General features: G+C 72.0%; 54 protein-coding genes (2 of these 54 cut by a window edge). 31 read left to right on the forward strand and 23 right to left on the reverse strand.

Annotation, left to right across the window (positions count from 1 at the left end; genetic code table 11):
* On the forward strand, positions 1–306 hold the 3' portion of the coding sequence (locus ACFVHK_RS14760) for a TetR/AcrR family transcriptional regulator (protein WP_376929472.1). 321 nt of this gene lie to the left of the window's left edge; the window shows 306 of its 627 coding nt (coding positions 322–627); its start codon lies beyond the left edge, outside the window; it ends in the stop codon at positions 304–306.
* A gap of 59 nt (positions 307–365) precedes the next feature.
* On the opposite strand, the gene ACFVHK_RS14765 is transcribed toward ACFVHK_RS14760, so the two are convergent.
* From ACFVHK_RS14765 to ACFVHK_RS14780, 4 genes are all read right to left on the reverse strand, one after another.
* Entirely contained in the window at positions 366–1,631 is a 1,266-nt protein-coding gene (locus ACFVHK_RS14765; RefSeq protein WP_376929473.1) for an endonuclease/exonuclease/phosphatase family protein, read from the reverse strand.
* A gap of 216 nt (positions 1,632–1,847) precedes the next feature.
* A complete protein-coding gene (locus ACFVHK_RS14770; RefSeq protein ID WP_376929474.1) occupies positions 1,848–1,988 on the reverse strand; it encodes a hypothetical protein in 141 nt (46 codons plus the stop codon).
* A gap of 90 nt (positions 1,989–2,078) precedes the next feature.
* Positions 2,079–2,828 carry a maleylpyruvate isomerase N-terminal domain-containing protein gene (locus ACFVHK_RS14775; protein WP_376929475.1) on the reverse strand — a complete coding sequence of 250 codons (750 nt, stop codon included), beginning with the start codon at positions 2,826–2,828 and terminating at the stop codon, positions 2,079–2,081.
* Positions 2,829–2,868: 40 nt separating this feature from the next.
* The gene (locus ACFVHK_RS14780; protein WP_376929476.1) at positions 2,869–4,143 is read right to left on the reverse strand and encodes an ROK family protein; all 1,275 of its coding nucleotides are present in this window, start codon (positions 4,141–4,143) and stop codon (positions 2,869–2,871) included.
* Between the two features lie 155 nt (positions 4,144–4,298).
* Between ACFVHK_RS14780 and ACFVHK_RS14785 the strand changes: the two genes are divergently transcribed.
* From ACFVHK_RS14785 to ACFVHK_RS14810, 6 genes are all read left to right on the forward strand, one after another.
* Complete coding sequence (locus tag ACFVHK_RS14785; protein WP_376929526.1) at positions 4,299–5,546, forward strand: ABC transporter substrate-binding protein; 1,248 nt, start codon at positions 4,299–4,301, stop codon at positions 5,544–5,546.
* A gap of 25 nt (positions 5,547–5,571) precedes the next feature.
* A complete protein-coding gene (locus ACFVHK_RS14790; RefSeq protein WP_376929477.1) occupies positions 5,572–6,537 on the forward strand; it encodes a carbohydrate ABC transporter permease in 966 nt (321 codons plus the stop codon).
* Complete coding sequence (locus ACFVHK_RS14795; RefSeq protein WP_376929478.1) at positions 6,537–7,457, forward strand: carbohydrate ABC transporter permease; 921 nt, start codon at positions 6,537–6,539, stop codon at positions 7,455–7,457. The genes ACFVHK_RS14790 and ACFVHK_RS14795 overlap by 1 nt, the downstream gene beginning before the upstream one ends.
* 68 nt (positions 7,458–7,525) lie before the next feature.
* On the forward strand, positions 7,526–9,193 hold the full coding sequence (locus tag ACFVHK_RS14800; RefSeq protein WP_376929479.1) for a glycoside hydrolase family 13 protein: 1,668 nt from the start codon (positions 7,526–7,528) through the stop codon (positions 9,191–9,193).
* A gap of 53 nt (positions 9,194–9,246) precedes the next feature.
* Complete coding sequence (locus tag ACFVHK_RS14805) at positions 9,247–9,849, forward strand: class I SAM-dependent methyltransferase (protein WP_376929480.1); 603 nt, start codon at positions 9,247–9,249, stop codon at positions 9,847–9,849.
* A complete protein-coding gene (locus ACFVHK_RS14810; RefSeq protein WP_376929481.1) occupies positions 9,846–10,565 on the forward strand; it encodes an NAD-dependent deacylase in 720 nt (239 codons plus the stop codon). Before ACFVHK_RS14805 ends, ACFVHK_RS14810 begins: the two co-directional genes overlap by 4 nt.
* 227 nt (positions 10,566–10,792) lie before the next feature.
* On the opposite strand, the gene ACFVHK_RS14815 is transcribed toward ACFVHK_RS14810, so the two are convergent.
* The gene (locus ACFVHK_RS14815; protein ID WP_376929482.1) at positions 10,793–11,530 is read right to left on the reverse strand and encodes an EI24 domain-containing protein; all 738 of its coding nucleotides are present in this window, start codon (positions 11,528–11,530) and stop codon (positions 10,793–10,795) included.
* A gap of 169 nt (positions 11,531–11,699) precedes the next feature.
* Between ACFVHK_RS14815 and ACFVHK_RS14820 the strand changes: the two genes are divergently transcribed.
* From ACFVHK_RS14820 to ACFVHK_RS14835, 4 genes are read left to right on the forward strand one after another with little or no spacing between them, the layout of a single operon-like run.
* On the forward strand, positions 11,700–12,641 hold the full coding sequence (locus ACFVHK_RS14820; protein WP_376929483.1) for a cytochrome b/b6 domain-containing protein: 942 nt from the start codon (positions 11,700–11,702) through the stop codon (positions 12,639–12,641).
* A gap of 31 nt (positions 12,642–12,672) precedes the next feature.
* Positions 12,673–13,098, forward strand: coding sequence for a DoxX family protein (locus ACFVHK_RS14825; RefSeq protein ID WP_376929484.1), 426 nt, complete (start codon positions 12,673–12,675; stop codon positions 13,096–13,098).
* Between the two features lie 25 nt (positions 13,099–13,123).
* Positions 13,124–13,318 (forward strand): hypothetical protein, encoded by a 195-nt coding sequence (locus ACFVHK_RS14830; RefSeq protein WP_129234113.1) that lies wholly within the window; start codon positions 13,124–13,126, stop codon positions 13,316–13,318.
* A gap of 35 nt (positions 13,319–13,353) precedes the next feature.
* Positions 13,354–14,238: an alpha/beta fold hydrolase gene (locus ACFVHK_RS14835; protein WP_376929485.1), complete on the forward strand. Its 885-nt coding sequence runs from the start codon at positions 13,354–13,356 to the stop codon at positions 14,236–14,238.
* Here the strand turns inward: ACFVHK_RS14835 and ACFVHK_RS14840 are convergent.
* The 6 genes from ACFVHK_RS14840 to speB all read right to left on the reverse strand — a co-directional run bounded on the left by ACFVHK_RS14840 (position 14,235) and on the right by speB (position 19,436).
* Complete coding sequence (locus ACFVHK_RS14840; protein WP_376929486.1) at positions 14,235–15,305, reverse strand: PHP domain-containing protein; 1,071 nt, start codon at positions 15,303–15,305, stop codon at positions 14,235–14,237. The genes ACFVHK_RS14835 and ACFVHK_RS14840 overlap by 4 nt on opposite strands.
* A 214-nt stretch (positions 15,306–15,519) precedes the next feature.
* On the reverse strand, positions 15,520–15,891 hold the full coding sequence (locus ACFVHK_RS14845) for a VOC family protein (protein WP_376929487.1): 372 nt from the start codon (positions 15,889–15,891) through the stop codon (positions 15,520–15,522).
* Positions 15,892–15,932: 41 nt separating this feature from the next.
* Positions 15,933–16,580: a cyclase family protein gene (locus ACFVHK_RS14850; RefSeq protein WP_376929488.1), complete on the reverse strand. Its 648-nt coding sequence runs from the start codon at positions 16,578–16,580 to the stop codon at positions 15,933–15,935.
* A 5-nt stretch (positions 16,581–16,585) separates the two neighbouring features.
* Positions 16,586–17,968: a purine-cytosine permease family protein gene (locus tag ACFVHK_RS14855; RefSeq protein WP_376929489.1), complete on the reverse strand. Its 1,383-nt coding sequence runs from the start codon at positions 17,966–17,968 to the stop codon at positions 16,586–16,588.
* A 26-nt stretch (positions 17,969–17,994) separates the two neighbouring features.
* On the reverse strand, positions 17,995–18,414 hold the full coding sequence (locus ACFVHK_RS14860; protein ID WP_129234767.1) for a YybH family protein: 420 nt from the start codon (positions 18,412–18,414) through the stop codon (positions 17,995–17,997).
* A 65-nt stretch (positions 18,415–18,479) separates the two neighbouring features.
* The gene (speB, locus tag ACFVHK_RS14865; protein ID WP_376929490.1) at positions 18,480–19,436 is read right to left on the reverse strand and encodes an agmatinase; all 957 of its coding nucleotides are present in this window, start codon (positions 19,434–19,436) and stop codon (positions 18,480–18,482) included.
* Positions 19,437–19,551: 115 nt separating this feature from the next.
* Between speB and ACFVHK_RS14870 the strand changes: the two genes are divergently transcribed.
* Entirely contained in the window at positions 19,552–20,136 is a 585-nt protein-coding gene (locus ACFVHK_RS14870; RefSeq protein WP_376929491.1) for a helix-turn-helix domain-containing protein, read from the forward strand.
* Between the two features lie 89 nt (positions 20,137–20,225).
* Positions 20,226–21,416, forward strand: coding sequence for an AI-2E family transporter (locus ACFVHK_RS14875; RefSeq protein ID WP_376929492.1), 1,191 nt, complete (start codon positions 20,226–20,228; stop codon positions 21,414–21,416).
* Positions 21,417–21,455: 39 nt separating this feature from the next.
* Here ACFVHK_RS14875 and ACFVHK_RS14880 read toward each other — a convergent pair whose 3' ends face one another.
* The gene (locus ACFVHK_RS14880) at positions 21,456–21,917 is read right to left on the reverse strand and encodes an NUDIX domain-containing protein (protein WP_242492446.1); all 462 of its coding nucleotides are present in this window, start codon (positions 21,915–21,917) and stop codon (positions 21,456–21,458) included.
* Between the two features lie 283 nt (positions 21,918–22,200).
* Between ACFVHK_RS14880 and ACFVHK_RS14885 the strand changes: the two genes are divergently transcribed.
* Positions 22,201–22,842 (forward strand): SDR family oxidoreductase, encoded by a 642-nt coding sequence (locus ACFVHK_RS14885; RefSeq protein ID WP_376929493.1) that lies wholly within the window; start codon positions 22,201–22,203, stop codon positions 22,840–22,842.
* A 43-nt stretch (positions 22,843–22,885) separates the two neighbouring features.
* On the opposite strand, the gene ACFVHK_RS14890 is transcribed toward ACFVHK_RS14885, so the two are convergent.
* Entirely contained in the window at positions 22,886–23,908 is a 1,023-nt protein-coding gene (locus ACFVHK_RS14890; protein WP_376929494.1) for a LacI family DNA-binding transcriptional regulator, read from the reverse strand.
* Between the two features lie 180 nt (positions 23,909–24,088).
* On the opposite strand from ACFVHK_RS14890, the gene ACFVHK_RS14895 reads away from it, so the two are divergent.
* The 7 genes from ACFVHK_RS14895 (at position 24,089) to ACFVHK_RS14925 (ending at position 32,983) form a co-directional block, all read left to right on the forward strand.
* Positions 24,089–26,119, forward strand: a complete 2,031-nt coding sequence (locus tag ACFVHK_RS14895) for a beta-galactosidase (protein ID WP_376929527.1) — start codon at positions 24,089–24,091, stop codon at positions 26,117–26,119.
* The gene (locus tag ACFVHK_RS14900) at positions 26,116–27,066 is read left to right on the forward strand and encodes a carbohydrate ABC transporter permease (RefSeq protein WP_376929495.1); all 951 of its coding nucleotides are present in this window, start codon (positions 26,116–26,118) and stop codon (positions 27,064–27,066) included. Before ACFVHK_RS14895 ends, ACFVHK_RS14900 begins: the two co-directional genes overlap by 4 nt.
* The gene (locus tag ACFVHK_RS14905) at positions 27,063–28,010 is read left to right on the forward strand and encodes a carbohydrate ABC transporter permease (RefSeq protein ID WP_207207131.1); all 948 of its coding nucleotides are present in this window, start codon (positions 27,063–27,065) and stop codon (positions 28,008–28,010) included. The genes ACFVHK_RS14900 and ACFVHK_RS14905 overlap by 4 nt, the downstream gene beginning before the upstream one ends.
* Positions 28,011–28,063: 53 nt before the next feature.
* A complete protein-coding gene (locus tag ACFVHK_RS14910) occupies positions 28,064–29,392 on the forward strand; it encodes an ABC transporter substrate-binding protein (protein WP_129235431.1) in 1,329 nt (442 codons plus the stop codon).
* 9 nt (positions 29,393–29,401) lie between these two features.
* Complete coding sequence (locus ACFVHK_RS14915) at positions 29,402–31,609, forward strand: alpha-galactosidase (protein ID WP_376929496.1); 2,208 nt, start codon at positions 29,402–29,404, stop codon at positions 31,607–31,609.
* A gap of 7 nt (positions 31,610–31,616) precedes the next feature.
* Positions 31,617–32,378 (forward strand): hypothetical protein, encoded by a 762-nt coding sequence (locus tag ACFVHK_RS14920; RefSeq protein WP_376929497.1) that lies wholly within the window; start codon positions 31,617–31,619, stop codon positions 32,376–32,378.
* A 122-nt stretch (positions 32,379–32,500) separates the two neighbouring features.
* Positions 32,501–32,983 carry a helix-turn-helix domain-containing protein gene (locus ACFVHK_RS14925; RefSeq protein WP_376929498.1) on the forward strand — a complete coding sequence of 161 codons (483 nt, stop codon included), beginning with the start codon at positions 32,501–32,503 and terminating at the stop codon, positions 32,981–32,983.
* 113 nt (positions 32,984–33,096) lie between these two features.
* On the opposite strand, the gene ACFVHK_RS14930 is transcribed toward ACFVHK_RS14925, so the two are convergent.
* Positions 33,097–33,705 (reverse strand): ClpP family protease, encoded by a 609-nt coding sequence (locus tag ACFVHK_RS14930; protein ID WP_376929499.1) that lies wholly within the window; start codon positions 33,703–33,705, stop codon positions 33,097–33,099.
* The gene (locus ACFVHK_RS14935; protein WP_376929500.1) at positions 33,702–34,325 is read right to left on the reverse strand and encodes a ClpP family protease; all 624 of its coding nucleotides are present in this window, start codon (positions 34,323–34,325) and stop codon (positions 33,702–33,704) included. The genes ACFVHK_RS14930 and ACFVHK_RS14935 overlap by 4 nt, the downstream gene beginning before the upstream one ends.
* Before the next feature lie 211 nt (positions 34,326–34,536).
* Between ACFVHK_RS14935 and ACFVHK_RS14940 the strand changes: the two genes are divergently transcribed.
* A complete protein-coding gene (locus ACFVHK_RS14940; RefSeq protein WP_376929501.1) occupies positions 34,537–38,361 on the forward strand; it encodes an adenylate/guanylate cyclase domain-containing protein in 3,825 nt (1,274 codons plus the stop codon).
* Positions 38,362–38,364: 3 nt separating this feature from the next.
* Here ACFVHK_RS14940 and ACFVHK_RS14945 read toward each other — a convergent pair whose 3' ends face one another.
* Positions 38,365–39,531: a hypothetical protein gene (locus ACFVHK_RS14945; protein WP_376929502.1), complete on the reverse strand. Its 1,167-nt coding sequence runs from the start codon at positions 39,529–39,531 to the stop codon at positions 38,365–38,367.
* A gap of 186 nt (positions 39,532–39,717) precedes the next feature.
* A complete protein-coding gene (locus ACFVHK_RS14950; protein ID WP_129233459.1) occupies positions 39,718–40,239 on the reverse strand; it encodes a MarR family winged helix-turn-helix transcriptional regulator in 522 nt (173 codons plus the stop codon).
* A gap of 101 nt (positions 40,240–40,340) precedes the next feature.
* On the opposite strand from ACFVHK_RS14950, the gene ACFVHK_RS14955 reads away from it, so the two are divergent.
* The 4 genes from ACFVHK_RS14955 (at position 40,341) to ACFVHK_RS14970 (ending at position 43,845) form a co-directional block, all read left to right on the forward strand.
* A complete protein-coding gene (locus tag ACFVHK_RS14955) occupies positions 40,341–40,916 on the forward strand; it encodes an NADPH-dependent F420 reductase (RefSeq protein ID WP_376929503.1) in 576 nt (191 codons plus the stop codon).
* 169 nt (positions 40,917–41,085) lie between these two features.
* Positions 41,086–41,379 (forward strand): hypothetical protein, encoded by a 294-nt coding sequence (locus ACFVHK_RS14960; RefSeq protein ID WP_376929504.1) that lies wholly within the window; start codon positions 41,086–41,088, stop codon positions 41,377–41,379.
* Between the two features lie 49 nt (positions 41,380–41,428).
* The gene (locus ACFVHK_RS14965) at positions 41,429–42,985 is read left to right on the forward strand and encodes a lipase maturation factor family protein (RefSeq protein WP_376929505.1); all 1,557 of its coding nucleotides are present in this window, start codon (positions 41,429–41,431) and stop codon (positions 42,983–42,985) included.
* A gap of 53 nt (positions 42,986–43,038) precedes the next feature.
* Positions 43,039–43,845: a TerC family protein gene (locus ACFVHK_RS14970; protein WP_376929506.1), complete on the forward strand. Its 807-nt coding sequence runs from the start codon at positions 43,039–43,041 to the stop codon at positions 43,843–43,845.
* A gap of 10 nt (positions 43,846–43,855) precedes the next feature.
* On the opposite strand, the gene ACFVHK_RS14975 is transcribed toward ACFVHK_RS14970, so the two are convergent.
* The gene (locus ACFVHK_RS14975; protein WP_376929507.1) at positions 43,856–44,647 is read right to left on the reverse strand and encodes an MBL fold metallo-hydrolase; all 792 of its coding nucleotides are present in this window, start codon (positions 44,645–44,647) and stop codon (positions 43,856–43,858) included.
* Between the two features lie 44 nt (positions 44,648–44,691).
* Between ACFVHK_RS14975 and ACFVHK_RS14980 the strand changes: the two genes are divergently transcribed.
* The 4 genes from ACFVHK_RS14980 to ACFVHK_RS14995 all read left to right on the forward strand — a co-directional run bounded on the left by ACFVHK_RS14980 (position 44,692) and on the right by ACFVHK_RS14995 (position 48,720).
* On the forward strand, positions 44,692–45,411 hold the full coding sequence (locus ACFVHK_RS14980; protein ID WP_376929508.1) for an NUDIX hydrolase: 720 nt from the start codon (positions 44,692–44,694) through the stop codon (positions 45,409–45,411).
* A gap of 81 nt (positions 45,412–45,492) precedes the next feature.
* Positions 45,493–46,050: a MarR family winged helix-turn-helix transcriptional regulator gene (locus tag ACFVHK_RS14985; protein WP_376929509.1), complete on the forward strand. Its 558-nt coding sequence runs from the start codon at positions 45,493–45,495 to the stop codon at positions 46,048–46,050.
* A 238-nt stretch (positions 46,051–46,288) separates the two neighbouring features.
* The gene (locus tag ACFVHK_RS14990; protein ID WP_376929510.1) at positions 46,289–47,479 is read left to right on the forward strand and encodes a serine/threonine-protein kinase; all 1,191 of its coding nucleotides are present in this window, start codon (positions 46,289–46,291) and stop codon (positions 47,477–47,479) included.
* Between the two features lie 107 nt (positions 47,480–47,586).
* Positions 47,587–48,720 carry an AI-2E family transporter gene (locus ACFVHK_RS14995; protein ID WP_376929511.1) on the forward strand — a complete coding sequence of 378 codons (1,134 nt, stop codon included), beginning with the start codon at positions 47,587–47,589 and terminating at the stop codon, positions 48,718–48,720.
* Positions 48,721–48,723: 3 nt separating this feature from the next.
* Here ACFVHK_RS14995 and ACFVHK_RS15000 read toward each other — a convergent pair whose 3' ends face one another.
* From ACFVHK_RS15000 to ACFVHK_RS15020, 5 genes are all read right to left on the reverse strand, one after another.
* Positions 48,724–50,151, reverse strand: coding sequence for a GNAT family N-acetyltransferase (locus ACFVHK_RS15000; protein ID WP_376929512.1), 1,428 nt, complete (start codon positions 50,149–50,151; stop codon positions 48,724–48,726).
* 63 nt (positions 50,152–50,214) lie between these two features.
* Positions 50,215–51,504 (reverse strand): sugar ABC transporter permease, encoded by a 1,290-nt coding sequence (locus ACFVHK_RS15005; RefSeq protein WP_376929513.1) that lies wholly within the window; start codon positions 51,502–51,504, stop codon positions 50,215–50,217.
* Positions 51,501–52,253, reverse strand: a complete 753-nt coding sequence (locus tag ACFVHK_RS15010; protein ID WP_376929514.1) for an ATP-binding cassette domain-containing protein — start codon at positions 52,251–52,253, stop codon at positions 51,501–51,503. Before ACFVHK_RS15010 ends, ACFVHK_RS15005 begins: the two co-directional genes overlap by 4 nt.
* A gap of 148 nt (positions 52,254–52,401) precedes the next feature.
* Positions 52,402–53,472: a sugar ABC transporter substrate-binding protein gene (locus ACFVHK_RS15015; RefSeq protein ID WP_376929515.1), complete on the reverse strand. Its 1,071-nt coding sequence runs from the start codon at positions 53,470–53,472 to the stop codon at positions 52,402–52,404.
* A gap of 528 nt (positions 53,473–54,000) precedes the next feature.
* Entirely contained in the window at positions 54,001–55,044 is a 1,044-nt protein-coding gene (locus ACFVHK_RS15020; RefSeq protein WP_376929516.1) for a LacI family DNA-binding transcriptional regulator, read from the reverse strand.
* 335 nt (positions 55,045–55,379) lie between these two features.
* Here ACFVHK_RS15020 and ACFVHK_RS15025 point away from each other — a divergent pair, with 335 nt between their 5' ends.
* Positions 55,380–55,427, forward strand: the start of a protein-coding gene (locus ACFVHK_RS15025; RefSeq protein WP_376929517.1) for a DUF2510 domain-containing protein. Its footprint extends 1,014 nt past the window's final position; only the first 48 of its 1,062 coding nucleotides appear in the window; its start codon is at positions 55,380–55,382; its stop codon lies off the right edge, out of view.

Below are 55,427 nucleotides of genomic sequence, written 5' to 3' on the forward strand. Positions count from 1 at the left end.
TGCCCGTTCATCAACGCCGCCGCCGAGTATCCCGACGCCGACAGCGGCGTCCGCCGCGCCGTCGCGGCCCACCGCGAATGGTTCCGGTCCGAGCTCGAGCAGGTCCTCGACGCAGCGGACGCGCCCGACCCGCGCCTCGGCGCCGCGGAGCTCGTGCTCGTCCGCGACGCCGCGATGGTCGGCGGGTACCTCGACGGGTGGGAGCGCGTGCGGCCGGCGTTCCTCGCATCCGCTCGCCGCGCGACCGGGCTGCCGCTGTCGCGGGTGCCGACGGCCGAGGACGGGGCGTCGAACGAGGAGGGCTGAGGCGCCGAGCACGGCGAACGGCCCGCCTCACGGGGAGGCGGGCCGCTCGCGACTCGAGATCAGCCGCGCACGTGCACGTCGACCCACACGAGTCGGTGGTCGCTCGACGGGAACGGGAAGGTGCCGGTGAGCGCCGACAGCGGGTCGGACGAGACCGGCCAGAACACGCCCGCGTCGGCGACGCGGAGGTCCTTCGACGGCAGCACGTAGTCGGCGCGCAGGTTGCCCGGCGCCGGGTTGTCGTTGAAGTCGGCCGTGTCGAGCGCCGGGTCGCCCTCGTGGGCCAGGTTCGCGCCGGCCTGCAGCTCGGACGCCTCGACCGCGCCGGCCGACGTCGGCATCGGGTCGGTGATGCGCGGGTGGCCGAGGAGCTGGTGGATCGCGTCGTCCGTCGAGTCGCCGTCGACCGGGTCGGCGTTCTGGTCGCCGAGGATGACGAAGGACGAGCCGGGCTTCAGTCCGCCGAACACCCCGTGGTCGTCGTAGATGTACGACGACGCGGCACCCGGGTGCACGTAGTCGGCCCAGAAGCGGATCTCGTCGTGGTTGCGCGTGCCGTTGCGGTCCTCTGCGCCGTCGAAGGTCGGCGGCGTCGGGTGCGACGCCAGCACGTGCACCGTGCGTCCGCCGATCTCGACCGGGACGTCCCAGTGCGACTTGCTCGAGAGGCGGAAGACGTCGAGCTCCTCGGGCGAGTACCAGTCCGCCGGGGTTGCGGTCTCCGGGTCATCGGGCAGCAGTGCGCCCGGCATGTCCTTCCAGAGGAAGTGCTGGAACGTGCGCACCGCCTCGTCGTCGATCGGGAACTTCGAGAGGAGGGCCATGCCGAACTGGCCGGGGAAGAAGCCGAAGCCGAACGCGTCGTCGCCGCCCCCGACGACGCCGTTGTTGTTGAGGTCGAATCCGCTCGGCACGCCCGTGTTCGACGGTGCGACGAAGGCGTACGGGTACTCGACCGGGTCGGCGCCGCCCTGCGAGACCTCGAGGTAGTTGTCGCGGAACAGGTCGACGGCGACACCCCCGGGCACGTAGTCGAACTCGTTCAGCAGCACGATGTCGGGGTTCGCGCGCTGGATGATCTCGGCGACGGTCTTCGCCTGCGCGTTCGTGCCCGTCGAGAGGTCGGCGACGAGCTGCCCCTCGAAGTTCCGGTTGAGCGAGAGGTTGTAGGTGGCGACGCGGACGGTGTCGGCGCGTCCCGGCGTTCCGCCGGGCGCGGCCTGGGCCGGTGCGGCCGCCGCTCCGACGCCGAGCGCGAGCACCGCCGCGGAGGCGGCGACGAGTGGGGCGCGGAGTGCGGTGCGGTCGGATCGTCTCGTGGACATGCGAGCTCCTCTGCTGGCGGTTCCGGTTGCCGCCCACGGTAGGCGCTTCGAGTGACGGCCGGAAGAACCGTGCGCGAACGAGCGGGGCGGGCCCGCTCCTGCTCAGAGGTGCACGGGCCCCGTCGCCTCGTCGCCGCGGGGCCCGACCGGCCCGCCGACGGAAACGCGGCGGGCCCCCGCTCCGGGAGACCCGCCGCGCAGCTCGTCGTCGGAACGCTACTTGCGGTGCGTGACGTCGCTGACGTCGTTGCCCGCGCGGCCGGCGACCTTCGCCTTCTTGTCGGCCCGCTTCTCCTTGAGCGTCCTCGAGGCTGCGGTCTTGTTGTTGGACGACTTCTTCGTTGACTTCTCTGACACGGTGACGCCCTCTGCTCGGGAGCCCGGACGGGCCCCGTGGTGGCCACCCTAGCCGCGGTGGCTGTGCGCGCGCCGATCTCCCGGGACCGCTCAGAGGTGCACGGGCGTCGCCGCGAAGGCCGCCGCGAGGGCGTCGTCGCCCTGCACCCGGAACCGGCCGTCCGGCGCCGCGAGGTCGGCGCGCTCCCAGAGCAGGAGCACGAGGTCGCCCACGTCCGCGGTGATCGTCACGTGCGCGTCCTCGTCCGATGCCGCACCGGGCGGGACGCGCTCGAGGACCCAGCCCGGGGTCACGCGCCAGGCGTCCTCGGTGTCGGCCGCGACGAGCGCGACCGTGCCGGCCAGCGACGCGATGCCCCGACGGCGCGCCTCCGTCATGAAGACCTCGCCGAACTCGTCCACCGCGTCCGCCGCGCCGGCGCGGCCCGCCTCGCGAGGCAGCCGCGGATCGGACTCGGACGCGGTGCGCAGGTCCCAGAGGTGCTTCGTCGCCTCGTGCGCCATCCGTCGATGCCAGAAGCGCGTCGGTCCGGTCGCGCCGTAGAGGATCGGCACGATGCGCTCGGGGTCCGCGCCCTCGAGCACCGACACGAGCGAGTCGCTCCCCTCGCGGAACCAGGGCGCGCGATCGGCGTCGGCCGGCCGGCGGAACTCGCGACGGTCGGCGGGTGCGCCCGTGCGCACGACCTCGGTCGCCCAGCGCTGGATGTTCCCGAGGTGGTCGACGATCCGACCCGCGGTGGGCCAGATCGCCGATCGCACGGGCGCCTCGGGGTCGGTCAGCGCGGCGGTCGCGGCGAACGCCGACGTGACGGCTCGGAGGGCGCTGAGGGACGACATGCCTCCATCCTCCCGCGTGCCGGGGTTCGTGCGCGGGCGATCACGCCGCGGGACGTGCCGACGGGGTGAGGTCGAGCGCGCGGCTCCGGACCTCGGCGAGCGCGTGCTCGATCGCCCCGATGGTCACGCTGTCCTCCCCGAGCGCGGAGCGACGCAGCTCCGGCGCGGTGGGGTCGTCGCTGTCGTCGAGGATCCGTCCCGCGCGGTCGATGACGTCGGGCAGCGTGTCGGCGACGGTGCCGCCGACCACGACCCGGTCGACGTCGAGGAGGTCGCCCAGGACCAGGCAGATGCGTGCGAGTCGTTCGGCCAGCCGGTCGGTGATCGCCACTGCGGCGGGGTCGCCGGATGCCGCGGCGAGACCGACCTCGGCCTCGTCGAGCGTCGCCGGGTCGAGGTGCGCGAGCGCGCCCTCACCGACCTCGGAGGCCGTGATGGCCTCGACGGCCCAGCGGCGCGCGAGCAGTGCGAGGCCGTCGGACGAGCCGACTCCGTCGACGTGGTCGAGGAAGCGCAGCTCTCCGGCCGCGCCGCGTCGGCCGCGGATCAGCCGGCCGTCGATCATGAGGCCCGCGCCCATGCCCTCGCCGGTCATCAGGGCGATGAACGAGTCGGCGTCGCGCCCCCCGCCGTCCGGCGCGGAGCGTTCGGCGATCGCCGCGAGGTTGGCGTCGTTCTCGACCGTCACGACGGCCGCGTCTGCGCCGAGGAACTCCGAGTAGCCAGGGTTGGCGACTCGCCAGAACGGGTTCTCGACGGGCGAGGCGCCGTCGCGATCGACGGGAGCGGGCACGGCCACCGTGATCGCCAGCACCGACGAGGCGTCGACGCCGGCGTCGGCCAGGGCGCCGTCGATCGCGGTGCGGACGAGCGCGCGTCGCCGGCCGGCGTCGGCCAGTCGTTCCGGCCGGTCGGGTCGCACGGCGGCGATCTCGGCGCCGTGCCGCCCGATCGGCGTGCCGCGCAGGTCGGCGACGGTCGCCGAGATGTGGTCGTGGCCGGCGTCGACGCCGATCACGACCGCGGCACGGTCGCGGAGCGCGTAGCGACGGGCGGGGCGGCCCTTGGTGTAGGCGCCGACGGCGCGCGCGTCGCGGAGCTCGTCGAGCCAGCCCTGCCGGAGCAGTTCGTCGCAGACCCCGATGACCGTCGAGCGGGTGAGCCCTGTCGCCGCCATCGCATCGCTCGCCGTGAAGGCGCCGGCGCGCCACGCGTACTCGAGCACCCGTCGAGCGTTCACCCGTCGCAGCACCTGCGGCGACGTCGCCGCACCGTTCTCGTCCACGCACTTGACCTTTCCGTCGTCCTCGGCCATTATTTACGACACAGAGTAAATCTACACTCCAAATCATATACATGGCGTCGTCGCCACGGCACCGACGCCCACGACTTCCCGGAGGAGACGACGACGTGCCTCACCCACCGATCAGCCCCAGCCGTCACCCGAACCCGGCCGCCGGCGACCACCGGATGCGCGGCCGGCTCGGCATCGCCGGCGCCGTGGTCCTCGCCTCGGGCCTGGCCCTCAGCGGCTGCTCCAGCGCGGGCAGCGGCACGGAGGACATCACCTTCCTACTCAGCAAGCCCGAAGCGGTCCCGTACTTCCAGGACCTCGTCGCGGAGTTCAACGGCTCGCAGTCCGAGGTGCGCGTCACGCTCGACTCGGCATCGAACCTCTCGGCCGGCTTCCTCCGTGGCAACCCGCCCGACGTCGGGCTGCTCAACTACAACTACGAGATGGCGCGCTTCATGGAGCGCGGCGCCCTCTCCGACCTCTCCGACATGCCCGAGGCGGACCGCATCCGCCCCGACGTGCAGGAACTCGTGGACCAGTACGCGACCTACCCGGGGCGCACGAGCGTGCTGCCCTACTCGGTCGCCGCGGCATCCGTCATCTACAACGTGCAGATGTTCGAGGAGAACGGCATCGAGGTGCCGACCACCTGGGACGAGCTGATCGCCGCGTGCGACACGCTCGAAGCGGCCGGGATCACTCCGATCTACGGCACGTACAAGGACGCGTGGACGGTGGCGCAGGGCCTCTTCGACTACAGCGTGGGCGGCACGACCGACGTGCCCGAGTTCCTCGCCGCGCTCGAGGAGGAGGGCACGGACGTCGGTCCCGACTCGCCCGTGTCGTTCCAGAAGACGATCCTCGACCCGGTCCTCCAGATGGAGGAGCTCGCGGCCTACTCCAACGCCGACGCCGCGAGCCGCGGCTACGGCGACGGGAACGTGGCCTTCGCCGACGGCGAGGCCGCGATGTACCTGCAGGGACCCTGGGCGCTCGGCGAGATCGCCAAGACCAGCCCCGACCTCGAACTCGGGACCTTCCCGCTCCCGATGACGAACGATCCCGACGACCTGAAGGTCCGCGTGAACCTCGACCTGGCGCTGTGGGTGCCGGAGGCGAGCAACAGCAAGGAGGCGGCGCGCACGTTCGTGTCGTACCTGATGCAGCAGGACGTGATGGACGCCTACAACGCCGCGTTCCTGGGCTTCGGTACGACGACGGATGCCGCGCCCGTGACCGACGAGCGGATCCTCGGGATGCAGGAGTACTACGACGCCGGCGAGTTCTACCAGGGACTCTCGCGGTCGATCCCGCTCACCATCCCGATCGACAACTACATCCAGGCGATGGTGACCGGCGCGGACATCCCGGCGACCCTCGCGACCATCGACGCGGACTGGGCGCGACTCGCGCTGCGCGGCTGACGGCGATTCGAAAGGACACCCCGACATGAGCACACCGGTCACCACCGCCGCGGCCTCCGCCGGCTCCCTCGTCGACGAGGCCGAGCACGGCCGGACCGACCACCTCGCCGGCGCCCGCCACGATCGACGCGGCCGGGTCCGCGTCGATCCGATCTACTACTGGTTCCTCGTCCCGACGCTCGTGCTGTTCACGCTCGCGATCACGGTCCCCGCGGTGCTCGGCATCTTCTACTCGTTCACGAACTTCATCGGGTTCGGCGACTGGGAGTTCGTGGGGCTCACCAACTACGTGGCCGCCTTCTCCGACCCGGCGATCCTCGCGAGCTACGGCTTCACGTTCGGCTTCGCCATCGTGACGGTCCTGCTGGTGAACGTCATCGCGTTCCTGCTCGCCGTCGGCCTGACCGCGAAGATCAAGCTCAAGGCCGGGCTGCGGGCCGTGTTCGTGATCCCCATGGTCATCTCGGGCATCGTCATCGCCTACGTGTTCAACTTCCTCTTCTCCAACTCGGTGCCCGCGCTCGGCTCGGGACTCGGCATCCCGTGGCTCTCGGAGTCGATCCTCGCCAACCCCGACCTCGCCTGGCTCTCCATCGTGATCGTCACCGCCTGGCAGTCGATCCCGGCGACCCTGCTCATCTACATCGCAGGGCTCCTCTCGATCCCCGGCGAGGTGTACGAGGCCGCGGACATCGACGGGGCGGGCGCGGTGCGACGGCTGTGGTCGGTCACCCTCCCGCTCGTCTCCGGGTACGTCGTGATCAACATGATCCTGGGGTTCAAGAACTACCTCAACGTGTACGACGTCATCGTCGGCCTGACCAACGGCGGTCCGGGAACCTCCACCCGCAGCATCGCGATGACGATCTTCACCGGCTTCACGGGCGGCGACTACGCCTACCAGATGGCGAACGCGACGATCTTCTTCATCATCGCCGTCGCGATCTCGGTGCTCCAACTCCGAATCACCCGCGGAAAGGCGGCGATCTGATGACCCAGACAGCAGCGAAGCGGACCGCCGCTCCCGTCCTCCCGGCCACCGCCCGCAACGGCGCGCCCACCCCCGCGCGCCGGCGCGGGAAGGTCGGCCAGGAGAAGACGAGCTGGACGACCATGGTCATCCTGTTCCTCTGCGCCATCACGGTGCTCCTGCCGCTCTACGTGACGATCTCGATGTCGCTGAAGTCGACCTCGCAGGCCGTCGACGGCAACGCGTTCTCGCTTCCGGCGCCGATCGACTTCTCCGGGTTCGTCCAGGCCTGGGAGCTGACGAACTTCCCGGTCGCCTTCACGATCTCCCTGCTGGTGACGGCGGGCACGGTGGTGGGCACCGTCCTGCTCGCGTCGCTCGCGTCCTACGCGATCGTGCGCAACTGGGAGCACCGCTTCTTCCGCTGGTCGTTCTTCTACCTGCTGGCGGCGATGTTCCTGCCGTTCCCGGTCGTCGCACTCCCGCAGATCCAGCTCACGGGCCTCACGGGTCTCGCGAACCCGGCCGGCGTCACGATCCTCCACATCATGTTCCAGCTCTCCTTCAGCATCCTGCTGTTCACGGCGTTCCTGCGCTCGATCCCGCTCGAACTCGAGGAGAGCGCCCGCATCGACGGGGCGACCACCTGGCAGACCTTCCGGCAGCTGATCTTCCCGCTGCTCGCGCCGATGAGCGCCACCGTCGCGATCTTCGCCTTCCTGGCGTCGTGGAACGACTTCATGATGCCGTCGCTGATCATCGCCGACTCCGCGCAGCAGACGCTGCCGGTCGTGCAGTCGATCTTCCAGACGCAGTTCAGCAACAACTACAACGTGTCGTTCGCGTCGTACCTCATGGCCATGGCGCCCGCCATCGTCGTGTACCTGTTCACGCAGCGATGGGTCATGGAAGGCGTGACCCAGGGCGCCGTGAAGGGCTGACCCCGCCCGGCGCACCCCGCCTCCGACCACCTCATCACCACCTCACTCCCGAAAGGACCTCCGCACCCATGAGCGACGTGCTCGCACGCCCCGACCTCGCCCGACTCCACGACGACGCCGACTGGTGGCGCCAGGCCGCGGTCTACCAGATCTACCCCCGCAGCTTCGCCGACGCGGACGGCGACGGGATCGGCGACCTGCGCGGCATCCGTGCCCGCGTGCCGTACCTGCAGGACCTCGGCATCGACGCCGTCTGGATGAGCCCGTTCTACCCGTCGGCACTCGCCGACGGCGGGTACGACGTCGACGACTACCGCGACATCGACCCCAGGCTCGGCACGCTCGCCGACTTCGACGACCTCGTCGCGGCGCTCCACGAGGCCGGCATCCGCGTGATCATCGACATCGTGCCGAACCACACGTCGGACCGCCACGAGTGGTTCCGGGAGGCGCTCGCCTCGCCGCGCGGCTCGGCCGCCCGCGCCCGCTACGTGTTCCGCGACGGGCTGGGGCCCGACGGATCGCTGCCGCCGGCCGACTGGACGAGCGCGTTCGGCGGGCCCGCGTGGGAGCCCGTCGGCGACGGGCAGTGGTACCTGCACTACTTCGCGACCGAGCAGCCCGACCTCAACTGGGACAACCGCGAGGTGCGCGACGACTTCCTCCGCACGCTGCGGTTCTGGTCGGACCGCGGCGTCGACGGGTTCCGCATCGACGTCGCGCACGGCCTCACGAAGCGCCTCGACGACGAGCTGCCCGACCAGGCCACGCTCGACGCGCTGCCGCGCGACGGAGCCCACCCGCTGTGGGACCGCGACGAGGTGCACGAGATCTACGCCGAGTGGCGTGGCGTGTTCGACGAGTACACGCCGCCGCGCACCGCGGTCGCGGAGGCATGGGTCGAATCGCACCGGCGGCCGCGGTACGCGAGCGTCGAGGGGCTCGGGCAGGCCTTCAACTTCGACCTGCTCGAGGCGCCGTTCGACGCGGCCGAGTTCCGCCGCATCGTCGACGCCAACCTCGCGCTCGCCGCGGCATCGGGGTCGTCGACCACGTGGGTGCTCTCCAACCACGACGTCGTCCGGCACGCGACGCGATACGGGCTCCCCGAGCCTTCGGTGCCCGGCGAGAAGCACGGCGGGGCGTGGCTGCTCTCGGGCGGGACGACCCCCGCGCTCGACCGCGAGCGGGGCCTGCGCCGCGCCCGCGCCGCCAGCCTCTTCGTGCTCGCCCTGCCTGGCTCGGCCTACCTGTACCAGGGCGAGGAGCTCGGGCTGCCCGAGGTCGCCGACATCCCCGCCTCGCAGCGGCAGGACCCCGCGTACTTCCGCAACCCGGGCGTCGACATCGGCCGCGACGGATGCCGCGTGCCGCTCCCGTGGGCGTCCGAGGGCGACTCGTTCGGGTTCGGCCCTGCCGGTGCGCACCTCCCGCAGCCGGCCTGGTTCGGCGAGTACGCGGCCGACGGGCAGTCCGACGACCCGACGTCGACCCTGTCGATGTACCGTCGCGCGCTCGCGCTGCGCCACGACCTCCAGGGCGCGGAGGAACTCGAGTGGGTGCCGACCGCCGACGCCGACGTGGTCCACTTCCGCCGACCCGACGGCTGGGAGGTCGTGGCCAACTTCGGCCCCCGGCCCGTGGCGCTGCCGGAGGGGTCGTCGGTGCTCGTCGCGAGCGGCGAGCTCGACGACGGTGTGCTGCCCGCCGAGACGACGGCCTGGCTGCGACGCTGAGCGTCCGGCCCGCCGCTTGACGATCGGGGCGCCGCGTGGTCGCATGACCTGTGATGGATGCCACGCGGCCCCCGCTCATCACCGACGACGACCTCGACGACCTCGAGCGCGAGGCGATCGGGCGCGTCCGCGGGCGTGTGCTCGAGATCGGCGCGGGCGAGGGCGAGAACTTCGGGGCGTTCCACCACGACGTCGAGTGGATCGGCCTCGAGCCCGACTCCGAACGCCGAACCGAGCTCGCGCAGCGGGCCAGGGAGTGGAAGCACGACCAGGTCCCGCTCGACGCGGTCGCCGAGCGGATCCCGCTCGGCGACGCCTCGGTGGACGCGGTCGTCGGGACGTACGTGCTCTGCTCGGTCGCCGACCAGGCGACCGCGCTCGCCGAGGTGCGGCGCGTGCTCCGCCCCGGCGGCGACGTCGTCTTCGTCGACCACGTCGTCGCGCCCCCGGGCACGCTGAAGCGCGGCATCCAGCGCGCGGTCACGCCCTTCTCGACGCGCTTCTGCCACGGATGCCACTGGGACCGCGACACGGGCGCCGCGCTCGCCGAGGCGGGGTTCGAGGTCGACGAGGCGCGCCTCGTGCGAGTGCCCTCGTTCCCCTTCGGTCCGACCCGCGTGCTCGTCTTCCGCGGGCGCGCTCCCGGAGCGGCATGACGCCCGGCCTCGCCGGGAGCCCGCGCATCGTGGTGCTCACCGGCGCCGGGATCTCCGCCGAGAGCGGCGTGCCGACCTTCCGCGACGCGGGCGGGCTCTGGGAGGGCCACCGCGTCGAGGACGTCGCGACCCCCGAGGCGTTCGAGCTCGACCCGGACACCGTGCAGCGCTTCTACGACGCCAGGCGGCACGCCGTGGCATCCGTCGCCCCGAACCCGGCGCACACGGCGCTCGCGGCCCTCGAGCGCGAACTCGGCGGCGACCTGCTCGTGGTCACGCAGAACATCGACGACCTGCACGAGCGCGCCGGGTCGGCGCGCGTGCTCCACATGCACGGCGAGCTCGGCCGGGTGCGCTGCGTCGCGTGCGAGGCCCGCAGCGACGCGCCGGGCGACCTGCAGCCGGGGCCGCCCTGCCCGGCATGCGGCGAGCGGATGCTCCGCCCCGACGTCGTCTGGTTCGGCGAGATGCCCTACGGGCTCGACGAGATCGACGTCGCGCTCGCGCGCTGCGAGGCATTCGTCGCCATCGGGACGTCCGGCGCGGTGCATCCGGCGGCGGGCTTCGTGCTCACCGCGTCGGCGTTCGGCGCGACGACGCTCGAACTGAACCTCGCCGAGAGCGAGGTCACGCCGTTCTTCGCCGAGACGCGGCTCGGCCCCGCGAGCGTGCTGGTGCCCGAGTGGGTCGGCGAGGTGCTCCGCGAGGCGCGCTGAGGCGAACGACGACGGATGCCGCGGTGCGTGGGCTGCCGCCGCGACATCCGCCGCCGGGTCCTCCATCACCCGGCCGAGCGGTCGTGTTCCCCCTCCGAGCGCTCAGCGGATGCCGGTGGGACCTCGCGCCGCGCCGCGAGCGACGCGGCGCGAGGGTGACCCGCCACCACCTACTTCCGCCGGAGGCTGCGGATCGGATGCACCCGCACGGAAATCGGCTCCGGACGTCAGGACGACGGGTCGAGCACCGCCGACCTCGCGAGCAGGGTCGCCCCGGCGACCGCCGCCGGCATCGTCGCGATCGCGCCGAACGGCACGAGGAAGCAGAGCTGCGTGGCGACCCCGAAGCCGAGGAACCGCCAGCGGTTCGCGCGGAGCAGTGCGCGGCGCTGCTCGGGTGGGATGCCGCGCGCGTCCAGCGCACGCGCCGCGAGCTCCCGTGCGAGCAGGCGCCCGGTGAGCACCGCGCCGAGGATCGCCGCGGCGACGGTTCCGACGACCGGCACGATGCCCACGAGTCCCACGACGATCGCCGAGAGCAGGCCCTGGAGCACCAGCACGAGGGATCCGCGCACCCCGGCCCAGAACCCCGGACCCTCGCCCGGCGGCACGCCGTCGGCGTGGGTCTCGACCGCTGCCCAGATGCGCTCGTAGAACGGGTCGCCGACGATCAGCGTGATCGCCGTGAAGGTGACGAACGCCAGCACCGCGGCGCCCGCGAACACGACGACCGCGACGAGCGTGCGGAACGCGGTGCGCCAGAACTCCTGCCAGGCGTCGGCGAAGGGCGTCGCGAGGTCGACCAGCCCCGGCAACCCGACGCCGAGCGCCACGAGTCCCCAGACGAGCGCCGCGAACACGATCGCGGCGGGCACGAGGCCGAGCAGCATCACGCCCGGATCTCGCCGCCAGAACGCGAACCCGCGCACCAGCATCCGGGCCCCGTCGACGAGATCGTGCAGCACCGGGCCAGCATAGGGTCGAGCGCTCGGTGCGACGTGGTGTTGCGCGCGCGTCACGCGCTCCCAGCCGACGGCGATATCGTCGGAGGCATCCGTTTCACGCCCGGTGCGCGCTCGCGCCGCCCGGCAGCCGGCCTCCGCCGGCATCCGTTGGAGAAGGACCCGACGCCGCATGACCACGACCCCCACGACGTCCGCCCGCGCCGCCGAATGGTGGAAGGCGCAGCGCACGCGCGTGCTGTGGGGGACCCTGATCGCGGTCGTGGCCTTCGTCGTCATCGTCGTGGTCGCCCGCCTCCTCCGCGGCATCCCCGCCGTCGAGGCGTTCATCGACGCGTACCCGGGCATCGTCCCGCCGCCCGAGGGCACCCCGGTGGGCATCCCCTGGTGGCTCGGATGGCAGCACTTCCTCAACGCGTTCTTCCTCGTGCTGCTCGTCAAGACCGGGCTCGAGCTCCGCGGCAGGCGCCGTCCGCCCGGGTTCTGGACGCGCGACAACACCCGCTGGCCGCGCACGCGGCGGGCGCCGCGCCGGCTCGGCATCTGGCTGTGGTTCCACCTCTGGCTCGACGCGCTCTGGGTGCTCGTCGGCATCACGTACGTCGTGCTGCTCTTCGCGACCGGCCAGTGGCTCCGGATCGTGCCGACCGACTGGGCCGTGGTGCCCAACGCGGTCTCCGCGGCCCTGCAGTACGCGTCGCTGGAGTGGCCGACCGAGGACTCGTGGATCGTCTACAACGCGCTCCAGCAGCTGGCCTACTTCTCGGTCGTCTTCATCGCGGCCCCGCTCGCCCTCGTCACCGGGCTGCGGCTGTCGTCGATCTGGCCCGTCGAGGGCCCGTGGGCGTCGGCGAGGACCGAGCGGATGGCGCGCGCCGTGCACTACCCGGTGATGCTCTTCTTCCTCGCGTTCACGTTCGTGCACGTCGTGCTCGTGCTCTCGACCGGCGCGCTCCGGAAGCTGAACCAGATGTACGCGGCGCGAGACGCCGACGACTGGATCGGCTTCGGGATCTTCGCGCTGTCGGTCGTCGTGATGGTCGTCGCGTGGGTCGTCGCGAAGCCGCCGCTGCTGAAGCGCATCGCGGCGAAGTCGGGGCGCGTGCAGGGCTGACGTCGGCGTGCTCGTTTCGTAGGCTCGACCCATGACCCGGCGCCTTCCCGTCCCACCCTCCACGCCCGCGCGCACCGTCGCACGGTGGACGCTCGCCGGCTTCCTCGCGTTCGCCGGCGTCAGCCATCTCCTCTGGGCGCGACGCGAGTTCCGGGCGCAGGTGCCGCCGTGGGTGCCCATCGACGCCGATGCGGTGGTCGTCGGCTCGGGCGTCGTCGAGGTCGGCCTCGGGGCCGCGCTCGTCGCGCTCCCGAGGGAGCGGTCCCGCGTCGGATGGATCGTCGCCGCGTTCTTCGCCGCGGTCTTCCCGGGCAACATCGCGCAGTGGCGTGAACGCCGCGACGCGTTCGGGCTCACGACCGACCGCGCGCGGTTCATCCGGCTGTGGTTCCAACCGCTGCTCATCGCGCTCGCGCTCTGGTCCACCCGGGTGCCGCGCGACGCCCGGACCCGGTGAGTGCGGTCCGGGCTAGGCTCGAAGGATGAGCCGCACCGTCTGGACCGTCCTCGGCGTGATCGCCGCCGTCGTGATCGCGTGGATCCTCGTCGACGTCGTCTTCAGCGTGCTCTGGTTCGTCGTGAAGCTCGCGATCGTCGCGGTCGTCGCGGTCGTCGTCTTCTTCTGGCTGAGGTGGCTCGTGACGCGTCGGGACGACCGCAAGGCGGTCGAGCGATAGCCGGGACCGGCGAGGGCGGTGCCGTCGCGGTCGACGTGCCGTCTCCGCACGGCGGGGTCCTGCGTGCCTTCGACTGCGGTGCGCCCCACCCGGGTGCGCCCGTCGTGGTGTGGCACGCGGGGTCGCCCCACACTGGCGAGCCGCTCGAGCCGCTCGCGGTGGCGGCACGAGCGCGGGGCATCCGGCTCGTCACCCTCGCGCGTCCCGGCTACGGCGGGTCTACGCCGCGACCCGGGCGCGACGTCGCCTCGGTCGCAGCCGACGCGGCGGCGATCGCCGACGCCCTCGGCATCGACCGGTTCGCCGTCATCGGGTACTCGGGCGGGGGACCGCATGCACTGGGGTGCGCCGCGCTCCTGCGCGATCGCGTGACGGCGGCCGCGGTGCTCGCGAGCCCGGCGCCGTTCGGCGGTGACGACTGGTTCGCCGGCATGCACGGGCCCGGAGCGCTGCGCGCGGCGGCCGTCTCGCGCGAGGAGCGCATGCGGTTCGCCGAGACCGACGAGTTCGACCCCGCGCAGTTCGTCGAGGGGGACTTCGCCGCGCTGCGCGGCGAGTGGGGCGCGGTCGGCCGCGACGCCGGGCGGGCGGAGTCGGCGGGCCCGGGCGGACTCGTCGACGACGACGTGGCGCTCACTCGCGCGTGGGGCTTCGACCTCGCCGACGTGCGCGTCCCGGTGCTGCTCGTGCAGGGCGAGCTCGACCGCATGATCCCGAGGGCGCACGCCGTGCGCCTCGTCGCCGGCCTGCCGGACGCCCGACTGTGGATGCGCCTCGACGACGGACACGTCGCCGTGGTCGAGGTGGTGCCCGAGGTGCTGGACTGGCTGGTGGAGCGAACGGGCTCGCCTCCGCGATCCGCCGCGTCGCCGGCCGATGCCCCCGACGCCTCCGATGCGGGCGACGCGTCGGGCAGCTAGGGGGAGACCCGCTTCTTCGATCCCGCCCAGTCGACGAGGCGCTCGGCGTCCCACGTCGTGACGATCCGCTCCGGCGGGATGCCGGCCGCCTCGGCGCGAGCGGCGCCGAGCGCGAGGAACCCGAAGTGGCCGGGCGCGTGCCCGTCGGTGTCGATCGAGAACCGGCAGCCGGCCTCGATCGCGATCGCGATGAGGTCGTCGGGCGGGTCCTGGCGCTCCGGCCGGGAGTTGATCTCGACCGCGACGTCGTGCTCCGCGCACGCGGCGAACACGGCCTCGGCGTCGAACTCCGACTGGGGGCGGGTCCCGCGCGAGCCCTGCACGAGCCTGCCCGTGCAGTGCCCGAGCACGTTCATGCGCGGGTCGCGGATGGCACGGAGCATCCGCTTCGTCATCACGTCGCGCGGCGCGCGCAGCTTCGAGTGCACGCTCGCGACCACCACGTCGAGGCGGTCGAGGAGGTCGGGACGCTGGTCGAGGACGCCGTCCTCGAGGATGTCGACCTCGATGCCGGTGAGGATCCGCACGCCGAGGTCGCCGCGGTCGCGCGCGTCGCGCGCGTCGTCGCGGTCGGGCTCGCCGAGCCCCGCGTTCAGCGCTCCCACGATCTCGAGCTGGGACTCGAGCCGTTCCGGGGAGAGGCCGTTCGCGACGCGCAAGGTCGGCGAGTGGTCGGTGAGCGCGAAGTACTCGAGGCCCGCGGATGCCGCGGCGCGCGCCATCGCCGCGATGCTCGTCGTGCCGTCCGACCAGTCCGAGTGCGCGTGCAGGTCGCCGCGGAGGAGCGCGCGGAGGCCCGTCGCGGTCTCGACGCCCGCCCTCTCGCGGAGGTCGGCGAGGTAGCCGGGCACCTTCCCGTCGAGCGCCTCGACGATCACGCCGAGGCTCGAGTCGCCGATGCCGGGCGTCCGCTTCAGTCGGCCGTCGGCGGCGCGGGCGCGGAGCTCGTCGTCGTCGAGCGGGCCGATCACGCCCGCCGCACGGCGGAACGCCTTGGCCTTGAACGGCGACGCGAGCTGCACCTCGAGCAGCGACGCGATCTCCTCCAGCGCCTGTACCGGGTCCATCGCTCCAGTCTGCATCGAGATGCCGCGCGGCGTCGCCGCCCTCCCGCGGACGTTCGGGAGGAAGTTCCCGGCGACACGCCGTGCGGCGGGGTGGTTCCGCCGGCGCGGCGGGCGGAACTTCCTCCCGAACGCGCGGGGCGCGGGCCGCGGGGCGGGGGCGGGAGCGCGCGCGGGGGAGCGGACGCGGCGCGGACCGCCGAGGAGCCCCGCCCCGTCAGCGGTGCTGGTCGACGAGCACGGGGTTGCCGTCGGGATCGACGACGATGAAGCTCCCGGGCCCCGACCCGCCCTCGTCGACCTCCGACACGAACTCGGCACCGGCCTCGCGGAGGGTCCGCTGCAGTTCGCGCACGTCGGTGAACGGGTCGACATCGGCCGCAGCCTGGTCCCAGCCCGGGTTGAAGGTCAGCAGGTTGCGTTCGAACATGCCCTGGAACAGCCCGATCACGTGCGGGCCGTTCCGGAGCATGAGCCAGCCCTGGTCGGGATCGCCGCCGAACGCCTCGAACCCGAGGCGCCCGTAGAACTCCCGCGAGGCGGCGAGGTCGCTGACGGCGAGGCTGACGGAGAACGCACCGAGGTCCATCGCCCCAGTCTGCTCGCGTTCGCGGCGGCCCGGTACCCTCGTCAGCCGTCGAACGCGACCGCCCGCACGGGCGCGCCGTCGACGCCGAGCCGCAACGGGAAGAACCCGACGCGCACCCGGAGCGGCAGGCCCTCGAGACCGGCCACGTTCTCGACGATCAGGTGGTCGCCCCCGAGGAGCACGTCGTGCACGGGGAAGGAGGTCGTGCCCGAGGCATCCGTCGGGTCGGGGCTCAGGGTGTCGACCGCGAGCACGTGCACGCCGCGGGCGACGAGCTCGGTCGCGGCGGCCGGGTCGAGCGACGGATGCCGCAGCGCGCGTCCGTCGCCGAACCACCGCCACCAGCCGGTGTCGATGACGGCGATCGGCGGCAGGGCGTCGGGCAGCACGCCGCCGGGCAGCGCCGCCGCGAGTTCGTCGAGCCCGTACGTCGCGTGGTCGGCGACGCCCTCGAGGTGGAACACGAGGGCGTCGCCGACGAGCTCGTCGAGCGCGACCTCGGCCATGGTCCGGCCGTCGGCGACGGTGTGCGCCGGCGCGTCGACGTGCGTTCCCGTGTGCGACCCGAGCTCGAGGGCGGTGACGGCGGCGCCGTCGCGGTCGAGTTCGAGCGCGGGGGAGAGGTGCACCGCCGGGTCGCCGGGGTAGACCGTCATGCCGTCGGCGATCGGGTGGCTGAGGTCGCGCACGGCGGTCAGGCGTCCGTCGTGACGGGCTCGCGCGAGAGGTGCTCGCTCGGCTCCGCCTCGTGTGCGCCCCGCTCGCGGAGCGAGAGCAGGAGGTAGAGCACGAACGTCAGCACGAAGCCGGGGATGGTCGCGCCGATGGGCGTGGGCCAGACCCAGGTCCAGAGGTAGACCGCGACCGCGCCGACGACCCAGGCGAGCACGGCGAGCCAGTTCACGCCCCCGCGGTACCAGTAGCGTCCGCCGCGGGCGTTCAGGATCTCGCGGGTGTACGAGCCGCGCTTGACGAGGTAGTAGTCGACGATCATGATCGCGAACACCGGGGCGAACAGCGCGCCGATCGTCACGAGGAACGTCGTGAACTGCTCCAGCAGCCCGAAGAAGGTCGCGCCGACGATCGAGATCAGGCCGAGGATGAGCGCCGTGGGCAGGAACTTCACCTTCGCGCCGGGCACGGCGTTCACGACCGAGGTGACCATGCCGTAGACGACCATCGTGTTCGTGGCCATGACGGACGTGAAGATCACGACGGCGAGCGGCCATCCGAACGGCTCGACGATCGTCACCGGGTCGAAGGGGATCGCCTCGCCGCCCGAGAGCACCACGTACGAGATCGCGGTCGCGCCGAGCGACATGGCGATGATGGTCGACAGGCTGTAGCCGACGCCCGACCCGATGATGCCGGCCCTGCTGGTCTTCGCGAAGCGGTTGAAGTCGGCCGAGAGCACCGTCCACGAGATCGCGGTCGCGATGACGACGTCGAGCACGAGGATCGGGGTGTAGCCGATCGATTCGTCCACGGGGATCGCCTGGAACTCCGCGGGCGTGAACGTCGTGAACGCGGCGATGAAGATGAACGCCATGATGGCGAGCATGATCCCGGCGAGCCAGGGCTCGATGCGCGCGATGCCCTCGTGGCCGAAGATCGCGAGGACCACGACGATCGTCTGGCAGACGACCGCCCAGATGACGGGGTTCGAGAACCCGGTGACGGATGCCACGAGGAAGTCGAGCGCGATGCCCGCGAGCATGGCCTGCACCCAGCTCCAGCCCATCAGGATCACGACGTTCGCCGAGACGGGGAGCAGGCTGCCTCGGGTGCCGAACGGGCCGCGCGTGAGGGCCATGGTCGGCAGGCCCGTGCGGGTGCCGATGTTGCCGACCGTCACCAGCACGACCGCGCCGACGAGCGTGCCGACGATGATGAGCAGGATGGCGAGGCCGTAGTCGATGCCGGGCACGAACAGGGTGCCGGTGAGCAGGGTGGTCACGACGAGGTTCGCCGCGAGCCAGATCATGCCGATGCGCAGCAGCGAGAGGCTGCCGCGCACGGGGCCGGCGTCGTCGGAGTTGCGTTCGAGGCGCTGCTCGAGGCGGGTGTAGAGCGACATTGCTGGTTCTCCTCGGGTGGGTGGGGTCAGGCGACGGGGGCGCCGTCGGGCATGGGGGAGAGGTGCTCGTGCACGGCGATGAGGCCGCGGACGGGATCGGTGCGGAACGCGATGGTCTCCCGCTCGCGATAGGACTCGCGACCGTCGGGCGTCTCGACGGTCGTCGCGACCGAGTGCGAGAAGACCGCCCCGCCCGGGAAGGCCTGGACGGCTCGGTCGCTCGATTCGCACGAGACGACGCGCCAGCCGCCGCCGACCCACTCGTCCCAGAGTCGCTCGTAGGCCGAGCGCTCCTCGAGCCGCGCGGGCTCGGTGTGGAACACGAAGGTGGCGTCGGGTGCGAACGTCGCGAAGTAGCGGTCGCGGTCGGTGGCGGCGAAGGCGTCGACGATGGCGGATGCCGCGGCCTCGACCTCCTCGGTGGTGGGGGTGTGGACGTCGGTCATCCTGGGGCTCCTTCGCCGTGCGGGACGTGGTGGGTGGTGTGGGTGTGCGGCGGGTTGCCGGCCGGTCAGTCGCGGGGCGCCATGGCGCTGATGAGCTCGTACGCGACGTGGCTCGCCGCGACGGCGGTGAGCTGGGCGTGGTCGTAGGCCGGCGCGACCTCGACGACGTCGGCGCCGACGATGTTCCGGTCGGCGAGGGCGCGCAGCATCCGCAGCAGTTCGCGGCTGGTGAGGCCGCCGGCCTCCGGCGTCCCGGTGCCGGGCGCGTGCGCGGGGTCGAGCACGTCGATGTCGATCGAGATGTAGAGCGGTGCGTCGCCGATGCGGGCGCGCATGCGCTCGATCGCACTCGCGACGCCGTGCTCCTCGAGGTACTCGCTCGTGACGATCGAGAAGCCGAGGCGTGCGTCGTCCTCGAGGTCGCTCTTGGCGTAGAGCGGGCCGCGGATGCCGACGTGCATGCTCGCGGTGAGGTCGATGAGGCCCTCCTCGCTCGCTCGGCGGAACGGCGTGCCGTGCGTGGTGGGCGCGCCGAAGTACGTGTCCCAGGTGTCGAGGTGCGCGTCGAAGTGCAGCACCGCGACGGGGCCGTGCTGGGCGTGGATCGCGCGCAGCAGCGGGAGGGCGATCGTGTGGTCGCCGCCGATCGCGACGAGCTTCGTCGCGCGATCCTGGAGCTCGCGCGCGCCGGTCTCGACCTGGCGGACGGCTTCGGCGATGTCGAACGGGTTCACGGCGAGGTCGCCCGCGTCGGCGACCTGCTGCGCGCCGAACGGGAACACGTCCTGCGCCGGGTTGTACGGGCGGAGCAGGCGCGATGCCTCGCGGACGTGCGCGGGGCCGAAGCGGGCGCCCGGGCGGTAGCTCACGCCCGAGTCGAACGGGATCCCGACGACCGCGACATCCGCTCGTTCGACCTCGTCGAGTCGGGGCAGCCGCGCGAACGTGGCGATGCCGGCGAAGCGGGGGACGACGCTGGCGTCGACCGGGCCGATCGGCGCGGATTCGGTGGGGTGTTGCATGGTAGACAACTTCCGGTACTGTTGAGGAAACTTGCGGGACACGCTACGCCGACCGGCCCACCCGCGTCAAGGGCGACGGATGCCGCGCTCGCGCCACGAGACGAGAGGAGCCGACGTGCGCCCCCTCCACCCCTCCGCCGACGTCGGCGGCACGCCCATCGGCGCGAAGCTCCGCAGCACGCGCATCGCGCAGGGCCTCACGCTCGCACAGGTCGCCGAGGCGACCGGCCTCAGCAAGGGCTTCCTCAGCCGACTCGAGCGCGACGAGACCTCGCCGAGCGTCGCCACCCTCGTGCAGCTCTGCCAGGTGCTCTCGCTCCCGGTCGGCGCGCTCTTCGCCGAGCCCGAGATCCAGCACATCCGCCGTGGGGATGCGCCCCGCATCAACCTCGGCGGCGTGCACGTCGAGGAGCACCTCATGTCGCCGCGCGGCGAGGAGCGCGTGCAGCTCCTCCGGTCATCCCTCGCCCCCGGCGCCCACGGCGGCGCCGACCTCTACACCGTCAACTGCGACGTCGAGGTCATGCACGTGATCTCGGGCGCCGTCACCGTCCGCTTCGCCGACCGCACCGTGCGGCTCGAATCCGGGGACGCGCTCACCTTCCCCGGGCGCGAGCCGCACACCTGGACCGCGGAGGACGACGCCCCGGCCGAGGTGGTCTGGGTCCTGGTGCCGGCACCCTGGAGCGGCTCCGCCTGAGTTCCGACGGATGCCGCGGCATCCGCCGCCTCTCGGACGCACCGGGTCAAGGCCTGTGCTCGCGCGCGCACCGCCCCTAGGGTCGAGCCATGGTCCTCCGACGTCGACCCGCACGCGATCCCGATCCCGAACCGCCCACGGCCCCCGAACACGCGCGCCGCGGCGCGGGCGGCCCGATCTGGAACGACCGCCTCGGCCGCTGGTCGATCCGCAGCCTGCAGGTCCTCATCGTCGTCGCGCTCGGCGCACTCGGCGTGTGGGCGCTCACACGGGTCACGCTCATCGTGATCCCGGTGCTCGTCGCGCTCATCCTCGCCGCGGCGGCCAGCCCGCTGATCGGACTGCTGCGACGCGTCATGCCGCCGATCCTCGCCGCGTGGACGGCGCTCCTCGGCGGCATCCTCGTGCTCGGCGGGATCATCACGGCCATCGTGTTCGCCGTCCGATCGCAGTGGAGCGACCTCTCGGACTCCGCCGTCGCGGGCTTCGAGGATCTCGTCGACTGGGTGCAGACCCTGCCGATCCCGGTCGACCAGGCGCAGCTCGACGAGTGGCGCGACGGCATCCTGGACTTCGTCACGAGCGCCGAGTTCGGCCAGAGCGCGCTGACCGGAGTGTCGCAGGCGACGGAGTTCGTCACCGGCCTCGTGCTGATGCTCGTCGTGCTGTTCTTCTTCCTCAAGGACGGCGACCGGATCTGGGCGTTCTTCATGCGGCCCTTCACGGGCGAGCGGCTCGAGCGCGGCCGACGCGTCGGCGAGACCTCGGTCAAGGTGCTCGGCGGGTACGTGCGCGGCACCGCCATCGTCGCCTTCGTCGACGCGGTCGCGATCGGCATCGGCCTCGCGATCCTGCAGGTGCCGCTCGCGCTGCCCCTCGCGGTCATCGTCTTCCTCACGGCGTTCATCCCGCTCATCGGGGCGACGGTCGCCGGCATCCTCGCGGCGCTGGTCGCCCTCGTCGCGAACGGGCCGATCGTCGCGCTCATCGTCGTCGCGATCGTGATCGCCGTGAACCAGCTCGAGGGCGACCTGCTCCAGCCGGTCGTCATGGCCCAGTCGTTGAAGCTGCATCCGCTCGTCGTCCTCGTCGCCCTCACCGCCGGCACCATCCTCGGCGGCATCGCGGGCGCGGTGCTGGCGGTGCCGCTCACCGCCGTGGGCTGGGCGATCGTGAAGGTGTGGGATGCGCCCGATCCGTCGCTCGACGAGCGCAAGCACCTGCACCTCCGACGGCGGAGGGCCGTCGCCGACGAGTCGAGCCCGTCGCCGGCCGCGTGAGCCGCGGCGCCCGGGCGGTGCGCCGACCCGGCGGCTGCGCTACGCCGCGCCCTCGAGCCGGTCGAGTGCCGCGACCTGCCCCTTGACGAGGAGGGCGCGCGCCTCGTCGACCGGGACCCAGCGCGCGTCGTCGATCTCGGGGAAGGTCGCCGTCCGCCCGGATCGCAGCGGCCACTCCAGCTCGAAGGTGCCGGGCCGGAGCTCGTCGAGCTCGAAGCCCGGCGCTTCGCCCGCGAAGACGTGCAGCACCTTCTTGGCCGACGCCCGGACGGTGCCGAGGTCGACGTAGTCGACGTCGGGAGCGGGCACTCCGACCTCCTCGGCGAACTCGCGGAACGCCGCGTCCCGCGGGTCCTCGCCCGGGTCGATGAGGCCCTTCGGCATCGACCAGGCGCGCTCGTGCCGACCGGCCCAGAACGGCCCGCCCATGTGCGCGATGAAGACCTCGAGCCCGGGCGTGCGGCGGTGGAGCAGCACCCCGGCGCTCCGCAGCGTCGTCATGGTCGCGTGGGCGCCCCGGTGACGGCGTCGTGGGGCGTCACTGCTTCGGTGCGCGCGCGAACACCCACAGGCAGGCCGCGAGGCCGACCCCGCCGACCGCCATGATCCCGAAGATGGCCCCCCAGAGCACCGTTTCGACCGACATGCGCACCTCCGTGTGTCCGTTGCCTCATTCTGGCGCGCCGGCCGGGTGCGCGCCACCATCCGCCCGCCCGGATCCGACGGTGGCCCGCCGAGTCATCCGTGGGTAGCGTTGGGGTGTCGAACGGCGGGGAGGCTGGACATGGCGAAGGTGCTGGTCATCGGTGGGCACGGTCGGGTCGCGTTGCAGCTCGCGCGGATCCTGGCGGATCGCGGCGACGAGGTCGACGCGGTCATCCGCAACCCCGAGCACGCCGGCGAGGTCGGCGCGACGGGTGCGAACCCGGTCGTGGCGGATGTCGAGGCCCTCGACGTCGCGGGTCTCGCCGAGCTGATCGCGGGGCACGACGCGGTCGTCTGGTCGGCGGGTGCCGGCGGCGGCGACCCGGCGCGCACGCGCGCGGTCGACCACGACGCGGCGGTCCGCTCGATGGATGCCGCGGCGCAGGCCGGCGTCGGCCGGTACGTGATGGTGTCCTACTTCGGGTCGCGCGTCGACCACCGGGTGCCCGCCGACAGCGCGTTCCGGCACTACGCCGACGCCAAGGCCGACGCCGACGAGCACCTCCGCGCGTCGGGCCTCGACTACACCATCCTCGGGCCGTCCACGCTCGCCGACGGGCCGGGCACGGGCCGCATCGACACGACCGCCGAGGAGAGCTCCGACGTGGATCGTGCCGACGTCGCCGCGACCGTCGCCGCGACGCTCGTCGAGCCGGCGACGGTCGGCCGCACCATCCGGTTCAACCGCGGAGCGACCCCCATCGCCGACGCGCTGCGCTGACGGCCCCGGCGCCGAGCCGTGCGCGCGTCGTGGATGCGCGCGTTCAGGCGGAGCCGCGCCAGACGATGTCGCAGTCGAGTCGAACCTCGGCCGCCGGTTCGTCGCCCCGGAGCCGGGCGAGCACGAGGCGCGCCGCTTCGGCGCCGAGTCCTGCAGCGGGCTGGCGCACCGTCGAGAGCGCGGGCGTCGTGCGCAGCGCCCAGGCGCTGTCGTCGAAGCCGACGACGCCGATGTCGTCGGGCACGCTGCGCCCGGTCTCCTTGATCGCCTCGATCGCTCCCGCGGCGACCGCATCGGATGCCGCGAAGACGCCGTCGAGGTCGGGGGCGCGTTCGAGCAGCCGTCGCATCCCGTCGCGGCCCGCCGAGTAGGAGTAGAGCGGCACGGGTTCGACGAGCGCCTCGTCGAACGCGTCGCCGAGCGCCTCTCGGAAGCCCGCGAGCCGGTCGGCGCCCGAGTCGCGGTCGAGCGCCGCGGCGATCATCCCGATCCGCCGCCGCCCCGTCTCCTTCAGCCTGCGCGTGATCGATGCGGCGGCGCCGACGTTGTCGATGACGACGAAGGAGGCGGAGCCCGCGGCGCCGGGCGGGTGCCCGACGTACGCGGCGGGGAGTCGGAGTCGATCGACGACGCGGGTGACCGGATCGTCGGCCCGCGCGGAGACGATGATCACGCCGTCGACGAGCCCGCCCGAGAGGTATCGGGCGACACGATCCGTGTCGCGCTCGGTGTCGACGATCAGCACGGCCATCTGGTGGTCGGCCTCCGACAGCCGCGTGTTCGCGCCGAGCAGGATCTCGCCGATGTTCGGGTCCTCGACGAACAGCGAGTGGGGTTCGTGGACGATGAAGCCGACGGCCTGGGTGCGCTGCATGACGAGGTTGCGTGCCGCGGTGTTCGGCACGTACCCGACCTTGGCGATGGCGGCCTCGATCGCCTCGCGCGCGGCCGCCGAGACGTAGCGTTCGCCGTTGACGTAGCGGCTCACGGTGCCGCGCGAGACGCCCGCCTCGAGTGCGACGTCGTGCACGGTGGCCCGCTTGGTGCGGGTCGGCTTCGTCGTCATGCGACTCACTGTAGCGCTGCGGGGTGTTGACATCGGGGAGGCCGCGTGGCACTCTGTGTACGTTCACAGAAATCGCCCCGGTCACCTGCTCGGGCAAATCTGTGCACGTTCACAGAATCAACGACGATCACCGGGAGCACCGTGGACCACCCCGCGACGACGCTGGCGCCGATCCCGCCGCTGCAGGCCGAGCCTGCACCCGCCGCCGCCCGCCCCCGCTTCCAGCACCAGGGCATCGCGTTCGGCTGCGACTACAACCCCGAGCAGTGGGAACCGGCCGTCTGGCGCGAGGACGTCGCGCTCATGCGCGAGGCGGGCGTCGACCTCGTCGCGATCAACGTCTTCGGCTGGGCCGCCCTCCAGGGCCCCGACGGCGCCTTCGACTTCGCGTCGCTGGACGAGGTGGTCGAGCTGCTCCACGCCGCCGGCATCCGGATCAACCTCGGCACCGGCACCGCGTCGCCGCCGCCATGGCTCACCGCGCGCCACCCCGAGATCCTCCCCGTGATGGAGGACGGCACGACCCGGTACCCCGGTGGCCGACAGGCGTGGTGCCCGAGCTCCCCGGCCTTCCGCCGGTACGCGCTCGCCCTCGTCGAGGCCGTCGCCGAGCGCTACGGCGCGCACCCGGCCGTCGAGCTCTGGCACGTGTCGAACGAGCTCGGCTGCCACAACGCGCTCTGCCACTGCGACGAGAGCACGCGCGGGTTCCGGCGCTGGCTCCGCGACCGCTACGGCTCGATCGACGAGCTCAACCGCGCGTGGGGCACGAGCTTCTGGAGCCAGCGCTACGCCGACTGGGACGAGATCCTCACGCCGAAGCTCACGGTCTCGAGCCGCAACCCCGGCCAGGTCCTCGACTTCCACCGCTTCTCCTCCGACGAGCTGCTCGGGTACCACCGCGCCGAGGCCGACGTGATCCGCCGGCACAGCGCCCTGCCGATCACGACGAACTTCATGGTCACCGCGCACATCCGCGACCTCGACTACTGGTCGTGGGCACCCGAGATGGACGTGATCGCCAACGACCACTACCTCGACCACCGCCTGAGCGACCCCCGCGGCGAACTCGCGTTCGCTGCGGACCTCACCCGCGGCCTCGCGGGCGGCGAGCCGTGGCTGCTCATGGAGCACTCGACGGGATCGGTCAACTGGCAGCCCGTGAACCTCGCGAAGGAGCCCGGCCAGCTGCTCCGCAACTCGCTGGCGCATGTCGCGCGCGGCGCCGACGCGGTCTGCTTCTTCCAGTGGCGCGCATCGCTGCAGGGCTCCGAGAAGTTCCACTCGGCGCTCGTCCCGCACGCCGGCACCGACACCGACCTGTGGCGCGAGGTCGTCGAGCTCGGCCGGATCGTGGGCGCGCTCGACGAGGTCGCCGGCACCCGAGTGCACGCCGACGTGGCGCTGCTGTTCTCGTGGGAGTCGTGGTGGGCGTCCGACGCCGAGACCCGCCCCACGCACGCCATCGAGTACCTCGACCAGGTGCACGCCCTCCACGGCGCGCTCCTCGACCTCGGCATCACCGTCGACGTGGTCCGGCCCGGCGCCGACCTCACCGGCTACCGGCTCGTCGTGGCCCCGGGCCTCTACCTCGTCTCCGATGCGGATGCCGCCGCGCTCGACGAGGCCGTGGCATCCGGCACCCACGCCCTCGTGACGTTCTACAGCGGCATCGTCGACGAGCACGACCGCGTGCGCCCGGGCGGCTACCCCGGCGCGTGGCGCGACCTGCTCGGCGTGCGCGTCCAGGAGTTCGCGCCGGTGCTGCCCGGCACGCCGATCGCGCTCGAGTCCGGCGCGACCGCCGCGCTGTGGGCCGAGCGGCTCGAGGCGACGGATGCCGCGGTGCTCGACCGCTTCGCCGACGGGCCCGCCGCCGGCCGCCCCGCCGTGACCCGCCGTGCGGGCGCCGACGGCGCGGGCGACGCCTGGTACCTCGCGACGATGCTCGGACGCGACGACCTGCGGTCCCTCGTCGGTCGTGCGCTCGAGGGCGCCGGCGTGGCATCCGAGCCCGGCGCGTCCGCCGAGGTCGAGGTGACCCGCCGCTCCGCCGACGGACGGGCGTACCTGTTCGTCGTCAACCACGGAGCCGACGACGCCGACGTCGCTGTCCGCGGCACCGAGCTCGTGACCGGATCCGTCGTCGACGGGCGCCTCGCGGTGCCCGGCGGCACGGTCCGCGTGATCAGAGAGGAGGGAGCGGCATGACCGCACCCATGACCACCCCGACCGGCGTGCGCACCGCAGCGCGCGGCGGTGCCGGGACGACCCGGGCGGCCCGCCGCCGACGGGTGCAGCACCCGTGGGCGATCGTCGCGTTCGTCGCCCCGTTCGCGGCGATGTTCGCGCTGTTCTACCTCGTGCCCATCGGCGTGGCGATCTGGCAGTCGATGCTCGTCGTCGAACGCGAGGGCACCTACGGCGCCGCGACCGAGGTCTTCGGCGGATTCCAGCAGTACGCGCTCGTCTTCCAGAACGAGGCGTTCTGGTCCTCGGTCGGCCGGGTCCTGCTGTTCGGCGTCGTCCAGGTGCCCGTCATGCTCGGGCTCGCGCTGCTGTTCGCACTCCTGCTCGACTCGCCCCTGGTCCGCGGCAAGAAGTTCTTCCGGCTCGCGTTCTTCGCCCCGTACGCGGTGCCGGGCGTGATCGCCGCGATCATGTGGGGCTTCCTCTACTCGCCGAACCTCTCGCCGTTCGAGGCGCTCACGAGTCGCGTCGACCTGCTCTCCGCCGACTTCGTCCTCTGGGCCATCGCGAACGTCGTGACGTGGGTGTTCGTCGGCTACAACATGCTCATCATCTACTCGACCCTGCTGGCCATCCCGCAGGAGGTCTACGAGGCGGCGCGCATCGACGGCGCGGGCCAGGCCCGCATCGCCTGGTCGATCAAGATCCCGCTCGTGCGCCCGGCGCTCGTGCTCACCGCGGTGCTGTCGATCATCGGCACGCTCCAACTGCTCGCCGAGCCGCAGACGTTCCGCTCGTTCAGCTCGGCCGTCACGAGCACCTACACGCCGAACATGACGATCTACGCCACGAGCGCGGTTCCGAACGTGTCGCTCGCCGCGGCCTTCTCGGTCGTGCTCGCACTCGCCACGTTCATCCTCTCGTTCGCGTTCCTGCGATTCACCCGACGGAAGGGGGCGGACGCATGAGCACCGCCATCGAACCCGAGGCGACCTCGGCCTCGCCCGCGGTGAACCCCCGCGGAATCGGCCGGCGCGGCGACGCCCACCCTGGCGGAACCCGCGGACGCGGTCCCCGAGAGAGCCTGTTCTCGCGCACGGGCGCCATGATCGTGATGGCCGTCTTCACGTTCTACTTCCTGGTGCCGATCTGGTGGCTGCTCGTGGCCTCCACGAAGGACCGCGGGCAGCTCTTCAGCACCAACCCCCTCTGGTTCGCCGACTTCCAGCTGTTCGAGAACATCGGCGCGCTGTTCGACTACCGCAACGGCGTCTACCTGCGGTGGATCCTCAACAGCCTGCTCTACGCCGGGCTCGGAGCGGTCGTCGCGACGGTGCTCGCCGCCATGTGCGGGTACGCCCTCGCGAAGTACCGCTTCCCGGGTCGCGAGACGATCTTCAACGTCGTGCTCGGCGGCGTCCTCGTGCCGGCCACGGCGCTCGCGCTGCCGCTGTTCCTGCTGTTCAGCCGCGTGCAGCTCACCGACACGTTCTGGGCGGTCTTCCTCCCGAGCGTCGTGAGCCCGTTCGGCGTGTACCTCTCGCGCGTGTTCGCCGAGGCATCCGTGCCGGACGAACTGCTCGAGGCGAGCCGCCTGGACGGCGCGGGGGAGCTCCGCACGTTCTTCACCGTGTCGATCCGGCTCATGTTCCCGGCGCTCGTGACCGTGTTCCTGTTCCAGTTCGTCACCATCTGGAACAACTTCTTCCTGCCGCTCATCATGCTGCGGAGCGAGGAGCTGTTCCCGGTGACCTACGGCCTCTACGCCTGGAACTCGACCATCAACCAGTTCCCCGAGCTGCGCACCTACGTGCTCGTCGGCTCGCTGCTCTCGATCATCCCGCTGATCATCACGTTCCTGCTGCTTCAGCGCTACTGGCGCACGGGCCTCGGCTCCGGATCCCTGAAGTAGACACCCCGCCCGGAGGCATCCGGGTGAACACCCCCCACCGAGAAGAGGAAACCATGCGACACACGAAACGAGCGGTCACCGCAGCCCTGCTCACCTCCGCCGCACTCGCGCTGACCGGGTGCGCCGCGGGCGACGCGTCGTCGGGCGGCGACGCCGCCTCGTGCGAGCCCGCCGGCGAGGACGTCACGCTCGAGTTCACCAGCTGGATCCCGGGCATCGAGGACGCCGTCGCGGCCTGGAACGCCGAGAACCCCGACATCCAGGTCGAGGTGCAGACCGGTCCGAACGGCAACTCCGGCACGTACCAGAACTTCTTCAACCAGCTCGAGGCGGGCAACGCCCCCGACCTCGGCCAGATCGAGTACGACGCCCTGCCGAACTTCCGCGTGCAGGACGGCCTCGAGAACCTCGCCGTGTGCGAGGACGTCGCGGCCGCCCAGGACCAGTTCCTCGACTGGACGTGGGGCCAGGTCTCGCTCGGCACCGACGACGAGGCCTACGGCATCCCGCAGGACCAGGGCCCGATGGCGCTGTTCTACCGCAGCGACCTGTTCGAGCAGAACGGCATCGAGGTGCCGACCACGTGGGAGGAGTACCGCGAGGCCGCGGTGCAGATCCGCGAGCAGGGCGGCTACATCACGAACTTCTCGCAGACCGACATCAACCAGTTCGCCGGCTTCGTCTGGCAGGCCGGCGGCGAGTGGTTCGCCAACGACGGCGACGCGTGGGACGTCGAACTGACCAGCGACGCGTCGATGCAGGTCGCCGAGTACTGGCAGGACCTCATCGAGAACGACCTCGTCGCGACCTACCCCGCGTGGACCGACGAGTGGAACAACGCCTACAACTCGGGCGAGGTCTGGACCTGGAACTCCGCCGTCTGGGGTGCCAACTCGATCGCGTCGGGTGCGCCCGACACGGCCGGGAACTGGTCGGTCGCGCTCGCCCCGCAGTGGGAGTCGGGCGGCGCCGCCGCCGGCAACTGGGGCGGCTCGTCGATCGCGGTCTTCAAGGGCACCGACCACCTCTACGAGGCGGCGAAGTTCGCGCTCTGGCTGAACACCTCGGATGAGGCGCTCACCATCCTCAACGAGCAGGCCGCGATCTACCCGGCCACGAAGGCCGGCCTCGAGCTGCCCACGCTCACCGAGGGCGTCGAGTTCTACGGCGGCCAGGCGATCTACGACGTGTTCGCCGAGGCGTCGACGCAGGTCGACCCCGACTTCGTGTGGGGCCCGACGATGACGCAGGTGTACGCCGACGTCTCCGACGGGTTCAAGGGCGCCGCCTCCGGCAGCAGCACCCTCATGGAGGCGCTCGAGAAGGGCCAGGCGTCCACCATCGACGCGCTCGAGGCCCAGTCCATCCCGGTCGCGGAGTAACCTCACGCCGTGATCCACCACCTCCGTGCCGCGGGCGTCAGCCTCATCGTCGACGCCCGCGGCACGGCCGTGCCCGCGGTGCTGCACTGGGGGAGCGACCTCGGCGCGCTCGCGCCGGATGCGCTCGAGGCCCTCGCCGCGGCATCCGTGCCGGCCGTGCCGCCGTCGTCGATCGACACCCCGCTCCGGCTCAGCCTCGTCCCCACCCTCGGCGAGGGCTGGTCGGGGCGTCCCGGTGTGCAGTTCGCCCGCGACCCCGCAGCGGCCGACGGGGCGCGCGCGGCCGCCGCGCTCCGGGCGCCCCGGTTCCGGCTCGACGCCGACTCGGTCGAGGTGACGGCGTCGACGGATGCCGCGGGCGGAACGATCGCGTTCGAGGTCGTCGACGACGAGGCCCGGGTGGCCGTCTCGTCGCGGCTCGAGCTCACGCCCGAGGGCGTGCTGCGCATCCGGCATCGCGTGGCCAATCGCGGGGAGGGCCGGCTCGCCGTCGCGCGACTCGCCACGATCCTGCCGGTGCCCGCCCGGGCGAGCGAGCTGCTCGACTTCAGCGGGCTCTGGGCGCGGGAACGGCGACCGATCCGCCGACCCCTCGAGCACGGGGTCCACGCGCGCGAGTCGCGTCACGGTCGCGGCGGGCACGACGACGCGTTCCTGCTCGTCGCCGGCACGCCCGGCTTCGGGTTCGGGCACGGCGAGGTGTGGGCGACGCACGTCGCATGGTCGGGCGACACCGAGGCGTGGGCGGAGCGCAGCGCGCTCGGGCCGGCGACCCTCGGCGGCGGCGAGCTGCTCGCCCCGGGCGAGCTGGTCCTCGCGCCCGGCGAGGCGACGACCTCGCCCTGGGTGGTCGCCGTGCACTCGACGACGGGCCTCGACGGCCTCTCCGACCGGCTGCACCCGTGGATCCGGTCCTGGTCGACCATCGCGGGGCGTCCGCGGCCGGTCACCCTCAACACCTGGGAGGCCGTCTACTTCGACCAGTCGCTCGAGCGGCTGGAGCCGCTCATCGACGCCGCCCGGCGGGTCGGCGTCGAGCGGTTCGTGCTCGACGACGGATGGTTCCTCGGTCGGCGCGACGATCGCCGCGCGCTCGGGGACTGGACGGTCGACCCGGCGGTCTGGCCCGACGGCCTCGGCCCGCTCGTCGAGCGCGTCACGTCGGCCGGCATGGAGTTCGGACTGTGGGTCGAGCCCGAGATGGTCAGCGCCGACTCGGAGCTCGCCCGCACCCACCCGGATTGGGTGCTCGGCCGCCCGGACGACCCCGAGTGGCGGTGGCAGCGCGTGCTCGACCTGACCGCCCCCGGAGCGGCCGACCACGTGTTCGCGGCGATCGACGCGCTGCTCGCGGAGCACGACATCCGCTACCTGAAGTGGGACCACAATCGCGACCTGCTCGGCGGTTCGGCCCACGCGCAGACCCTCGCCCTCTACGCGCTCATCGACCGGCTCCGGGCGGCGCACCCCGGCGTCGAGATCGAGTCGTGCGCATCCGGAGGGGCGCGCATCGACCTCGGCATCCTCGAGCGCACGGACCGGGTCTGGACGAGCGACACGAACGATCCGCTCGAGCGCCAGCGGATCCAGCGCCACACGGGCGTGCTCGTGCCGCCCGAGTACCTGGGATCGCACCTCGGCGCCGAACGCGCGCACACCACCGGGCGCACGTCCGACCTCTCCTTCCGGCTCACGACGGCGCTGTTCGGCAGCGCCGGGATCGAGTGGAACCTCGCGACCGCGTCGGCGGAGGACCTCGACGCGGTGGCCGCGTGGACCGCGACGTACCGGCGCCTCCGCGGGCTGTTCCACGGCGGCCGGGTCGTGAGGGCGGATGCCGCCGACCCCGCCCAGGTCGTGCACGGCGTCGTCGCACCGGACCGCCGCCACGCCGTCGTGTCGGTCGCGGTCGTGGGCACGCCCGTCGCCGCGCTTCCGCCGGCGGTGCGGATGCCGGGGCTCGACCCCGACGCCGAGTACCTCGTGCGCCGCATCGACCTCGGGCCCGTGCGGACCATCCAGGACGCCGACCCGCCGTGGTTCGCGGACGGCGCGGCCCGCCTGCCCGGGCGCGTGCTCGCCGAGGTCGGGCTGCCGATGCCGTTGCTCGCCCCGGAGCAGGCCCTCGTGTTCGAGCTCCTCGCGGACGAGCTCCTCGCCGAACGGGCCGATCGCTCCGACCGCGGGGCTGACGGCGACGCCCCCGCTGCGGGATGATCGGGGCATGACCCTCCCCGTCCCCGGCGTGCCCGGCGAATCCGACCAGCCGGGCGGCGACACGTACGCCGCGCTGATCGTGCCGGCCTCGGCCGCCTCGCGCGACGCCGTGCAGGCGGCACTCCACGACCTCGGGTTCACGGGGTGGCTCGCGCCCCCGTCCGCCGGCTGGGTCGTCGCGATCGCCGTGCCGGGCGACGGCGCGATCGCAGGGGGCCGGCGGGGCGTGCTCGACGCGGGCGCGGCCATCGCCGAGGCGCTGCGCGCTCCCGCGTTCGCGCTGCGCGTGCTGGTGGACCGCCAGCTCGTCCTCGCCGCGTGGGACGGCTCCGACGAGCTGGGTCGCTACTCGAGCGATCCGTCGCGCGAGCCGGGCGCCGACGAGGAGGTGCTCGACGAGCCCTTCGGCGCCGAGCACGCTGCGGCGTTCGCTTCGGCCGCGGGCGCTCCGGACTCGGCGGACGAGTTGGAGCAGGTGCTCGCCGAGACGCTCGACTCCGACAGCGTGTTCGAGTCGGAGCGCCTCGCGCACGTGCTGGCCCTCCTCGCGATGCCGGGATGGATCGTCGCGTCGTCCTCGCTGCCGAAGGACGTCCCGACCGGGCCCGATGCGCGTGAGTTCGTCCGCCTGGGCGCGGGATCGACCGGAGCGTCGGGCATCGTGCGCGGGTGGATGACCGGGCGCGTGCGCCGACGCACGCCGCCGCCGCCGGCGCTCGCCGACCCCCCGCGGGCGGACGATCCCGGCATCGACCCCTGGCTGCTCTGAGACCTCGATCCCGCAGGGCCGGGAGTCGCGGAACTCCTCGTTCGGGATTCGCGCTGCGACGCCGGTTCTGCTGAGAGCGGATCGCCCTGTCGTGGTCACCGCCGCGTGCGTAGCCTCGGCTCATGGGCGAGACGATCGAGTTCCCCGGAGCCGCCGCCGGCCGGGCGCGACGCACGAGGCCACTGTGGCGCGACGTGCTCGGCGAGGTGCTCCGCGACGAGCGCCGCGAGCAGGACCGCATCCTGACCGAGGTCGCGCGGACGGCGGGCGTGTCGCCGCAGTACCTGTCCGAGGTCGAGCGCGGCCGGAAGGAGGCCTCGTCCGAGGTGCTCGGCGCGGTCGCCGACGCGCTCGGCCTGGAGCTCGTCGACGTCGTGGGCCGCGTCGCCGGTCGACTCGCGGTGCGCGGACCCGTGCGGGACGAGCACCGTCGCGGCGCTCCCGCCGGGCCGGTCCTCCCCGCCGCGCCGGTCGCGCCGGTCGCGCCGGTCGCACCTGACCCCCGGGCCGCGCGGGCCGCCCTCGCCGCCCTCGTCACCCCGATCGCCCCCGTCGCCCCCGTCGCCCCCGTCGCCCCCGTCGACGCCTACCTCCTCGCCGCCTGACGCCTCCTCACCTCCGTCGCCCTGCCCGCCGAGATGACGCGAAACGCGCTCGCCGGCCGCCGGAAGCGCGGTTCGCGTCATCTCGCCTCTCCGCTCGGGGCAGGTCGGGTGGGTCAGGCCGGGGCGGGGACCGTGAGGTGGGTGTCGAGCACGTGGTCGGCGAGGCCGTAGTCGACCGCCGCCTGCGCCGGGAGGATCAGGTCGCGGTCGGTGTCCACGCGGATGGCCGCGGCCGAGCGCCCGGTGTCCGCGGCGAGCGCCGCCTCGAGTTCCGCGCGCACGCGCAGCACCTCGTCGGCGTGCAGGATCAGGTCGGGGACGGTGCCGCGGCCCTGCGTCGACGGCTGGTGCAGTGTCACCGTGCCGTGCGGCAGCATCGAGCGCTTCCCTGGCGCACCGCCCGCGAGCAGCACCGCGGCCGGGCCGCCGGCGCGTCCCACGCACGTCGTCGCGACATCCGGCCGGATGTGCCGCATCGTGTCGTACACCGCGAGGGCGGCGCTCGGCGAGCCGCCGGGCGAGTTCACGTAGAGGCTGATCGGCGACTCGCCCGAGTCAGACGCAAGGTGCAGGAGCTGCGCGATCAGCACGTTCGCGACGCCGTCGTCGATCTCGGTGCCGAGGTAGACGATGCGCTCGGAGAGGAGGCGACTGTACACGTCGAGCGAGCGCTCGACGCCGCCGCGCTTCTCGACCACGTAGGGGATCGTGTAGGAGGTCATGCCGACACCCCCAGGCCCGCGACGGCCCGCGGCTCGAGCGGGAACAGCTCGTCGAGCCGCTCGGTGACGTGGTCGATGAACCCGTAGTCGACGGCCGCGTCGGCGGTGTACCAGCGGTCGCGCAGCGAGTCCTCGCGGACCCGCTCGACCGGTCGTCCCGTGTAGCGGGCGATCAGGCCGAGGACGGTGTCGCGCGTGTGCCTGAGGTCGTCGGCCTGGAGCTCGACGTCGACCGCCGTGCCGCCGATCCCCGCGGAACCCTGGTGCAGGAGGATCCGCGAGTGGGGGAGCGCCGCGCGCTTGCCGGGCGTGCCGGCGGTGAGCAGGAACTGCCCCGCGCTCGCCGCCATGCCGACCGCGATGGTGGCGACGTCGTTCGGGATCGCGCGCATCACGTCGTGGATCGCCAGCATCGCGGGAACCGAGCCGCCGGGCGAGTTGATCCAGAAGCGGATGTCGCGGCGCGGGTCGTCGGCGGCGAGCGCGACGAGCTGCGCGCAGATGCGGTTGCCGCCGGCCTGGTCGAGCTCGTCGCCGAGGACGATGATGCGCTCGTGGAAGAGCCGCCTCGTCAGTTCGGCGTCGATGGGCTGGACGGGTGGGGTCTCTCGATCGGTCATGGGCCCAGCCTGCGCCGCGCGGCGCGGCGGTGGGGCGGATGCGGCTCACGGCAGCGCTGCTCACGGCAGCGCGAGGTGTCGCGATAGATTTGGGTCAAGCGGACGGCATCCCCCGATGCGAAGGAGGCATCGTGTTCCTCGACACCCACGCGGCATGCGGTCCCGCGCGCGCGGGTGGCTCCGATGTCGACCGCGGTCCCGTGACGGTGCGATGAACCCCGCCGGCACGGACCCTTCGGACACCGACACGACCGGCGTCCTCCAGCCGTACGTGCCGCGCCTCGTGCGCTACTGGGACGAGGAGACCCCGGGGCGACTCCACCAGGCGGTCGAGGGCACCATGGTGCTCGTCGACATCTCGGGCTTCACCCGGATGTCGGAGCGCCTCGCCCGGCACGGCAACGTCGGCGCCGAGGAGGTCACGGAGGTGATCGACGGCACCTTCGACCGACTCCTCCCGGCCGCCTACGCCTTCGGCGCCAACCTGCTCAAGTTCGGCGGCGATGCGCAGCTGCTGCTCTTCACCGGCGAGGACCATCACGTGCGCGCGGCGGTCGCGGCCCACGACATGCGCGCCGAGCTGCGGCGGATCGACGGGTTCGTGACGAGCGCCGGCACGGTGTCGCTGCGCATGTCGGTCGGGATCCACAGCGGCACGTTCGACTTCTTCCTCGTCGGCGGGTCGCACCGCGAGTTCATCGTCGCCGGTCCTGCCGCGACGCGCACCGTGCAGATGGAGGCCGCCGCCTCTGCCTCCCAGATCATGCTCAGCCCGGAGACCGCGGCACTGCTGCCCCGAGCGTGCGTCGGGGCCGCCCGGGGGCCCGGCAGGCTGCTGAGACGCGCCCCGCACGTCGAGCAGTCCGGATTCCTCGCCGCCCAGACCCCGACGGTCGACCTCGAGCAGTTCATCCCGGTCGGACTCCGTCAGACGCTGCTGAGCGGCACCATCGATCCGGAGCACCGGCCGGCCGCCATCGCCTTCCTGCACTACGTCGACTTCGATCGACTGGTCGCGGACGACCCGGACCACGCCGCCGCGGTCCTGGACGAGCTGGTCTCCGCGGTCCAGCAGCATGCCGACGCGCACGGCGTCACGTTCCTCGCCACCGACATCGCACCCGACGGCGGAAAGATCATCCTCACGGCCGGCGTGCCCGACACGGCCGGCAACAACGAGGAGCAGATGCTCCTCGCCGCCCGGGACATCCGCGTCGGCGCACCGGCCGAGCTGCCGATGCAGATCGGCATCAGCTGGGGACACGTCTTCGCGGGAGCGGTCGGGCCCGCCTACCGTCGCACCTACACGATCATGGGCGACGCGGTGAACCTCGCCGCCCGCATCATGGCCAAGGCGCCGGCGGGAGAGGTCTACGCCACGCGCGACGTCGTGGACGGATCACGGACCACCTTCGAGGTCCGCGAGCCCGAGCCGTTCACCGTCAAGGGCAAGCAGAAGCCGATTCACGCACTCTCCGTCGGCGAACCCGAGGGCAGCCGGATGTCGGGCCGGGCCTCCGGAACGCCCCTGATCGGCCGCGATGCGGAGCTGGCGCTCCTCACCGGTGCATGGGCCGACGCGCGTGCGGGCCGCGGCGGGGTCGTCGACATCACCGCCGACGTCGGGATGGGCAAGTCTCGGCTCCTGCAGGAGCTGCTCGAGACGGCGCAGCCGGAGCGCGTGATCAGCGCCGAGTGCCGGCTCTACCAGACCGCGACGCCGTACTTCCCGTTCCGCACCCTGCTCCGAGCGGCCTGGGGGCTCGAGGGGCTCGACTCCGAGGCGACCGAGGCCACGCTCACCGAACTCGTGCGGACCCGAGCTCCCGATCTCCTGCCGTGGCTGGCCCTGATCGCGACGCCGCTCGGACTCACGCTGCCCGAGTCGCCCGAGGTCGCCCAGCTCGACGACCAGTTCCGGCCGTCGCGCACGCGCTCGGCGGTCTCCACGCTCCTGCGCGCCACGAACGACCGGTCCACGCTCTTCCTCATCGAGGAGGGGCAGTGGATGGACGAGGCATCCGGCGAGCTGCTGACGACGCTGATCGCAGGGGTCGAGTCGTTGCCCTGGCTGGTCATCGTCAGCCGTCAGCCCGGAGACGAGGGGTTCGTGACGGTCGACGGGCCGGGCGTCACGCGCATCGCGCTCGCGCCACTCGATGTCGCGCACGCGAGGGAGCTCATCGAGCGCGCCACCGCCGACGCGCCGCTGCTGTCGAACCAGGTGGACGCGCTCGCGGCGCGGGCGGAGGGCAGTCCGCTGTTCCTGCTCGAGCTGCTCCATGTCCTGCGCGGAGGTGCCGCGGTCGACTACCTCCCGCAATCGGTCGAAGGCCTGATCGCGGCTCGCATCGACCGACTCGCTCCCGGCGACCGCAATCTTCTCCGTCGTCTCGCGGTTCTGGGCGCCGGATTCCGGCAGGAGCACATCCCGGCGGTGCTCGGCAGCCCGGCCGTCGACTCGAGCTGGCAGCTGAAGACCCTGCGCCGGCTCGGGGGCTTCCTCTCGGTAGACCGGGTTGGCTGGGTGCAGTTCCAGCACAGCCTGATCCGGGACGTGGCGTACGCGGGCCTGCCGTTCAAGACGCGTCGGGAGCTGCATGCGCGCGTCGGCGACGCCATCGCCGCCTCATCCGGCGATCACCCCTCCGGTCAGGTGGAGCTCCTGTCGATCCACTACTCCGAGGCCCACCGGTGGCCGGAGGCGTGGGCGTCCTCGCGCGAGGCGGGCGAACGCGCCAAGGAGATCTACGCGAACCTCGAAGCGGCGACCTTCTACCGGCGCGCCATGAACGCCTCACGGTACGTCCCGGACCTCGCGCCCTCGCAGGTCGCCGACGTCTCGGAGGCCCTCGGCGACGTGCTCGAGCTCGCCGGCCTCTTCGAGCAGTCCGTCGAGGCGTACCGACAGGCGAGCCGCCTCGTCCGGGACGATCCGATCCGCTCCGCCGACGTCCTGCTCAAGCGAGCCCGCGCACGGGCGCGTACGGGCTCCTACGTCGCCGCGTATCGGGACCTGACGGTCGGTCGTCACCTCGTCGCGGAGATCGGGAGCGCCGAGGCGCTCCGTGCGACCGCCCGGTTGAACGCGCTGAACGCCCAGATCCGACAGCTCCAGCAGCACATGCCCGCAGCGGTGCGGCTCGCCGAGCAGGCGATGGTCGAGGCTGAGGCCTCCGGTGAGCGGGAGGCATTGGCGCGCTCGTACCAAGTGCTCGACGCCGCGCACGTGATGCTCGGCCAGTCCGGGAAGGCCGTCTATGGCGAGCGCGCTCTCGCCATCTACGACGAACTCGGTGATCTGATGGGCACGGCGGTCGTGACGAACAATCTGGGAGGACAGGCCTACTGGAAGGGCGATTGGGTAGCCGCTGTGAACTTCTACACGCGCGCACAGGACGCCTTCATGCGGGCCGGCAACGAGTCCGAGGCGGCGGTTTGCGGCGCGAACATCGGCGAGGTGCTGGTCAGCCAGGGACGGCTGGACGAGGCGGAGACGGTGCTCGTCCCCTCCGTGCGGGTGTTCCGGGCGCACGGACTGGTCGACGCGGCGATCTTCGCAGAGATCCAGCTCGCGCGACTGCACTTGCTGCGTGGCGACGACGGCGCGATTGCTCGCCTGTCAGCCCTCCGTGAAGAGGCGATTCGGACGGGTCAGGTCCAGTCGGCGATCGAAGCGGCAATCCTGGTCGCCGACGGGCTCATCCTCGAGGGGAGGGCTCGAGAGGCGATGGATACGTTGACCGAAACGGAGCGCGGGTCAGGGGGCGAGGTGGAGCTCTACGGCAGCACGATCGCACGGACGAGGGCGCGAGCGCTCGTCGAGTTGGGCCGTACCGAGGAGGCGAGGGAGGCGGTGGCTGCCGGGCTCGCCCAAGCGCGCGAGCAGGGGCTCGTCTTCGAGGTGGCGCAGCTCCGACTCATCGAGGCCGAACTCCTACAGGACCCGTCGGCGGCGCGCCGGGTACGGACAGAGGCCGAGAGACTGCTTGGGGACCTCGGCGTCGTCGACGCCGCGATCGTCTCCCGGAGCTGACGATCACCGCATCAGGGGGTCGCCGATTCCGACGACGTCCCATGCGGTTCGGGTCTGCGTTGCGGAGTAGATCGTGGTGCCCTCCGAGACGATGCACCAGGTGTGACCGGACGGGATCACGGAGGTGTCGATCGAGCCGGGCGAATCCGGTGTGGCGAACGGGTCGCCGGTGCACCAGGGCATGTACACGAAGTCCAGCGGGCCGTCGTCGTCCTGGTCGTACTCCAGGTGGCTGGTGAACGGGTTGGACGAGTTCTGCGGGGCGAACTTCACGGTGCCGCTGTACGCGGCGGGCTGCGGGGGATCGACGTCGACCGGCACGAAGCTCAGCGTGCCCGCCCCGACGTCGGCGGTGAGCGTGTACGGCTTCAGCACGCAGTCGGATCCGTCGGTGTTCTCGAGCCGCGTGAAGGTGCCGTAGACGGTGCCCTGGTCGATCGTCGCGGTGCTGTTCTCCGGGGTGCAACCCAGCTCGCCGGTGAACCCCTCGAGCGTGAAGATCGTGTCGAACGCCGGGTCGTCGCCGAAGTCGGAGCTGCCCTCGAGCGACACCTCGCCGCTCAACGGGCGGAAGGTCACGGCATCGAACGATGCCGACGGCTCGATGGTCAGGTAGCAGTTGTCGAGCGGGCCGGCGTCCGGACCCGCGTCGGAGGCGTTCCGGCAGTTCGCGATCGGCTCGGCGCTCGTCGCGGTCGCCGTGTACGGCGCGGTTGCGCTCCCGTCGACGCCCTCCCCGGGCACGATGCCGCCGCCGGCGCGGACCTGGAAGGTGTCGACCTCGGTGCCGGCCTTCGACACGATGACGTCGACCTGCACCGAGCCCTTGAACTCCAGGTCGAGCGAGGCGAACACGGCATCGGGCACCCCCTCGAGGCTCACCGTCAGCTCCTCGGTGGCGTCGACGCGCGAGCAGGGCACTCCGGTGGAGCCGCCCGTCTTGATGCCGATCGAGCCGTCCTTCATCCCCGGTCCCTGATCGCTGCCGTCGATGGCGGCCAGCGGGCCGTTCACCGTGATCCGGCAGTTCTTCTGGGCCGCGATGGTCTGGGTGATCGGATCACCGTCGTTGCTGTACACGAATCGGGTGCCGTCACTGCCGAGGTGCAGCCGGAGCGTCTCGTCGCCGGTGCCCGCGGCGCTCAACGCCGTCGCCCCGATTCCGAGCATGAGTGCCGCGGAAACCGCCGCGACCGTCCCAAGTGATCGAACCACGTTCATCGGGGCCTCCCGAGCACAGGTGATCCGGGGGGCCGTGGGCCGTCCCTCGGGTCAGGATGCTGCTCATGCTAGCGACGTGCGGTCGCGGCCACGACCCTCGTACAGGGGGCCTGTGCCGGCGGTGCCGCGCGCGGCTCAGCCGGCGCGTGCGATCGCGGGGCCCTCGCTGAACTGGCAGGCGGTGGCGGTGAGCCGCTCGTCGGGATCGAGGCGGCTCAGCACCGCGCCCGCGATCTCGTAGAGCTGTCGCAGCTGCTCGGGGGAGAGCGCGTCGAGCACGTACTGCCGGACGGTCTCGACGTGACCCGGTGCCGCGTCGTCGATGAGCTCGAGTCCGGCGTCGGTGATCGTCGCGTTGGTCGCGCGGCGGTCCGTCGGACAGGGGAATCGCCGGATCAGCCCGCGATCCTCGAGTCGACGCGCGACGTGGGAGAGCCGGGGGAGCGTCGCGTTCGTGCGGGCGGCGAGTGCCGTCATCCGCATCGTCCGCTCCGGCGCGGCGGCGAGCGCCATCAGTGCGGCGTACTCGAAGTGGGTGAGCTGCACGTCCTGCAGGAGCTGCTGGTCGAGCACGCCGGGGAGGAGTTCGGTGAGCGCCATGAGACGCACCCAGGCGGCCGATTCCTCGGTGTCGAGCCAGCGCGTGTCATCCGTCATGTCGATCATTCTCGCACATTCAGTTGACGCGACAACTGATTGGCGCTATCGTGTTGGTTGTCGCAACAAGTAATCGCGCCGGATGGCGCGGGAAGGACATCATGACGACCGTCAGCATCATCGGGAACGGCAACATGGGCACCGCCATCGGCGGCATCGTGGCGGCCGGAGGGAACACCGTCGAGTACGTGGGCCGCGACGCGGCAGAGGCGATCTCGGGCGACATCGTCGTCCTCGCCGTGCCGTACCCCGCCGTCGCCGAGATCATCGAGGCGCGGCGCGAGCAGCTCGCCGGCAAGGTCGTGGTCGACATCACGAACCCCCTGAACTTCGAGACCTTCGACTCGCTCGTGGTCCCGGCCGACGGTTCGGCCACCGCGGTGATCGCCGCCGCGCTCCCCGAGTCGCGCGTGCTCAAGGCCTTCAACACCAACTTCGCCGCGACGCTCGCCGCGAAGACCGTCGGCGGCGCCCAGCCCACGACCGTCCTGGTCGCCGGCGACGACGAGCTCGCCAAGCGAGCGCTCATCGACATCGTGCGCACCGGCGGCGTGAACGCCGTCGACGCCGGCGCCCTCTCGCGCGCCCGCGAGCTCGAGTCGGTCGGGTTCCTGCAGCTCACGCTCGCCGTGCAGGAGAAGGTCGGCTGGAACGCGGGCGTCGCCCTCGTCGCCTGACCCGCACCGCCCGCAGCGCCCCGGAGCCCCGGCCCCGGGGCGCTGCGGCGCGCCGACCCACCACGCCGCCGCAACCCGTTGACTCGCCCCGGATCCGGGAGGAACGTTGAGGTGACGGACCGCGATCGGCGACCGCGATCCGGAGCACCACGGCCGGGAGGAGAACGACATGAACGGCGACCCGCTGAACCCCTGGGAGGCGAAGGACCGACTCGGCCCCGCAGGAGACCTCAACCCCGACAGCCCGGACCTCACCGGCACCATCAACACGGTCGGACTCGGAGCCGCCTTCCCCGACATCGGCAGGGCGGAGCGCGAGGCCGAGGACGCCGAGCGGACGGCCGCCGGCGGGGTCGGCGACACCGGCCCCGAGCCCGCCCCGGACGCCGACGACCTCGAGGCCGACAACGAGGTCGAGGAGGACACGATCGAGTCCGTCGACCCCGCGAATCCCCCGGACTGAGGGGCCGTTCGGCCCGGATGGCTCGGGCACTGCGGGCTAGCGTGACGACGTGGACTGGTCCGCCTGGTTCGCCTGGTTCGACGCCCGCGACGCCGACCTCGCGCGCGAGGTGCTCCAGCGCGGCATCGCCGCGCTCTTCCTCGTCGCCTTCCTCTCGACGCTGAACCAGTTCCGTCCCCTCCTGGGGGAACACGGGCTCCTGCCGGTTCCGAGCCTCCTGCGCGCGGTCGACGACGCCGAACGGCGCGTCCGCGAGCGTGCCGAGCGCGCCGGCGAGAAGGTCGGGCGGCTGGCGCGCACCCGGCGCCGCGGGTTCCTCGGCCCGACGATCTTCCGGCGATGGGCCTATCGCGACTCCCGGCTCGTCGCCGTCTGCGCCGTCGGCATGGTGCTCGCGGCATCCGTCGTCGTCGGCCTGCCGCAGCTCGGCCCGCCCTGGATGCCGATGCTCGCGTTCCTCGCGATGTGGGGGCTGTACCTCTCGATCGTGAGCGTCGGCCAGACGTTCTACGGCTTCGGGTGGGAGATGCTCCTCTGCGAGGCCGGGTTCCTCGTCGCGTTCCTCGGGTCGAAGGAGGTGCCCGCGCCGCTCCCGACCATCGTGCTCGTCTGGTGGCTCGTGTTCCGGCTCGAGTTCGGAGCGGGCATGATCAAGATCCGCGGCGATCGGGCCTGGCGCGACCTCACCGCCCTGTACTACCACCACGAGACCCAACCGATGCCCGGGCCCCTCAGCCGGCAGGCGCACCTCCTGCCGAGGTGGTTCCACCGGCTGGAGGTGGTGGGCAACCACACGGCCCAGCTGGTCGTGCCCTTCCTGCTGTTCGCGCCGCAGCCCGTTCGCACGGTCGCCGCGGCGATCATCATCGGCACGCAGCTCTGGCTCGTGATCACCGGCAACTTCGCCTGGCTGAACTGGATCACCATCGTGCTCGCCTTCGGGGCCGTCGGCGACGGAGTCGTGCAGTGGCTCCTGCCGTGGCTGCCGCTCGACGCGATCGAGGTGCCGAGGGATGCCGCGAGCCCGCCGTGGTGGATCGCGATCGTGCTGCTCGTCGCCGCGTTCATCCTCTGGCTCAGCCGCCATCCGCTCATGAACCTGTTCTCGAAGCGGCAGCTGATGAACGCGAGCTTCGACCGGTACATGCTGGTCAACGCATACGGCGCCTTCGGGTCGGTGACCCGGCAGCGCGTCGAGGTCGTCGTCGAGGGCACGGCCGACGACCCACGGGATCCGTCCGCGGAATGGGTCGAGTACGCGTTCAAGGGCAAGCCCGGTGATCCGCGCCGCATCCCGCGTCAGTTCGCGCCCTACCACCTGAGGCTCGACTGGCTCATGTGGTTCCTCCCGCTCGGCCGGATCGACGAGCCGTGGTTCCGGCGGTTCCTCGAGCGGCTGCTCGAGGCGGACGCCGCGACCCTGCGCCTCCTCGACCACGACCCCTTCGGCGGTGCGCGACCTCGGTCGGTCCGGGCCCGCACCGAGCTCTACCGCTTCAGCACCCGCGAGGAGCACCGTCGCACGCGGCAGGTGTGGATGCGCCATCCGCTCGGCACCGCGATCCCGCCGCTCTCGCTCGACGGCGACATCGACGATCTCGACTGATTCCATGCGTGGCCCGGCATGGGGACGGCCCGGACTCGGGTGAGAATGGGCTCATGGACTTCACCCTCGAGTTCACGCCCGACCTGTTGGCCGTGTTCCTCACCCTGTTCGTGCTCGAAGTCGTGCTCGGCGTCGACAACGTCATCTTCATCTCGATCCTCGCCGCGAAGCTGCCCGTGGAGCAGCAGGCGCGGGCGCGCAACCTCGGGCTCACGCTCGCGATGCTCATGCGCGTCGGCCTGGTGTTCGCCGCCGGCTGGGTCATCAGCCTGAAGACGGACCTGTTCGAGCTGTTCGGCATGGGCTTCTCGGGCCGCGACCTGATCCTGATCGCCGGCGGGCTCTTCCTCGTCTACAAGGCCGTCACCGAGATCCACCACAAGCTCGAGGGCGACGAGGAGCACACGACCGGCGCCGGGACCGCCACCTTCGGCGCGGTCATCGCGCAGATCCTCGTGCTCGACATCGTGTTCTCGCTGGACTCGGTGATCACCGCGGTCGGCATGACCGAGAACATGATCGTGATCATCACGGTCGTCGTGCTCTCGTTCGGCATCATGCTGTTCGCGGCGCGCTACATCTTCTCGTTCGTGAACAAGCACCCGACCGTGAAGATGCTCGCGCTGTCGTTCCTGCTGCTCATCGGCGTGTTCCTCATCGCCGACGGCTTCGGCTTCAAGATCGACAAGGCGCTGATCTACGTGCCGATGGCGTTCGCGATCTTCGTGGAGGCGCTGAACCTCGCCGCCGCGGCGCGCAAGCGCAAGCGCGCCGGCGAGAAGCCGGCGGAGCCGGTGCACCTGCACCAGCAGTACGTCGACGACACCGGCACGGCGCTGGAGCCGGCCGCCCGGGACTGAGCCGAACGCGTCAGGCGCCGCGCAGGTAGTCGAGCTGCGCCCTGACGGATGCCTCGGCGGCGCCCCGCACGGCGGGGTCGACATCGGCGTACACCGCGTCGGTGACGGCCTCGGCGGTCGCGGCGTCGCCGAGGCGGGCGAGTGCGGCGCGCACCTGGTCGAGCCGCTCGGCGCGGTGCGCGAGGTAGGCGTCGCAGATCGCGGCGAGGTCGGGGAGCGCCGGACCGTGACCGGGCAGCACGACGACCGGACCTGAGGCGATGCCGATCGTCAGCAGCCGGTCGAGTGCGTCGAGGTACGGGCCCAGCGCGCCGTCGGGATGGGCGATGATCGTGGTGCCGCGACCGAGCACGGTGTCGCCCGTGAGGACTCCGAGGGGTGCGCCGCCCTCGCTGCGGAGGACGATGCACATGGAGTCGGAGGTGTGGCCGGGCGTGGCCAGGATCTCCAGTCGGAATCCGCCCTCGTCGATGACCTCGCCGTCGGCGAGGGGGTCGGCGCCGCGGCACCAGGCCGGGTCGATCGCCCGCACGGGGGCGCCGGTGAGTTCGGCGAATGCGTCGACGGAGTCGGTGTGGTCGGGATGGCGGTGGGTGATGAGCACCAGGGCCACGCCGCCCTCGGCGAGGCGCGCGAGGTGCGCGGCATCCGCCGGCCCCGGGTCGACGACGACCGCGCCGCCCGCGCCCTCGGCGCGGAGGACCCAGGAGTTCGTGCCGTCGAGCGTCATGGGCCCCGGGTTCGGCGCGCGGACGAGGGTGACGCCGTCGGGGAGCGGGGGAGCATCGGCGGTCTCGACCATCTCCGAAGTGTAGCCACCCGCGTATCCTGCGTATCCTGATCCGCATGCACGTCGAGGTGGATTCCGATGGCGAACCGACCGTCGGGTCGGCTGCCACGGTGGTGATCCTGCGGCAGGGCTCGCGCGGGGTCGAGGTGCTCCTCGGTGAACGGACCCACCGTGGATCGTTCGCCGGAGCGTGGGTGTTCCCGGGCGGCGCGGTCGACGAGGCGGATGCCGCGGGCGATCCGATCGACTCGGCGGCGGCGGCGCGCCGGGCCGCCGTGCGGGAGACCTTCGAGGAGGTCGGCCTGGAGCTCGTCGCCGCCGACCTCGTCGAGTTCGCGCTCTGGAGCCCGCCGAAGGGGGTGCCGAAGCGGATGCGCACGCGCTTCTTCGCGGCGCGCGCCCCCGCGTCCGCGACCGGGATCAGGCTGGCGACCGACGAACTGGTCCAGGCCGAGTGGCTGACGCCGACCGAGGCCCTCGAGCACCACGCCGACGGCGCGATGACCCTGTTCCCGCCGACCTGGGTCACGCTGCACGAGCTCCGGGACACGCCGGACGTGGACACGGCGATCGCGATGCTCGACGCGCACGAACTGCGTGCGTACGTCGGGCGCTTCGACGATGACCGGACGACGCTGTACTGGCAGGAGGACGAGCATTTCCACACCGACGACCGCGCGCATCGGGCGGTGCCCGACGACGGGCCCGACGCGGACGGCCCTCGCCATCGGCTGATGATGGATCGCCTGCCGTGGGTGTACCTGCACTCGTTCTGACGGGTCGATGCCGTCGCGCAGGAGCAGTACGCGCGAGGTTCGCTAGAGAATCTAGTATCAAGATCCTGTAGTATCAGCTGGATGTCTGACAAGCGATCATCGGGGTACTGGTATTCCGCCGATCGCACCCGACGAGGGGTCGCGGTCCTGAACGCGCTGCGCGACTATCGCGCGGCCGAGGCGGCGATGCGTCGTCGCACGCGGTCGGCGATGAAGATGGGCGAGACCGACCTGCTCGCCATCCGCTACCTGCTGAAGCGCGAGGGCGAGGGGCGATCGGTGAGCCCCAAGGACCTGGCCGCCCACCTCGGGATCTCGTCCGCATCGACGACCGTCCTCATCGATCGCCTGGTGCGCAGCGGGCACGTCGAGCGGAGGCCGCATCCGACGGATCGGCGCGCGCTCGTCATCGCGCCCACGATCGCCAGCGACGACGAGGTCCGGGCGACGCTCGGCGAGATGCACCGGCGGATGATCGAGGTCGCAGAGGGTCTCGACAGCGAAGAAGCGGTCGTCGTCCTCGACTTCCTCGACTCCATGCGCGATGCGGTCGACAGCGTCCAGGACGCGGCCGGCGAGGAGGCCCCTGCGGCGCAGGTGACCGCGATCGATGCAGCCAGGTCGGCCACCGGCTCCTGACGCCTCGCAGGCGACCACTTTTCTCCGCCTGTCAAGCCTTTCGGCCGGAATTGTTGCGCGAGCCCCCTTCGCTGATACTTCTCGGAAGGAGTTGTCCGGCGAGATGCTAGTTAGATAAACTAGCGAAAATCGCCACAACACATGAAGCGGCCGCGAGGCCGAGGAGAAGAGGCCGCGAATGCACGGGTCTGCCCCCATCGACGGTCCCGCCTCGTCGCCCGGCCCAGGGCCTGCCGGCATGCCCGGTGTCGGCGTCCGCACCGACCCGACGCATCGTGCCGACGCCGCGACCCGCACCGATCCGGGGCGGGCGCCCTACGGCGACCCGAGCGTCCGCACCGACCCGGGCGCGATGCCCGTCGTGCCGTCGGTGACCCCGCGGCCGGCTCCGGCACCCGGGTACGACGCGCCTGCACAGGAACCCGCACCGGTCGCCGACTCCGGGCCGCGGTACGAGTTCCTCGAGCACATCGGTTCCGGAGGCATGGCCGACGTCTACCGTGCGCGCGACAACGAGCTCGGCCGCCACGTCGCCGTCAAGCTCTTCCGCGAGGCGGAGGAGACGGTCGCCGACCAGCAGCGACGCGAGCGCGAGATCAACCTCCTGAGCGGGCTGACCCACGTCGGACTCGTGCCCGTCCACGATGCCGGACGCCTCATGCACGCGGGCATCGAGCGCCGGTACCTCGTGATGGAGCTCATCGACGGGCTCTCGCTCGCGCATCGCATCGCCGAGGGACCGCTCAAGCCCCGCCAGGTGGCCGACATCGGCGCGCAGGTCGCCGACGTCCTCAGCTACGTGCACGGCCGCGGGGTCATCCACCGCGACATCAAGCCCGAGAACATCCTGATCAGCGAGGTCCCCACCTTCGGGTACACGCTGATGACCCGACTCGCCGACTTCGGCGTCGCGCAGTTCGTCGACGGGACGCGGCTCACCGGCCACGGCACCATCATGGGCACCGCCGCCTACATCTCGCCCGAGCAGGCGCGCGGCGAGGAGGTGACCGCGGCCACCGACATCTACTCGCTCGGCCTCGTGCTCCTCGAGTCGCTCAAGGGCGAACGCGAGTACACGGGCACGCCCATCGAGGCCGCGCTCGCACGGCTGCACCGACCGCCCGCCATCCCCGAGGACCTCAGCGCCGAATGGCGCTCGATCCTCGGCGCGATGACCGCGGACGATCCCGCCGTCCGTCCGAACGCGCACGACGTCGCGAGCACCATGCGCGACCTCATCCGCCTCATGATCCTCCAGACGCAGGTGCGGAAGGGGCGCCTCCCCGTGTGGGCGCGGGCGAGCGGGGACTCGGACGCCGGCACCGGCGCGCGGCGGCACGCCGGCCTCGCCGGCATGGTGCTCGGAGTGGTCGGCGTCGGCATCGCGATCGCCGTCGGCGTCGCAGCAGCCACCGGACTCATCGGGTAGCGCGGTGGCGATCCCTCCCAGCGGCACGGTGATGCCGCAGGCGGTGGCGCGCACGGGCGCGGCGTGCCGACCGTGCCCGCGCAGGCCCCGGGCGTAGCGTCGCAACCATGTGGAGACGCGTGGCCGGAGCCATCCGCAACCCCGAACCGCCCGTGCACGCCGAGGTGACGGCGGATCGCGATCCGAGCGCGCCCGAAGTGCGCGTCAGAGCCTTCCGGATCGGCTTCGTCGGTGCGATCGGCGTACTGCTGGCCCTGTTCGTCGGCGGCATCGTCGGCCAGCTCAGCACCGTCATCCTGTACATCGCGCTCGCCCTGTTCCTGGCGCTCGGGCTCGACCCCATCGTGAGCTGGCTCCAACGCCGGGGGATGCCGCGGTGGGTCGCGATCCTCATCGTGTTCGCGTTCGTCATCGGCATCTTCATCGGGCTCATCGCGACGATCGTGCCGATCGTCGTGACGCAGATCACCGAGACCGTGACGAACTGGGAGCAGATCGTCGAGGACTTCCAGGACAGCGACCTCGTCGCCTGGATCGGGTCGATCACCGGCAGCACCACCTGGCTCTCGGACTCGATCGCCGGGATCGGCGACTGGTTCGCCGATCCGGCGAACATCGGGGCCCTCACGGGCGGCATCCTCGCGGTCGGCGCCGGCATCGCCGGGGGATTCACGGGCGCGACGATCGTGCTGATCCTGACCCTGTACTTCCTCGCCTCGCTCGCCGCCATGAAGCGCTACGCGTCGCGCTTCGTCCCGGCGTCGTCGCGCAACGGATTCCTCGACGTCTCGCAGGAGATCACCGGATCGGTCGGTCGCTACGTCATCGGACAGATCAGCCTCGCCTCGGTGAACGCGGTGCTGAGCCTCGTGTTCCTCACGATCATCGGCGCGCCCGCGCCGATCCTGCTGGCCTTCCTCGCGTTCCTCGGCTCGCTCGTGCCGCTCGTCGGAACGCTCACCGGCGCCATCATCATCTCGCTGATCTGCCTCGCCGCCTCGCCCGCCACGGGTCTCGCCGCGGCGATCTACTACGTCGTCTACATGCAGCTCGAGGCGTACGTGCTCAGCCCGCGGATCATGAGCCGTGCGGTCGCCGTGCCGGGCGCGCTCGTCGTGATCGCGGCGGTCGCCGGCGGCACGCTGGGCGGCGTGCTGGGTGCGCTCGTGGCCATCCCGGTCGCCGCGTCGCTCATCATCATCGTGGAGAAGGTGATCTTCCCGCGACAGGACGCCGCCTGAGCATCAGAACCAGATGCTGAGGTGCGGTGCCCGCGTCGAGGCGAACATGCGGTCGGCGAGCTCGAGCGCGCCGTTGGAGGAGGCCGTGATGCGGCCGGCGCGCGCGAGGACCGAGGGCCGCACGCCGCCGAGGTAGATCGAGGCGAGGTCGCGGACGTCGAGCTTCAGCGATCGCGGCTCCGCTGCGCGGGCCGCCGAGCGGGAACCCGAGGCCTCGGCGCCCGCGGCGCGGGCGCGGGAGCGCTCTCGCTTCGGCGCGGGGGACGTGCCCGAGGCGCCGGCGCCATCCGCCGGCCCGTCCGAGCGGGGGACGTGCACGACCGCGCGCCCGTCAGCCGAGGCGAGCAGGGTGTAACGGCCGGAGGCGTAGCCGAGCGGGTCGTCGATGTCGAGCACGAGCTCGCCCGCGGCGCCGTAGCGGCGGGCGCCGAGTGCCGCGGCCGCATCGACGATGCGCACCCAGAGGTGATCCGACGCCTCGGTCACCCGCACCGCGCGCGGGTCCTCGAGCAGCCACTCGATCGGCTCGTCGACCGAGCGCAGGCGGCCTCGGACGCCGGTGACGAAGTCCTGTTCGACGAGCACCCGCCAGAGCGCCCGCTCGGCGTCGTCGGTGGCCGCGGCGAGCACGTCGAACTCGGCCCACCCGGGCTCGTTCGGTTCGCGCGTCACCCGGAAGGCCGCGAAGCCCTGGGGCTGGCCGTGCTCGTCGTCGTACCGGACGGCGCGCAGGGCCCGCGAGGCGTCGGACTCCGGGTCGACGAGCCCGAGCATCCGGTCGAGGACTCCCGACCACCGGTCGATCTCACCCGGGGTCCGCGCCACGCCACGGCGCGAGATCGCGGCCGCCGTCTCCCGCAGCGACGCCGGCTCGACGAAGTGCACGCGTCCGGGTGCGCTCGGCCCGATCCATCGCGCGCGTCGCCGATCGATCTCGATGGTGGCGGCCCGCGCGGCCGGAGCGTACCCGTAGCGGCCGTAGATGGTCGCCTCGGTGACGGTGAGCATCGCCACGGCCGCTCCGGCCTGCTTCGCGGTGCGCAGCTCGGCCTCCATCATCGCCCGAGCGATCCCGCGACGTCGGTGCGTCGGGGAGACCGTGACCGAGCTCACCGCCCAGCCGTCGACGCTCCGCCCACCGGGCACGCTGAGCCCGGTCGGCCAGCTCGAGACCGTGGCGACCGGGACGATCGGGTCGGGGACGCCCGAGTCGAAGACGCCGTGCAGCCGGCGTTCCCCCATGACCCGTCGCTCGTAGTCGCGAGTGACCTCGCGCGGACGGGCGTGGTGGAACCCGCGGTGGTCGGCGTCGATCCAGCCGTCGAGCGCCGCGACGTCGGCGGGGTCGATCAGGCGGTAGTCGAGTCCCTTCGACGAGAGCGCCGCCTGGGCATCGGGATCGACCGGGATGGAGCGGGGTTCGAAGGACACCGATCCAGCCTACCGAGGCTCGCTCGGCCGGAGCTGAGGAGGCCGGCCCGCCGGAGGTCGTCGTCAGGTCCGCATGAGGCTCCCGCCGGAACGCACACGGGATACGGCGTCGACGGTGGCGGCCAGGATGAGGACGCCGCCGGTGACCATGAGGTTGACGCCGGCTCCGAGGTTCAGCAGCCCGAGGCCGTTGGTGATGACCGCGATCACCAGGGCGCCGATCGCGGCGTGGAGCAGGCGTCCACGGCCGCCGAAGAGGCTCACGCCGCCCACGACGGCCGCGGCGACACCGGAGAGCACGATCTCGCGACCGGCCGCGGCATCGACCGAACCGACCTTGCTGATCGAGAACAGCCCCGACACGACGGCGAGGGTGGAGCAGACGATGAACGCCGTCCAGCGGATGAGCATGACCTTCACGCCCGAGCGCCGCGCCGCCTCGGCGTTGCCGCCGATCGCGTACAGGTAGCGCCCGAACCGGGTGCGGTCGAGCACGAACGTGCCGATCCAGAGGATCACGAGCACGATGGGCACGACGATGGGCACGCCCTCGACGACGCCGACCGACTGGCCGCGATTGCGGCTCAGCACCGCGATGGCGGCGCCGCCGATCACCGCGATCACGCCGAGCTTGATCCAGACGAGCGAGATGGTGCGGTTGGGCACCCCGGCGCGGGTTCGGCGGGCGCGGTCCCAGAACGACGTGCCCGCCGAGATCAGCACGATGAGGCCGAGCATCGCCCAGCCGGCCCACACGGGCATGTTCGAGTTCTGGATGTCGCGGATCTCGGGGATCTGCACCCGGTAGAGGCCGCCCGACCCGATGATCAGCAGCGTCAGGCCCTGGTACCCGAGGAACAGGCCCAGTGTCACGACGAACGACGGGATCCCGACCCTCGCCACGAAGAAGCCGATGAACGTACCCGTGAGGATGCCGGCCGCGAACGCGATGATGAGCGCCAGGACCCACGGCACCGCGTGCACGTTGACGAGCACGATGAACAGGGCCATCGTCATGCCGCTGGTCACGCCCGCCGACAGGTCGATCTCGCCGAGCAGGAGCACGAACACGAGCGCCATCCCGAGCATGACCAGCGTGGCCGCCTGGGTCAGGAGATTGGCGAAGTTGCGTTCCGTGAGGAAGAACGGGCTGAGGAAGCTGAACAGGATCGTGAGCACGACCAGTCCGGCCACCGCGGGCAGGGCGCCCATGTCGCCGTGCTGCAGGCGCTGGATGTACGCCCGCACCTGATCGCCGATCGTGCCCTCCTGGCCGCTGCCGATCAGTTCGACGTCGTGGACGCTCGTGTCCGGTGCCGGACCGCTCGTCGACGGGGTCTTCTGCGTGCTCATGCCGTCGCCTCCTGCTGGACCTTCGCACCGGTGATGTAGCCCACGACGTCGTCGCGACTGGTCTCGCTCGCGTCGAGGTGCGCGACCATCTGGCCGAGGTAGAGGACGTCGATGTGGTCGGCGACCTCGAACACGTCGGCGAGGTTGTGGCTGATCAGGATGACCGCCACGCCCTGCTCGGCGAGGCGACTGACCAAGTGCAGCACCTGCTCGGTCTGCGCGACGCCGAGCGCTGCCGTCGGCTCGTCGAGGATCACGAGCCGGGCGTTCTTCAGCACCGCGCGGGCGATGGCCACCGTCTGCCGCTGACCGCCGGAGAGGCTCGACACCTTCTGACGCACCGACTTCACGGTGCGCACCGACAGCGAGCGGAGCGTGTCGGAGGCGTCCTTCTCCATCCGACCCTCGTCGAACGTGCCGAACTCGGTCTCCTCCCGGCCGAGGAACATGTTCTGCACGATGTCGAGGTTGTCGCAGAGCGCGAGGTCCTGGTAGACGACCTCGATGCCCAGGCGCGCGGCCTCGCGCGGCGAATGGAGTGCGACGGGCTTGCCGTCGAACTTGACGACGCCGCCGTCGTAGGGCTGCACGCCGGCGAGCCCCTTGATCAGGGTCGACTTCCCGGCTCCGTTGTCGCCGACCAGCGCGGTGACCTTGCCCGGATAGGCCCTGAGGTCGACCCCCTTCAGCACGCTGACCGGGCCGAAGCTCTTCATGATCCCGCTGAGTTCGATGAGTGGCGCGTCCATGGCGTTCCTTCCGACATCGTCGTCGTCGCTCCCAGCGTGGCACGCGCGGCGCTCCGTCGGGAAGGGGAATCGGTCCGGGTCGCGGCGACGTGCCGCGACCCGGACCTCTCTGGTGGTGCGACGGGCTAGTGCCCGGCGCGACCCGTGGTCACTCGATGCCGTACTCGGTGCACTTGGCCTCGACCTCGCCCTGGCAGAGCTCGGCCGGGTCGGCGTCGCCGGCGTCTACGACGTTGATGACCTCCTCGGGGCCGACCAGCTCCGGGGTGACCGCGATGTACGGCGTGCCGTACGGGTCCACCAGGTCCGGCTCGGCCGGGGTCTCGCCGTTCAGCAGCTGCACCGCGAGCTCGACCGCGGCCTCGGCCTCGAGCGCGACCGGCTTGTAGACCGTCGCGGTCTGCTTGCCGAGCAGCACGTTCTGCAGGCCCGCGATCGACGCGTCCTGACCGGACACCGGCACGACGAGGTTGTTCTTGTCGAGGATGGTGATCACGCCTGCGGCGTTGGTGTCGTTCGCGACCCACACCGCGTCGACCTTGCCGTCGAGCGAGGTCAGCGCCTGCTCGAAGTTCGTCGCCGACTTGTCGCCGTCCCACACGCCCGGCGGCTCTGCGGCCGGCGTGATGCCCGCGGCCTCCATGACCTCGACCGCGCCTTCCTTGAACATGGCGGCGTTGTTGTCCGACGGGTCTCCGCCCATGTAGACGACGATCGCCTCGGCCGGGTCCTTGCCCGCGTCCGCGAGGCCGTCGAGGATGGACTGGCCCTCGAGCCGGCCGACCTCGACGTTGTCGAACGACACGTAGTAGTCGGCGCCCTCGATCGAGCGGTCGTACGCGATCACCGGGATGCCCTCGGCAGACGCCTGCTCGGCGACCGCCGCGCCCGCGCCGTTGTAGTCGACGAGGATCATCACGCCGCAGCCCTTGCTGAGCTGCTGGTCCGCGATCGTGGCGTACATGCTCGTGTCGCCCTGCGCGTTCTGGATGTCGGTCTCGAAGCCGGCCTCCGACAGGCCCTCCTCGAGGTACTTGCGGTCGAAGTTCTCCCACCGCGGCGATGACGCGGCGTCGGGCAGGATGACGCAGGCGCGGGCGTCCACGGCGTCGCCGCCGTCGGAACCGCCGCCACCGGAATCGCCGCTCGAACAGGCCGCCAGGAGCAGCGCTGAGGCGCCTGCGACCGCGACGGCGGAGACCAAGGATGTCGTTCTCATGTCTCTCCCCTAGCAAGGTGAGGTCGACCCCTCCGGGTGCCACCGTCATCGTCGGCGGTGGCAGGGGCCATGTTCCTCCTGATTGCCGTGAGCCCCAACAAATGTTGGTAACGCTTCCGTAACTCCCGTGGCACTTGGGGGAGAGCGCTCCCAATGGTCATGTGCCGTGGCGCCGCGACGCGATCGACGGCACGATGGGGGAATGCGAGGGCAAGCGCTTGCCCGAATCGAGCACGCCATCGACGGACGAGTCGTCGGGGCCGTCGCCCTGAGCGGCCCGTCGAAGCCGCCCACGGCCGCCTGGGCGGAGTTCGCAGGATGACGCGGATGAGGACGCCGGTTGCGGAGGCGTCGGGCGGCTCATCCTGCGTTCGAGGCCGTGGCCGCTCGGCTCGGCTCGGCGGATGACGCGGGCCGGCGTCGAGTCCGCAGGATGACGGGGCTCGGGCTGCCGAATACGGGGGCGTCGGGCGGCTCATCCTGCGTACGCGGGCCCGGGAGCCGCGTGCGAGCACCTCGAGGGCGCGGTCAGCCGCGGCGCGGCGTCGAGTCGCGCAGCACGACCTCGGTGTGCACCGGGGCGTCGTCGACGGCGCCGTCCTCGTCGAGCGCGAGCCGGAGGGCGCGGCGGCCGACCTCCTCGAGCGGGATCCGGACGGTCGTGAGGGGCGGCGTGACGTCGCGCACGGTGGGGATGTCGTCGAAGCCGGCGACCGCGACATCCGTGCCGGGGGTCAGGCCGGCATCGCGGATGGCCGACATCGCGCCGACGGCCATGACGTCGTTCCCGGCGAAGACGAGCTCGATGCCGTCGAGGCCCTCCTCGATGAGCTGCGTCATCCCCTCGTATCCGCCGTCGCGCGTGAACGAGGGGCGGACGATGCGATCGAGCGTGCCGCCGCCGGCCTCGAGTCCGGCGCGGAAGCCGGCGAGGCGCTCGTCGGCGGTGCGGATGCCCGCGGCACCGGTGACCGCGGCGAAGCGTCGGTAGCCGAGGTCGATGAGCTCGCGCGCGAGGGCCTCTGCTCCGGCGCGGTTGTCGAGCTGCACGGCGCGGAACGCTCCGGTGGCGCTGCTGACGAACGCGACGCGCCCGCCGTTGGACTCGAACGCGCGCAGCTCGGCCTCGAGGGCGTCGTTGTTCGGGTCGTCTTCGCGGCGCGACGCGGCGAGGATCATGACGCGGGGCCGCTGGCCGCGGAGCGTGCGGACGAGGTCGAGCTCGCGTTCGGTGTCGCGCTCGGTGGCGGCCATGGTGACGATGAGCCGTTCACGGTCGGCCTCGCGGACGACGCCGGCCGCCATCTGCGAGAAGTAGGGGTCGGCGATGTCGGCGACGAGGAGCGCGACGGTCGTCGTGGTGCCCCGGGCGACGGCCTGGGCGGAGAGGTTGGGGGAGTAGTCGAGCTTGGCGGCTGCCGCGAGTACGCGCTGCCGGTAGGCCTCGTTGACCTTGCGGGTGCTGCCGTTCAGCGATCGGGATGCGGTGGCCAGGGACACGCCGGCCTCGCGGGCGACGTCGTGCAGCGTCGCGGGGGCGGTGCGCCTGGTCTCGACGGCGTCGTCGGTCATGCGTCCTCCGTATCCGTGAGGCACTCTCGCGAGGCTCTGGCAGGCGCCCCATGGTATCGCCGAGAACGACGGATGCCGCGGCTTCGGGGCGCCCGGATGACGCAATGCTACCGCGGTGGGCTAACGCTTTCCCGCAGGGTGATCCGACGGCGTCCGCGCGGAGTCGTCGGCATCGCCGGGAACCGGTCGCTCGAGTCCGCGAGCCGGTGCGCATCGCCGACCTCGAGCTGGGCGTCTGAGCCGCCCGCGGCATCCGCTCGCCCCTCGGCCCACGAGTCGGTTCGTGGGGCTTAGTACCCGAGCGGATGCCTCGGGGTGCTGCGATCATCGCGACCATGAGCGATCCGACGAGCGCGCCTCCGGGCTGGTACGACGACGGGCGC

This window comes from Agromyces binzhouensis (assembly GCF_042672355.1).
Taxonomy (GTDB): domain Bacteria; phylum Actinomycetota; class Actinomycetes; order Actinomycetales; family Microbacteriaceae; genus Agromyces; species Agromyces binzhouensis.

What these genes read in the sequence shown, in the direction of transcription:
- ACFVHK_RS15010 (WP_376929514.1), bottom strand. Translation starts at nt 52,253, where the DNA reads ATGGACGCGCCACTCATCGAACTCAGCGGGATCATGAAGAGCTTCGGC.
- ACFVHK_RS15020 (WP_376929516.1), bottom strand. Translation starts at nt 55,044, where the DNA reads ATGACCGACGACGCCGTCGAGACCAGGCGCACCGCCCCCGCGACGCTG.
- ACFVHK_RS14775 (WP_376929475.1), bottom strand. Translation starts at nt 2,828, where the DNA reads ATGTCGTCCCTCAGCGCCCTCCGAGCCGTCACGTCGGCGTTCGCCGCG.
- ACFVHK_RS14905 (WP_207207131.1), top strand. Translation starts at nt 27,063, where the DNA reads ATGAGCACCGCCATCGAACCCGAGGCGACCTCGGCCTCGCCCGCGGTG.
- ACFVHK_RS14930 (WP_376929499.1), bottom strand. Translation starts at nt 33,705, where the DNA reads ATGACCTCCTACACGATCCCCTACGTGGTCGAGAAGCGCGGCGGCGTC.
- ACFVHK_RS14925 (WP_376929498.1), top strand. Translation starts at nt 32,501, where the DNA reads ATGGGCGAGACGATCGAGTTCCCCGGAGCCGCCGCCGGCCGGGCGCGA.
- ACFVHK_RS14860 (WP_129234767.1), bottom strand. Translation starts at nt 18,414, where the DNA reads ATGACCGACGTCCACACCCCCACCACCGAGGAGGTCGAGGCCGCGGCA.
- ACFVHK_RS14980 (WP_376929508.1), top strand. Translation starts at nt 44,692, where the DNA reads ATGCACGTCGAGGTGGATTCCGATGGCGAACCGACCGTCGGGTCGGCT.
- ACFVHK_RS14950 (WP_129233459.1), bottom strand. Translation starts at nt 40,239, where the DNA reads ATGACGGATGACACGCGCTGGCTCGACACCGAGGAATCGGCCGCCTGG.
- ACFVHK_RS14990 (WP_376929510.1), top strand. Translation starts at nt 46,289, where the DNA reads ATGCCCGGTGTCGGCGTCCGCACCGACCCGACGCATCGTGCCGACGCC.
- ACFVHK_RS14845 (WP_376929487.1), bottom strand. Translation starts at nt 15,891, where the DNA reads ATGGACCTCGGTGCGTTCTCCGTCAGCCTCGCCGTCAGCGACCTCGCC.
- ACFVHK_RS14820 (WP_376929483.1), top strand. Translation starts at nt 11,700, where the DNA reads ATGACCACGACCCCCACGACGTCCGCCCGCGCCGCCGAATGGTGGAAG.
- ACFVHK_RS15015 (WP_376929515.1), bottom strand. Translation starts at nt 53,472, where the DNA reads ATGAGAACGACATCCTTGGTCTCCGCCGTCGCGGTCGCAGGCGCCTCA.
- ACFVHK_RS14935 (WP_376929500.1), bottom strand. Translation starts at nt 34,325, where the DNA reads ATGACCGATCGAGAGACCCCACCCGTCCAGCCCATCGACGCCGAACTG.
- ACFVHK_RS14960 (WP_376929504.1), top strand. Translation starts at nt 41,086, where the DNA reads ATGAACGGCGACCCGCTGAACCCCTGGGAGGCGAAGGACCGACTCGGC.
- speB (WP_376929490.1), bottom strand. Translation starts at nt 19,436, where the DNA reads ATGCAACACCCCACCGAATCCGCGCCGATCGGCCCGGTCGACGCCAGC.
- ACFVHK_RS14995 (WP_376929511.1), top strand. Translation starts at nt 47,587, where the DNA reads ATGTGGAGACGCGTGGCCGGAGCCATCCGCAACCCCGAACCGCCCGTG.
- ACFVHK_RS14920 (WP_376929497.1), top strand. Translation starts at nt 31,617, where the DNA reads ATGACCCTCCCCGTCCCCGGCGTGCCCGGCGAATCCGACCAGCCGGGC.
- ACFVHK_RS15005 (WP_376929513.1), bottom strand. Translation starts at nt 51,504, where the DNA reads ATGAGCACGCAGAAGACCCCGTCGACGAGCGGTCCGGCACCGGACACG.
- ACFVHK_RS14790 (WP_376929477.1), top strand. Translation starts at nt 5,572, where the DNA reads ATGAGCACACCGGTCACCACCGCCGCGGCCTCCGCCGGCTCCCTCGTC.
- ACFVHK_RS14900 (WP_376929495.1), top strand. Translation starts at nt 26,116, where the DNA reads ATGACCGCACCCATGACCACCCCGACCGGCGTGCGCACCGCAGCGCGC.
- ACFVHK_RS14765 (WP_376929473.1), bottom strand. Translation starts at nt 1,631, where the DNA reads ATGTCCACGAGACGATCCGACCGCACCGCACTCCGCGCCCCACTCGTC.
- ACFVHK_RS14885 (WP_376929493.1), top strand. Translation starts at nt 22,201, where the DNA reads ATGGCGAAGGTGCTGGTCATCGGTGGGCACGGTCGGGTCGCGTTGCAG.
- ACFVHK_RS14800 (WP_376929479.1), top strand. Translation starts at nt 7,526, where the DNA reads ATGAGCGACGTGCTCGCACGCCCCGACCTCGCCCGACTCCACGACGAC.
- ACFVHK_RS14970 (WP_376929506.1), top strand. Translation starts at nt 43,039, where the DNA reads ATGGACTTCACCCTCGAGTTCACGCCCGACCTGTTGGCCGTGTTCCTC.
- ACFVHK_RS14880 (WP_242492446.1), bottom strand. Translation starts at nt 21,917, where the DNA reads ATGACGACGCTGCGGAGCGCCGGGGTGCTGCTCCACCGCCGCACGCCC.
- ACFVHK_RS14975 (WP_376929507.1), bottom strand. Translation starts at nt 44,647, where the DNA reads ATGGTCGAGACCGCCGATGCTCCCCCGCTCCCCGACGGCGTCACCCTC.
- ACFVHK_RS14855 (WP_376929489.1), bottom strand. Translation starts at nt 17,968, where the DNA reads ATGTCGCTCTACACCCGCCTCGAGCAGCGCCTCGAACGCAACTCCGAC.
- ACFVHK_RS14780 (WP_376929476.1), bottom strand. Translation starts at nt 4,143, where the DNA reads ATGGCCGAGGACGACGGAAAGGTCAAGTGCGTGGACGAGAACGGTGCG.
- ACFVHK_RS14910 (WP_129235431.1), top strand. Translation starts at nt 28,064, where the DNA reads ATGCGACACACGAAACGAGCGGTCACCGCAGCCCTGCTCACCTCCGCC.
- ACFVHK_RS14795 (WP_376929478.1), top strand. Translation starts at nt 6,537, where the DNA reads ATGACCCAGACAGCAGCGAAGCGGACCGCCGCTCCCGTCCTCCCGGCC.
- ACFVHK_RS14840 (WP_376929486.1), bottom strand. Translation starts at nt 15,305, where the DNA reads ATGGACCCGGTACAGGCGCTGGAGGAGATCGCGTCGCTGCTCGAGGTG.
- ACFVHK_RS14785 (WP_376929526.1), top strand. Translation starts at nt 4,299, where the DNA reads ATGCGCGGCCGGCTCGGCATCGCCGGCGCCGTGGTCCTCGCCTCGGGC.
- ACFVHK_RS14940 (WP_376929501.1), top strand. Translation starts at nt 34,537, where the DNA reads ATGAACCCCGCCGGCACGGACCCTTCGGACACCGACACGACCGGCGTC.
- ACFVHK_RS14890 (WP_376929494.1), bottom strand. Translation starts at nt 23,908, where the DNA reads ATGACGACGAAGCCGACCCGCACCAAGCGGGCCACCGTGCACGACGTC.
- ACFVHK_RS14810 (WP_376929481.1), top strand. Translation starts at nt 9,846, where the DNA reads ATGACGCCCGGCCTCGCCGGGAGCCCGCGCATCGTGGTGCTCACCGGC.
- ACFVHK_RS14985 (WP_376929509.1), top strand. Translation starts at nt 45,493, where the DNA reads ATGTCTGACAAGCGATCATCGGGGTACTGGTATTCCGCCGATCGCACC.
- ACFVHK_RS14805 (WP_376929480.1), top strand. Translation starts at nt 9,247, where the DNA reads ATGGATGCCACGCGGCCCCCGCTCATCACCGACGACGACCTCGACGAC.
- ACFVHK_RS14955 (WP_376929503.1), top strand. Translation starts at nt 40,341, where the DNA reads ATGACGACCGTCAGCATCATCGGGAACGGCAACATGGGCACCGCCATC.
- ACFVHK_RS14875 (WP_376929492.1), top strand. Translation starts at nt 20,226, where the DNA reads ATGGTCCTCCGACGTCGACCCGCACGCGATCCCGATCCCGAACCGCCC.
- ACFVHK_RS14830 (WP_129234113.1), top strand. Translation starts at nt 13,124, where the DNA reads ATGAGCCGCACCGTCTGGACCGTCCTCGGCGTGATCGCCGCCGTCGTG.
- ACFVHK_RS14825 (WP_376929484.1), top strand. Translation starts at nt 12,673, where the DNA reads ATGACCCGGCGCCTTCCCGTCCCACCCTCCACGCCCGCGCGCACCGTC.
- ACFVHK_RS14945 (WP_376929502.1), bottom strand. Translation starts at nt 39,531, where the DNA reads ATGCTCGGAATCGGGGCGACGGCGTTGAGCGCCGCGGGCACCGGCGAC.